Origin of the sequence: Hydrogenoanaerobacterium saccharovorans (assembly GCF_003814745.1) — a bacterium.
Taxonomy (GTDB): Bacteria; Bacillota; Clostridia; order Oscillospirales; family Ruminococcaceae; genus Hydrogenoanaerobacterium; species Hydrogenoanaerobacterium saccharovorans.
In genome coordinates this window covers 749,729-807,399 of the sequence record NZ_RKRD01000001.1, presented here as the reverse complement: position 1 = coordinate 807,399, position 57,671 = coordinate 749,729, and the positions used below count along the sequence as shown (strand labels likewise).

Annotated in this window: 53 protein-coding genes, 2 other RNA genes and 1 riboswitch (1 of these 56 cut by a window edge); of the genes, 16 read left to right on the top strand and 39 right to left on the bottom strand. The window is 43.6% G+C overall.

All coding sequences use genetic code 11. The features are described from left to right. From EDD70_RS03720 to EDD70_RS03675, 10 genes are all read right to left on the bottom strand, one after another. Position 1, bottom strand: partial view of a sirohydrochlorin cobaltochelatase gene (locus tag EDD70_RS03720; RefSeq protein WP_092752891.1) — a 1-nt sliver only. 779 nt of this gene lie to the left of the window's left edge; only 1 of the gene's 780 nt is visible here; only part of the start codon is in view: it crosses the left edge, with 1 base visible at position 1; the stop codon falls past the left edge of the window. 156 nt (positions 2–157) lie between these two features. Beyond that, positions 158–1,141: an ADP-ribosylglycohydrolase family protein gene (locus EDD70_RS03715; RefSeq protein ID WP_092752893.1), complete on the bottom strand. Its 984-nt coding sequence runs from the start codon at positions 1,139–1,141 to the stop codon at positions 158–160. A gap of 25 nt (positions 1,142–1,166) precedes the next feature. Beyond that, the gene (locus EDD70_RS03710) at positions 1,167–3,260 is read right to left on the bottom strand and encodes an ADP-ribosylglycohydrolase family protein (protein ID WP_242943091.1); all 2,094 of its coding nucleotides are present in this window, start codon (positions 3,258–3,260) and stop codon (positions 1,167–1,169) included. 59 nt (positions 3,261–3,319) lie between these two features. Beyond that, positions 3,320–4,819 (bottom strand): extracellular solute-binding protein, encoded by a 1,500-nt coding sequence (locus tag EDD70_RS03705; protein ID WP_092752895.1) that lies wholly within the window; start codon positions 4,817–4,819, stop codon positions 3,320–3,322. 34 nt (positions 4,820–4,853) lie between these two features. Continuing rightward, the gene (locus EDD70_RS03700; RefSeq protein ID WP_243116507.1) at positions 4,854–5,750 is read right to left on the bottom strand and encodes a carbohydrate ABC transporter permease; all 897 of its coding nucleotides are present in this window, start codon (positions 5,748–5,750) and stop codon (positions 4,854–4,856) included. Further along, positions 5,744–6,685, bottom strand: a complete 942-nt coding sequence (locus EDD70_RS03695; protein ID WP_092752897.1) for an ABC transporter permease — start codon at positions 6,683–6,685, stop codon at positions 5,744–5,746. Before EDD70_RS03695 ends, EDD70_RS03700 begins: the two co-directional genes overlap by 7 nt. Before the next feature lie 11 nt (positions 6,686–6,696). Then, the gene (locus tag EDD70_RS03690) at positions 6,697–7,008 is read right to left on the bottom strand and encodes a DUF4387 domain-containing protein (protein ID WP_092752899.1); all 312 of its coding nucleotides are present in this window, start codon (positions 7,006–7,008) and stop codon (positions 6,697–6,699) included. Between the two features lie 12 nt (positions 7,009–7,020). Beyond that, complete coding sequence (locus EDD70_RS03685; RefSeq protein ID WP_092752901.1) at positions 7,021–8,385, bottom strand: acyclic terpene utilization AtuA family protein; 1,365 nt, start codon at positions 8,383–8,385, stop codon at positions 7,021–7,023. Positions 8,386–8,404: 19 nt separating this feature from the next. Further along, on the bottom strand, positions 8,405–9,082 hold the full coding sequence (locus EDD70_RS03680; RefSeq protein WP_092752903.1) for a FadR/GntR family transcriptional regulator: 678 nt from the start codon (positions 9,080–9,082) through the stop codon (positions 8,405–8,407). Between the two features lie 284 nt (positions 9,083–9,366). Further along, positions 9,367–9,810: a hypothetical protein gene (locus tag EDD70_RS03675; RefSeq protein WP_092752905.1), complete on the bottom strand. Its 444-nt coding sequence runs from the start codon at positions 9,808–9,810 to the stop codon at positions 9,367–9,369. 182 nt (positions 9,811–9,992) lie between these two features. Here EDD70_RS03675 and EDD70_RS03670 point away from each other — a divergent pair, with 182 nt between their 5' ends. The 3 genes from EDD70_RS03670 (at position 9,993) to EDD70_RS03660 (ending at position 12,621) form a co-directional block, all read left to right on the top strand. Next, on the top strand, positions 9,993–10,691 hold the full coding sequence (locus EDD70_RS03670) for a response regulator transcription factor (protein ID WP_092752907.1): 699 nt from the start codon (positions 9,993–9,995) through the stop codon (positions 10,689–10,691). Next, positions 10,678–12,129 carry a sensor histidine kinase gene (locus EDD70_RS03665; RefSeq protein ID WP_092752909.1) on the top strand — a complete coding sequence of 484 codons (1,452 nt, stop codon included), beginning with the start codon at positions 10,678–10,680 and terminating at the stop codon, positions 12,127–12,129. The genes EDD70_RS03670 and EDD70_RS03665 overlap by 14 nt, the downstream gene beginning before the upstream one ends. 90 nt (positions 12,130–12,219) lie before the next feature. After that, positions 12,220–12,621, top strand: a complete 402-nt coding sequence (locus EDD70_RS03660) for a ferritin family protein (protein WP_092752911.1) — start codon at positions 12,220–12,222, stop codon at positions 12,619–12,621. Between the two features lie 43 nt (positions 12,622–12,664). Here the strand turns inward: EDD70_RS03660 and EDD70_RS03655 are convergent, their stop codons facing one another. The 3 genes from EDD70_RS03655 to EDD70_RS03645 form a co-directional block, all read right to left on the bottom strand. Then, a complete protein-coding gene (locus EDD70_RS03655) occupies positions 12,665–15,190 on the bottom strand; it encodes a cation-translocating P-type ATPase (RefSeq protein WP_092752913.1) in 2,526 nt (841 codons plus the stop codon). Positions 15,191–15,321: 131 nt separating this feature from the next. After that, a riboswitch (NiCo riboswitch) is annotated at positions 15,322–15,418 on the bottom strand. 133 nt (positions 15,419–15,551) lie between these two features. Further along, a complete protein-coding gene (locus EDD70_RS03650; protein WP_162840825.1) occupies positions 15,552–17,336 on the bottom strand; it encodes a methyl-accepting chemotaxis protein in 1,785 nt (594 codons plus the stop codon). Between the two features lie 14 nt (positions 17,337–17,350). Further along, positions 17,351–17,875, bottom strand: coding sequence for a chemotaxis protein CheW (locus EDD70_RS03645; RefSeq protein ID WP_242943093.1), 525 nt, complete (start codon positions 17,873–17,875; stop codon positions 17,351–17,353). A gap of 691 nt (positions 17,876–18,566) precedes the next feature. Between EDD70_RS03645 and speD the strand changes: the two genes are divergently transcribed. From speD to EDD70_RS03605, 8 genes are all read left to right on the top strand, one after another. Continuing rightward, positions 18,567–19,334, top strand: coding sequence for an adenosylmethionine decarboxylase (gene speD, locus EDD70_RS03640; RefSeq protein WP_092752917.1), 768 nt, complete (start codon positions 18,567–18,569; stop codon positions 19,332–19,334). Between the two features lie 86 nt (positions 19,335–19,420). Beyond that, positions 19,421–20,842, top strand: a complete 1,422-nt coding sequence (locus EDD70_RS03635; RefSeq protein WP_092754579.1) for an aminotransferase class I/II-fold pyridoxal phosphate-dependent enzyme — start codon at positions 19,421–19,423, stop codon at positions 20,840–20,842. Between the two features lie 4 nt (positions 20,843–20,846). Further along, the gene (gene speE, locus EDD70_RS03630) at positions 20,847–21,698 is read left to right on the top strand and encodes a polyamine aminopropyltransferase (protein WP_092752919.1); all 852 of its coding nucleotides are present in this window, start codon (positions 20,847–20,849) and stop codon (positions 21,696–21,698) included. After that, a complete protein-coding gene (speB, locus tag EDD70_RS03625) occupies positions 21,688–22,548 on the top strand; it encodes an agmatinase (RefSeq protein ID WP_162840826.1) in 861 nt (286 codons plus the stop codon). The genes speE and speB overlap by 11 nt, the downstream gene beginning before the upstream one ends. Before the next feature lie 20 nt (positions 22,549–22,568). Further along, positions 22,569–23,768 carry a saccharopine dehydrogenase family protein gene (locus EDD70_RS03620; protein WP_092752923.1) on the top strand — a complete coding sequence of 400 codons (1,200 nt, stop codon included), beginning with the start codon at positions 22,569–22,571 and terminating at the stop codon, positions 23,766–23,768. Between the two features lie 2 nt (positions 23,769–23,770). Next, positions 23,771–24,907 carry a carboxynorspermidine decarboxylase gene (gene nspC, locus EDD70_RS03615; protein ID WP_205408588.1) on the top strand — a complete coding sequence of 379 codons (1,137 nt, stop codon included), beginning with the start codon at positions 23,771–23,773 and terminating at the stop codon, positions 24,905–24,907. Between the two features lie 141 nt (positions 24,908–25,048). Then, on the top strand, positions 25,049–25,759 hold the full coding sequence (locus tag EDD70_RS03610; protein ID WP_092752925.1) for an ABC transporter ATP-binding protein: 711 nt from the start codon (positions 25,049–25,051) through the stop codon (positions 25,757–25,759). Further along, on the top strand, positions 25,756–27,327 hold the full coding sequence (locus EDD70_RS03605) for a putative ABC exporter domain-containing protein (RefSeq protein ID WP_092752927.1): 1,572 nt from the start codon (positions 25,756–25,758) through the stop codon (positions 27,325–27,327). The genes EDD70_RS03610 and EDD70_RS03605 overlap by 4 nt, the downstream gene beginning before the upstream one ends. A 134-nt stretch (positions 27,328–27,461) precedes the next feature. Here the strand turns inward: EDD70_RS03605 and EDD70_RS03600 are convergent, their stop codons facing one another. The 4 genes from EDD70_RS03600 to EDD70_RS03585 form a co-directional block, all read right to left on the bottom strand. Beyond that, positions 27,462–28,508, bottom strand: coding sequence for an ROK family protein (locus EDD70_RS03600; protein WP_092752929.1), 1,047 nt, complete (start codon positions 28,506–28,508; stop codon positions 27,462–27,464). A gap of 537 nt (positions 28,509–29,045) precedes the next feature. After that, positions 29,046–29,474 carry an RNHCP domain-containing protein gene (locus EDD70_RS03595; RefSeq protein ID WP_092752931.1) on the bottom strand — a complete coding sequence of 143 codons (429 nt, stop codon included), beginning with the start codon at positions 29,472–29,474 and terminating at the stop codon, positions 29,046–29,048. Positions 29,475–29,785: 311 nt separating this feature from the next. After that, the gene (locus tag EDD70_RS03590) at positions 29,786–30,316 is read right to left on the bottom strand and encodes a GNAT family N-acetyltransferase (RefSeq protein ID WP_092752933.1); all 531 of its coding nucleotides are present in this window, start codon (positions 30,314–30,316) and stop codon (positions 29,786–29,788) included. A gap of 605 nt (positions 30,317–30,921) precedes the next feature. After that, positions 30,922–32,337: a hypothetical protein gene (locus tag EDD70_RS03585; protein WP_092752935.1), complete on the bottom strand. Its 1,416-nt coding sequence runs from the start codon at positions 32,335–32,337 to the stop codon at positions 30,922–30,924. Positions 32,338–32,636: 299 nt separating this feature from the next. Here EDD70_RS03585 and EDD70_RS03580 point away from each other — a divergent pair, with 299 nt between their 5' ends. Next, entirely contained in the window at positions 32,637–33,764 is a 1,128-nt protein-coding gene (locus EDD70_RS03580; protein WP_092752937.1) for an IS3 family transposase, read from the top strand. 60 nt (positions 33,765–33,824) lie between these two features. Here EDD70_RS03580 and ssrA read toward each other — a convergent pair. The 19 genes from ssrA to EDD70_RS14880 form a co-directional block, all read right to left on the bottom strand. Then, positions 33,825–34,172: a transfer-messenger RNA gene (gene ssrA / locus EDD70_RS03575) on the bottom strand. Between the two features lie 24 nt (positions 34,173–34,196). Then, entirely contained in the window at positions 34,197–34,664 is a 468-nt protein-coding gene (gene smpB / locus EDD70_RS03570) for an SsrA-binding protein SmpB (RefSeq protein ID WP_092752939.1), read from the bottom strand. An 84-nt stretch (positions 34,665–34,748) separates the two neighbouring features. Next, positions 34,749–35,150, bottom strand: a complete 402-nt coding sequence (locus EDD70_RS03565) for a GtrA family protein (RefSeq protein WP_162840827.1) — start codon at positions 35,148–35,150, stop codon at positions 34,749–34,751. A 132-nt stretch (positions 35,151–35,282) separates the two neighbouring features. After that, positions 35,283–35,984 carry a 4Fe-4S binding protein gene (locus EDD70_RS03560; protein ID WP_092752943.1) on the bottom strand — a complete coding sequence of 234 codons (702 nt, stop codon included), beginning with the start codon at positions 35,982–35,984 and terminating at the stop codon, positions 35,283–35,285. A 123-nt stretch (positions 35,985–36,107) separates the two neighbouring features. Then, positions 36,108–36,707: a recombination mediator RecR gene (recR, locus tag EDD70_RS03555; RefSeq protein ID WP_092752945.1), complete on the bottom strand. Its 600-nt coding sequence runs from the start codon at positions 36,705–36,707 to the stop codon at positions 36,108–36,110. A 5-nt stretch (positions 36,708–36,712) separates the two neighbouring features. Further along, positions 36,713–37,060 (bottom strand): YbaB/EbfC family nucleoid-associated protein, encoded by a 348-nt coding sequence (locus EDD70_RS03550; protein ID WP_092752947.1) that lies wholly within the window; start codon positions 37,058–37,060, stop codon positions 36,713–36,715. A gap of 62 nt (positions 37,061–37,122) precedes the next feature. After that, a complete protein-coding gene (gene dnaX / locus EDD70_RS03545; RefSeq protein ID WP_092752950.1) occupies positions 37,123–38,799 on the bottom strand; it encodes a DNA polymerase III subunit gamma/tau in 1,677 nt (558 codons plus the stop codon). 76 nt (positions 38,800–38,875) lie between these two features. After that, an RNA gene (ffs, locus tag EDD70_RS03540) (signal recognition particle sRNA small type) lies at positions 38,876–38,974 on the bottom strand. Between the two features lie 127 nt (positions 38,975–39,101). Continuing rightward, the gene (locus EDD70_RS03535) at positions 39,102–39,989 is read right to left on the bottom strand and encodes a DegV family protein (RefSeq protein ID WP_092752952.1); all 888 of its coding nucleotides are present in this window, start codon (positions 39,987–39,989) and stop codon (positions 39,102–39,104) included. Positions 39,990–40,110: 121 nt separating this feature from the next. Beyond that, complete coding sequence (locus EDD70_RS03530; protein ID WP_162840828.1) at positions 40,111–41,712, bottom strand: peptidoglycan D,D-transpeptidase FtsI family protein; 1,602 nt, start codon at positions 41,710–41,712, stop codon at positions 40,111–40,113. 101 nt (positions 41,713–41,813) lie between these two features. After that, positions 41,814–43,085, bottom strand: a complete 1,272-nt coding sequence (gene purD / locus EDD70_RS03525) for a phosphoribosylamine--glycine ligase (protein WP_092752956.1) — start codon at positions 43,083–43,085, stop codon at positions 41,814–41,816. A gap of 159 nt (positions 43,086–43,244) precedes the next feature. Next, on the bottom strand, positions 43,245–44,420 hold the full coding sequence (locus EDD70_RS03520) for a phosphoribosylaminoimidazolecarboxamide formyltransferase (RefSeq protein WP_341465114.1): 1,176 nt from the start codon (positions 44,418–44,420) through the stop codon (positions 43,245–43,247). A 13-nt stretch (positions 44,421–44,433) separates the two neighbouring features. Beyond that, complete coding sequence (locus EDD70_RS03515; RefSeq protein ID WP_092752960.1) at positions 44,434–45,135, bottom strand: IMP cyclohydrolase; 702 nt, start codon at positions 45,133–45,135, stop codon at positions 44,434–44,436. Between the two features lie 29 nt (positions 45,136–45,164). Next, a complete protein-coding gene (gene purN, locus EDD70_RS03510) occupies positions 45,165–45,758 on the bottom strand; it encodes a phosphoribosylglycinamide formyltransferase (RefSeq protein WP_092752962.1) in 594 nt (197 codons plus the stop codon). Beyond that, positions 45,752–46,789, bottom strand: a complete 1,038-nt coding sequence (gene purM, locus EDD70_RS03505; protein WP_092752964.1) for a phosphoribosylformylglycinamidine cyclo-ligase — start codon at positions 46,787–46,789, stop codon at positions 45,752–45,754. Before purM ends, purN begins: the two co-directional genes overlap by 7 nt. Positions 46,790–46,791: 2 nt before the next feature. Beyond that, entirely contained in the window at positions 46,792–48,216 is a 1,425-nt protein-coding gene (purF, locus tag EDD70_RS03500; RefSeq protein WP_092752966.1) for an amidophosphoribosyltransferase, read from the bottom strand. A 58-nt stretch (positions 48,217–48,274) separates the two neighbouring features. Then, complete coding sequence (gene purC / locus EDD70_RS03495; protein WP_092752968.1) at positions 48,275–48,985, bottom strand: phosphoribosylaminoimidazolesuccinocarboxamide synthase; 711 nt, start codon at positions 48,983–48,985, stop codon at positions 48,275–48,277. Between the two features lie 13 nt (positions 48,986–48,998). Further along, entirely contained in the window at positions 48,999–49,505 is a 507-nt protein-coding gene (purE, locus tag EDD70_RS03490; protein ID WP_092752970.1) for a 5-(carboxyamino)imidazole ribonucleotide mutase, read from the bottom strand. 48 nt (positions 49,506–49,553) lie between these two features. After that, positions 49,554–49,706, bottom strand: coding sequence for a hypothetical protein (locus tag EDD70_RS14880; RefSeq protein ID WP_162840829.1), 153 nt, complete (start codon positions 49,704–49,706; stop codon positions 49,554–49,556). 364 nt (positions 49,707–50,070) lie between these two features. Between EDD70_RS14880 and EDD70_RS03485 the strand changes: the two genes are divergently transcribed. The 4 genes from EDD70_RS03485 to EDD70_RS03470 all read left to right on the top strand — a co-directional run bounded on the left by EDD70_RS03485 (position 50,071) and on the right by EDD70_RS03470 (position 54,372). Continuing rightward, positions 50,071–50,601, top strand: coding sequence for an RNA polymerase sigma factor (locus EDD70_RS03485; RefSeq protein ID WP_092752972.1), 531 nt, complete (start codon positions 50,071–50,073; stop codon positions 50,599–50,601). Between the two features lie 4 nt (positions 50,602–50,605). Then, positions 50,606–52,999 (top strand): beta-propeller domain-containing protein, encoded by a 2,394-nt coding sequence (locus EDD70_RS03480; RefSeq protein ID WP_092752974.1) that lies wholly within the window; start codon positions 50,606–50,608, stop codon positions 52,997–52,999. A gap of 175 nt (positions 53,000–53,174) precedes the next feature. Further along, positions 53,175–53,786 carry a DUF4364 family protein gene (locus EDD70_RS03475; RefSeq protein WP_092752976.1) on the top strand — a complete coding sequence of 204 codons (612 nt, stop codon included), beginning with the start codon at positions 53,175–53,177 and terminating at the stop codon, positions 53,784–53,786. 22 nt (positions 53,787–53,808) lie between these two features. Then, positions 53,809–54,372, top strand: a complete 564-nt coding sequence (locus EDD70_RS03470; protein ID WP_092752978.1) for an NUDIX hydrolase — start codon at positions 53,809–53,811, stop codon at positions 54,370–54,372. A gap of 28 nt (positions 54,373–54,400) precedes the next feature. On the opposite strand, the gene EDD70_RS03465 is transcribed toward EDD70_RS03470, so the two are convergent. From EDD70_RS03465 to dnaG, 3 genes are read right to left on the bottom strand one after another with little or no spacing between them, the layout of a single operon-like run. After that, the gene (locus tag EDD70_RS03465; RefSeq protein ID WP_092752980.1) at positions 54,401–54,796 is read right to left on the bottom strand and encodes an RrF2 family transcriptional regulator; all 396 of its coding nucleotides are present in this window, start codon (positions 54,794–54,796) and stop codon (positions 54,401–54,403) included. A gap of 15 nt (positions 54,797–54,811) precedes the next feature. Next, the gene (rpoD, locus tag EDD70_RS03460; protein WP_092752982.1) at positions 54,812–55,894 is read right to left on the bottom strand and encodes an RNA polymerase sigma factor RpoD; all 1,083 of its coding nucleotides are present in this window, start codon (positions 55,892–55,894) and stop codon (positions 54,812–54,814) included. A gap of 15 nt (positions 55,895–55,909) precedes the next feature. Further along, positions 55,910–57,664 (bottom strand): DNA primase, encoded by a 1,755-nt coding sequence (gene dnaG / locus EDD70_RS03455; RefSeq protein ID WP_092752984.1) that lies wholly within the window; start codon positions 57,662–57,664, stop codon positions 55,910–55,912. Between the last annotated feature and the right edge of the window lie 7 nt (positions 57,665–57,671).

Below are 57,671 nucleotides of genomic sequence, written 5' to 3'. Positions count from 1 at the left end.
TGGCAAATTTCCTCCGACATTTGTCAATTTTATTTGATACGTTAAATGAACATTATAAAGGCTATTATATCATTTTTTCTATCTGCGGGAAAGAAGAACAAAAAAACACACCCGCGGTTTATCTTTGCGGATGTGCTTTTGCATCATTTTGTTTTTACTAGATAAGGTCTGCCAATTGTTCACCGATTTTAATAAGATCGATGCCTTTGGTAAAGTTAAGGCATGTTCCCGATGGGTAGCGTGTTTTTTCTACCCAGTGTGCAGGGATAGCATCCACACCGTATTTTGCGCCGAGGATAGCGCCTGCAACTGCGCCAATGGTATCGGCATCGCGGGCAAAGTTGCCTGCTACGATAACGCCTGTTTTAAAATCTTTGTGTGCCATTTTCAGTGCTGCAAATGCAGACGGAATTGCCTCAGCCGTAGTTGCCCACGTGCTTGCACGCAATTCGTCGTGCAGCGGCATCCATGCATCAATAATAGAGCCGTTGGCTTTTTCTATAATTTCAAAGGCACGGTTCATGCTGTAATACAGCCACGAATCGGTGGGAATGGGCTTCATCGCTGCGGCGATAATTTCGTCCATGGTACCGTCCACCATAGCAACCGCAACAGCCGCCGCAACCGCCTGTGCGCCCCAAATGCCGTCTGCATAATGGCTGATGGAGGCATCAATTTCTGCCATAGCAGCTGCACGCTCGGGGTCGCCCGCGCAGATAACGCCGACAGGAGGAATGCGCATTGCCGTGCCGTCGCTTAAATGGTATGTATTGAATTTGCCCGATTGGGGTGGGCGCAGCCCTTTACGCAAATTGTTGGCGGCGGCGATTTCGCTCGCTCCGCCTCTTTTGAATTCATCCTGTACCACAACATCCTCAAACCATGCTTTCACCACTTCGTCGGTGGTTAACTTGCCCTTACAACCTATCAAGGTTTTGGCTGTAAGCAGTGCAAACTCGGTATCGTCGGTACTCCAAGAAGCGCCGCTGTTAAAGTCGGTAGTAATGCCGTAATTCACGCGGTTATCCTGCATTCTGGAGGCATCGCCAAAGGAATCGCCAATCGCAAGCCCGCATATACAGCCGACTGCCTTATTTCTTGCCAGGCTTTTATCTGCTCTAAGCTGTTCTGTTGTAATCATGTATCTTCTCCTTTTTTGTACAAGGTTAAAGTTCTTCGATAGTAAGATTGCCGAAACCGCTTCTGCCGAGGCTATACATCGCATAGCCTGCCATACCGTAGGTGTGGGTGGAATCTTCTACCTGCAACAGCTGTTTACCGTCTACAGACAGTGTTATGTGTGAGCCGATTACAAGCAGTTCCACTGTATATTCTTTGTTGTATTGCCACGCAAACGGGCATGATGCAAGCTGCTTCATACCGCTGTTGTTACAGTAAATTGCCACACCGTTTTCGGTAAAGCCGCCGTAATAGCCGCGCAATGCACCCTGTACTCGTGCCGATACGAGATGGCTTTCTCCTGTATACGGGGTGATCTTTCCTGTAATGCGTATATCTCGCATATAATAGCTGCCTGTCATTGCCTCGGCGTGCTCAAGGCACATTGCATTTATCATACCGTTTTCAATCTCCCATGCGCCATGATTGTGCGAAAAAGGAGTGATGGATGCAAACTCTTTTTTCTGCTTGGAGATGTCTATGGTATAGCTTGCTTTACCTGTAATGGTAAAATCGTCTATGTACAAACAACCAAAATCTTTGTTTTTTGCAGGGGAATTTGCTTCAAACAACAGCCCGATTTCATCCACCATTGCGCCGTCAAGCTGTGGGATGGTAAATGAGATTTTCTGCCATCCTTCTTCTTTGATGACCATACCGCCCAACAAAACATCCTGCTTGGTGGAGGTATTGCGCACATAAGGGTTTAGAATAATGCTCTCGCCGGTGTAGCGGTCGGCATATACCATCATCGAAACAGTTTGCCCCGGATAGGCTGTGGGCGAAAATACCGGCATATACCGCTCATCGTCAAAATCTTCTCGGCGGTAAAACGGTTTGTAGTAAATTTTACATTTCTGCCCGCGCGACATGCGGTCAAATAAAATTTCGGCAGAACCTGTACCGCTGTATGCACGCAGGGTAGAGTGGCGCAGTGAGCATGCGTTGCTGGAAAGGCGCAGGTCGTGGGTAGAGCCGGGCAGTTCAAAATCGAAATGAATTTCACCTTGCTTAACGCTATTCTCAAGCTGCGCAGGCGCTTGTTCACCCGCTAAGCGATACCCCAGCAATACCAGCTCTTTTGCATAAGTGGGGATATCGAGAATGTTGAGGTAGCCCGATATGCCCGAAAGCACAATGCCGTCGTTGATTGGTTTACGGTAATGCTCGGGGATCCCCTCAAGCCCGCACGCTACGCCTAGGATGGTGCCCACATTGCCCGCGTTGCAGTCGGTATCCCAGCCGCACATGGTTGCAATTTCTACTGTACGGGCAAAATTTTTGCCGTACAGCATGGCAAGCACACATACACCCGCATTCGGTATCATATGACATATGCCCGTGTATTTATCGTAACCCCAGTTTTGCTGCAAATAGGTAAGGCATGCGCGCCAGTCATCGGGGTTTTCGCGGTGAAAATCGCGTACCGCATTTACTACTTTAGCATAGGTACAGTCCTTTGGTATCTGCTCCAGTCCTGCATCCAACAGCTCGTCTATATCCGAAGTATTGTATGCCGCCGCAATGCATGCCGCCATAAACGCACCACCGTAAATGCCGTTGCCGTCGTGCGAAACACTTGCCGCCATCGATGCATATTCTGCCGCTTTTTTGCTGTTGCCCGGGAACACCAACCCCCAGGTATCAACAAAAATTTGTCCGCCAATCTGCTCTGCCATAATCAACCCGTTGGTTGCTGCCGAGCCGGACTGTGGTGCAGGCATACCCGCTTTTAGGTTGAGGTAGGCAGTGTGCTCGGTGCTTACACCGTATCCGCCCCACCAAAACATACCTATACCCTCTCTGGCATAGTTGAGCCATGCGTTGGCAACGTGCTGTGGGGTAAGCTCTCGGTCCTTTGCATCGTCATATAACGCACGCAGAAAAAATACGGGGCCGTTTGCATCATCGTCGGCAGCAAAATTTTTAAAATCCTTTACATAACCCGTAATGTCTCCATAAAAGCGCTCAATGCGCTCGCTTGTCCAAGCGGTGGGTTCTACCGGTGCACCCAAGCGAATACCAACATTCATGCCGATAAAACCGGCATAAGTTTTTTCAAGATAATTATTTGGAATCATATTGTACCCCTTAGTTTAGAAGTACCTCTCTCTGGCAACAAAGAGAGGTACTTTTATAGTTAACCCAATTTTTCTGCTAGATATTTGCTGATTTCATCACCGCCTGCAGCATTCCATTTGGCGACAAACTCGTCAAAGCTGTCGATACTTTTCACACCGCGGATAATATCGGTGGAATACTCGGTGTACAACTTATCCATCGCATCTTTCAGCGGCAAAAGGTCATCGGGCAGAATGACATTGGTATCAGCTGCGTAGTACTCGGTAGCTGCTTCGAGAGAAGCAACTGCAGGCTCGGTGAGCACTTGACCGTTGACTGTGGAGGTGTCGAGCCCCTGCATGGTCGGCCAAAAGCGCGCCCACCATTCGGGGAATTTATCGGTGAGTTTGTATTTTCCGCTTTCTTCGGTATAATGAACATCCTTGAGCCCCAGCTTATCCAGTTTTCTGCCTTCGGTGCCCGCCATAAACTCCAATACTGCCCATGCGGCATCTTTTACCTCAGAATCTGCATTGATGGCAAAGCCACGCGACTCTTTGGTAACGTCTATGGATTGGTATGCTTGTGACACGCCTTTTGCGGGCGGCAAAACTGCCAGCTGTGCTGCTTCACCTTTGGTTTGAACCATTTTATTGTTGTAAACGTTGATAACATCGCCCGCTGTACCCGAAACAAATCCGGCCTGTCCTTCGTAGAATGCTTGCTCCATGGTGTCCCACTGTTTTGTGACGTACTCTTTGTCGAGCAAGCCGTCTGCATACAGTTTTGCATAGTAAGCGAGTTTATCTTTTTCTGCTTTGGTTGCTTTCGAGTAAACCCACTTGTCGCCCTCTTTTACGATGGTCGCGGTTACACCAAAAGCGTGGTTGAACACACTGTCGAGTTTTAAGATGGTACCGTCGGTGGTAATAGGCCACTCGCAGATGCCTTTGTCTTTCATCTCTTTGAACATGGCATAGTAATTTTCGGGGGTTGGGTTTTCAAGCAGTGCTTTGCTGCTTTCAAGCGAATTAAACCAGTCGGTTCTGATCACAGGTATCTGCACTCTGGCGGGTGCCAACCAAAGCAGATACGGGTAATTTTTTACCGCTTCTGTGTTATGTTCTTGCATAATTGCTTTTACATTGGTAGAGGCGTTGATGTACGCGGTTAAATCTTCAAGCATACCCTCTTGTGAAATGGGCAGGTCCCCGCCCTGAAAATAGATGATGTCGGGCGATACCTGACCGGTACGAAAAGCAATGGGCACCACCTCGGCATATTTGCCCGCAGGTGCTTCTAAAACTTCAAGCTTTATGTAGTTGCCCTCGGCAGCCATACCGGCTTCGATTTGTTTTACAAGCTCTATTACATTTTCTTCGGTAGGAACAACGTCTTTGCAAAGATAAGTGACGGTTACAGGTTCTTCGGGTGTACCGATTTTTGCAGGTTCGGTCGCCGACGTTTCGCCGGATGCCTCCGGTGTTGATTGCGAGGGGGCTCCTTGCTTAGAGCCGCAACCTGCAAACAGCGCTAAAACCATGAGTACTGCGAGAATAAGACTAATCAAACGGTTCATCTAAAAATCCTCCTTATACTTTGTGTTTGCTTTTTTATTCTTTTACTCCTCCGCCCATTACGTCTTTTGCATAGTACTTCAGAACAATGGGGTAGAGTAACAAAATTGGAATAATCGCCACAATAATGGTGGCACCCTTGAGTGCATTGTAGTCAATCCGTGCTAAGTCGTTGTAGTTGTACAGGTTCTGCTGCCCTACAATCGACACAGTATCGCCAAGAACGACGAACTGGCGCAAAATCACTTGCAGCACCGTATCCTTTGCCTTGGTAAGATAGATGCTTGCTTTGAAATATTCGTTCCAACGCACTACGGCATAAAACATCGTGATGGTTGCAATACCGGCTTTGGAAAGCGGAAACACGATGGAAAACAGCATACGTAAATGTCCTGCTCCGTCAATGGTTGCTGCCTCGTAAATAGATACGGGAACTTCTTCAAAATAACGCATCATAATAATCAGGTAGTAAACGTTCACAGCGGTGAGCAAAATTACCGACCATTTGCTGCCCATCAACCCCAAATCTTTAATGACAAGATATTCGGGAACAAGCCCCGGTTCAAACAGCATCATAATAATCAAAAACACCATAATGGGTTTTTTGAATGCAAGTTTTGGCCTTGTGAGTACATACGCCGCAGTGGTGGTAAGCAGAATGTTAATTGCCGTACCCACCACGGTGATTACAATGGAGTTCCACAGTGCGGGCATAAGCACAGGGTGGCTAAACACGATACGGTAATTGATGAGGTCAAAATCTTTTGGGAGAATCTCCAGCCCGCTCATAGAAACGGATGCCTCGGGACTGGAAAGAGAACGTGCCAATATATTGAGCAAAGGTACAATCATGGTAAGTGTGATGGCACCCAAAACGATCATTAAAACAATTTGAGCAAAGGTATACTTTTTGTACCGTTTCAATGCTACCACACACCCTTTCCTGTGATTTTTTTCGAGAGCAAATGGGTACACAAAACAAGCAAAACGCCCACTACACCCTTAATCAAGCTCACTGCGGTTGCAAGCGAATATTGTGCGTTTTGAATACCAATACGGTAGATGTAGGTATCCAAAATATCTACCGAGCTGAGCACTGCATCGTTCGAAAAGTTCAGTACTTGGTCAAAACCCGCATTGAGGAAGAAACCAAGGTTTAAAATAAACATGGTAATCATGGGTGTAATCAAAGCAGGCAGTATAATTGATTTAATAATATTGATGCGATTGGCACCGTCAATTTCGGCGGCTTCGTAAAGGCTAGGCGAAATATTTAGAATCGCGGTAAAATAAAAAATCGAATCCCAACCGATACTTCTCCATGCCTCCGACAACATCAAAATCCAGCGTATCTTTGTTTTGTCTGTCATAAAATCAACTGCGGGAATATGGAAGATGCCAAGAATTTGGTTTACTGCACCCGATGAAGGCGACAGTGCAGAAATCCAAATGCCTGCAATAACCACCCACGACAAAAAGTGCGGTAAATAAGAAATTACCTGTACATATTTGCGAAATACTCCTACTCTTAGTTCATTGAGCAAAATAGCAAACAAAACAAAAAGCGGGAACAACAGGATATACTTCATAAAACTGATGATAAGTGTATTGGAAAGAATTTCGCCGAATGCAGAGGTTTTAAATATCATTTTAAAATATTTTAGCCCCGCAAAAGTCCATGGTCCGCGTGCCTTGTAGTTGTAAAATGCCAGCCTCATACCAAGAATAGGCCACAGTCGGAATATAATAAAATATAAAATCGTGGGCGCCAGCATCAAATACAACACCTTATCCGCGCGCACCTGCCGCCACAGCTTTTGCGGATTCAGCTTTACCTTGGGAGGCTTATTTGATTTTGTAAGTGTCATAATACTCCTCCTTACGGAATCAATATATCCATGAGCGGGGCATGCTGCTGTGCACCGTAAACATCGCGGTCGCAGCAAGTGCCCGAAGAAACTGCTCTGTTATATGTTATCTTGATTCCCAATCCTTTTTCAAAAAAAACAATTCCGCAGATATCTTTCGGCTTTAACTGGTAAAGCTTGCAGATGGTATCTATATTGATGACTCCGCTGTCTGCCACCCTGCGGTAATTCTCAGGTTTATCAAACAGCACATCCAAGGTTATTTCAAACGGGCCGCTGTTTTTACTTCTCAATACTTTTGCCAAATCAACCAATCTATCCATTGGCTGTGCCTCCTATCTTAAGCTGTATTCAATGGGGAACAATGCTTTGGCATCCGCTGTTTCCATCAAATGATATACCGAAAATTCGTACACGGCACCAAATTCGACGTCGCTTGGTGCAAACGGAAATGCCAAATTACCTGCTGTGGATTTTCTGCCCTCATAACCGTAATGCATAAAGGTAGAGCGCACCGCACTGCACAATGCAGATGCTTCACTTTGAGTTTGGGCAATCACCTCAAACAGCACACCAATTTCGTGCCCTGCTGTGTTGTGTGGCTCCAACGTGCCCATTACCCCGTTTTTGCCATAGTTGTAAAAGTTGATTTGATAACTGCCGCGCGGGATTTCACTGAATTGGTTCATCACGCTGTTTTTCACCTGTTCTTCTACTTCTTCAACCTTGTCGATAAGCAATGGGTCTCGTATACCTGCAACCACAAAGGTTCGGTACGCAACCCGTCGCGCACCTTCCAGTTTGATTTGGTACACAGGCGTCTTTTTCATTTTACTGCCGCTGACGCGAACACGCCCTGCGCCGCAATCGGTAAATTCGCAATTTTTCAAGTCCAGTACCACTCCCGGGCCATGCAATATGTAGGGGTGATCTTTTTCATAAAACGTATGTGCTGCTACGCTGACGGTAGTGCATTTGCGGGTGTGGTTGGTGGGGTAAACCTCAAAGCAATCCTCATACAAAACGCCCATCATACAATCTTTGGTTGTGCCGGGTTCACAGCACAATGCGCCGCATTCCAGCACCTTACCCAGATGGTAAGCAAGTGCCTCATCAAACCCTGCAAACACCCCTGCTGCTGCAAAGGGCGATGGGTCGTATGCTCTGCCGCAAATAATCAGCTGTGCACCATTTTCGAGTGCCTCCAAAATGGGCTCCATCCCCATCTGCGCTACCACACCCGTTGTCTGCTCCAACGCGTCTTCGGTAAGTTGGGGTACCGAATCGCCAAGCGGTGTCACCTTGCCCTGCTTCATGTTTTCGCGAATAATGTCTTTTGGGATATCTGCCCAGATAATCGCCTGCTTTAGGTTAGTGATTTTATGTTCTGCCAACACTTCGTTTATGATATCGAGTGTCCATAGTACGTGCGATTTACCCCCGCTGCCGCCTGCCGAACCGATAATAACGGGAATTTTATGTTTTACACCTGCTGTAATTAAACGTTCCAAATCTTTTTTACAAGCCTGACGGCTTACAATGGCAGTGTTTGCACCGAGCTTGTGCGGTCCGGCATCGGTAGAGCCCGCATCAACTATAATTGCATCGGGGCAATCGTTTAACCCGCTTTCAAACGACTCTGTCGGAAAGCCATAGCCTAAAATACCGCAAGGCGATAATATTTTGAAACATTTTCTCATCTTTTGCACTTCCTTAATCTTATTCCATACTTTCAATTTTCTTATCTACCATGCGCATATGATGGCGTACCGCCTGTTTTGCCGCCTGTTTATCGCGGTTTGCTACCGCCTTCGCAATGGCAAGGTGCTCTTGTGCAATTTGGTCGCGTCTTACCTGGTCACGATGGCTCTTCATCGCAATTTCGCTGATAAGGTCGTAGTAGGTATCGATAAAATTCATATAAAAAATATTACGGGATGCCTGCGCCAGCTTGTAGTGAAAATAATGATCCATATTGTGCTGTTCTTCGTCGCTTGCCGCAACTTCCAACCCATCAAACAGTTCTTCAATTTCTTCGTCACTGGCACGTTCTATTGCGCGCTCAACCATTTTTAGCTCTAAAGTTTCTCTAAAGTCTACCAAATCGCTGTAGGTAGCTTTTTTCAGTGCCTCATTTACCGATTCGTTCATGAGCTTCCCCTGAATATTATCTTGTATATACGTGCCGTCTTTGGGCTTTCTGCGTATATATCCTTGTGCCTGCAGCTGTGTTAAAGCCTCGCGCAATATGCCTCTGCTAACGCCGAACTGCTCGGCAAACAAAGTTTCATTGGGTAATTTGTCGCCCGGTTTGAGGCTGCCGTCGCGCATCATATTCACAATCTGATTGACTACTTTATCCGAAAGTCTTTCATTGCGTACAGGCTTGATATCCATTTCTACCACCTATTCTGCCAATATGGCATATTTATATTGTTTAATAATCTAATTGTTTAACAATTTAACTATATGGTATCATTCATCTTAAATATTTGCAATAGTTTTGTATTTTATTTATATATTTTGTATACATTATCTAAAAACAAAAAATAATCTGTGCAAAATGCAAAATAGAAACCGATGAAAATATCGTTTATTATAGTGTTATCCGTTAAAACTCAAAAAAGAACGACTGCCAAACGCAGCCGTTCTTTACATAGTTTAAATATTCAGCTTATTCACTAAACATTGAGCATTCCCATTCCGTTGCCTGCACCCCAACCCCTTGACTGACCTTGAGCGCGGCCTGCACCGTTTCTGTTACCGCCGCAGCCGCCGTTGCCTGAACCTGTTCCGTCGCAAAAAGCTTGTCTCTCTTCGTAAGCTTTCAAGGCATCGTCTGCTTGGCCTTGTGTGATTGTACCGTCAGCAACTTTTTCTGCAAGAATATCTTTTCTTATTTCTTGTGTCTCTTTTTTGAATTCATCAAGTTTTCCTGCATCGTTTGCAATTGCACCGTAAGATTTTCCGCTTTCTGTTCTTTCTTTTGTAACATCCTCCACCGTTCTGCCAGTCAGCCCAGCTACTGCCTCTGCAGGGCTGTTGTACACAGACGCTGCAAACGCGCTGATGGATAATACACTGAGAAGAAATACTGCTGCACCAATAACGATTAGTTTTTTCATAATAAATTCCTCCTGATTCTTTTGTTTGTTTTGTGGTGTGCCCTTATAATACCGAAGGATTGTGGCAAAATTATGTTTCTAGTGATACAAAGTTAAGGTATTTATGCTTATAAAAACATAGTTTTGTCATAACATACCGTTATAATAGATTCAAGAAATATAAACTTGATGAGGTGATACCTATGTCAACCATCTTGATTGCAGACGACAACAAACAAATCACATCTATTTTGCAGGAGTACGCAAAAAAAGAGGGGTATTCGCCTGTTACAGCGTACGACGGTGCCGACGTATTATTAAAATTTGAGCAAAACAAACCCGATGTTATTTTGCTGGATGTGATGATGCCCAAAATGGATGGCTTTGAGGTTTGCAGAGAAATACGAAAAATTTCAACCGTGCCCATTATTATGATAACCGCACGAGGTGAAGATTTTGAAAAAATAATGGGGCTTGATATCGGTGCAGACGATTATATTGTAAAGCCCTTTTCGCCGTCTGAGGTTATGGCAAGGGTGCGCGCTATTCTTCGCAGAATCAACCGCGAAGAAGCAAATCCTGCTCAAATTTTTGAATTTGACAATCTTAAAATCAACCTTGATGAATATTCCGCCTGTGTAAACAACGAAGATATCTTGCTTACAAAAAAAGAAATTGAGCTGTTATGGACGCTTGCCACCAATAAAAACAAGGTGTTTTCGAGAGACAATTTGCTTAATGCTCTTTGGGGGTACGATTATTTCGGCGATAACCGCACCGTGGATTCTCATATCAAACGGCTTCGTGCAAAACTGGATGTACAAGAGCACCCCTCTTGGGAAATTAAAACCATTTGGGGCGTAGGATATAAATTTGAGGTAAAAAACGATGTTCAAAAATAAAATTGCGCTGAAGCTTACAGCCTATTTTGCCGCCTGTCTGGTAGTTTTTTCTGTGATAATCAGCGGCATATTTATGGTACTGTTTCGCAATCACATTATTGAAATACAAAAAAACGACATGCAGCAAAGGGCAGTAAGCATTGCCGAAAAATTATCGGAGTTTATCGCCAATGGTCAAACCTCGGGGCACGGCATGGGTATGGGTATGGGGATGGGCGGTTTCGGTGCATATCTTACATTTTTAGATGAAATTGCTATGACGGACATATGGGTGATTGATGAAAACCACAATTTAATTACCACGGGGCGACGCTACGGCAACGGGCTTACTTACAAAGATTTGCCCGCAAATGCAGATGTTGTTATCGATGAAGTTTTTAGTGGCAAAACCGCTTTCAGTGAGAATTTCAGCGAACTTTTGCAAGCACCCACCCTTACAGTAGGTACACCCATAAAATACGGCACTAACGTGATTGGCGTAGTTTTGCTCCACTCGCCTGTAGAAGGCACCAACACCGCCGTAAAACAAGGGTTAGCCACCCTGGGCATTAGTATAACGGCGGCACTGTTTATAGCGGTGCTGCTTGCTGTAGCTTTTTCCGTTACATTTACCAAGCCGCTTAATAAGATGAAAAATACCGCCTTACGCCTTGCACAGGGCGATTACAAAGTGAAAAACCAGATACACCAGAACGATGAAATCGGCGAGCTTGCCGATACAATGGATGTACTCACCGACCGTTTGGATGAAGCCAGCAGGCAAAGCCAAAAACTTGAACAGATGCGGCGCGATTTTATAGCCAACATTTCGCACGAACTGCGAACCCCCGTTACGGTAATGCGCGGTTCTTTAGAGGCTTTGGTGGATGAGGTGGTAACTGAGCCTGAACAGATAAAAGATTACCACCGGCAGATGCTGGGAGAATCGGTTTATTTACAGCGCCTTGTGGGCGACCTGCTTGATTTATCACGTTTGCAAAACAACGATTTTGAAATAGAAATGCAAGAAATCAACTTTTGCGATATTGTAGATGACGCTGTAAGAAGTGCCCAACACATTGCCGCACGAAAAAACGTAAACCTTAAACTGCAAAAAATGCCAACACTTTGTGCTTTTTACGGTGACTATGCAAGGCTGCGGCAAATGCTGTTGGTTGTGCTGGATAACGCCATCAAATTTTCTCCTGAACAGGGTACAGTTGAAGTTACATTGAACGAGCAAATCTTAACCATTCGCGATTGCGGCTCGGGCATTGCACAAGATATTTTGCCTTATATTTTTGACCGTTTTTACAAGTCTCGTTCCGAGCAGAACAAAACCGGTACAGGGCTTGGGCTTGCCATTGCAAAACAAATTGCCGAACGGCACCGTATAAAACTTACTGCACAAAATGCCCAAGGCGGCGGGGCTTGTTTCCAGTTTGTCCTAAGCGAATAAAATTAAGATTCTGCCACTGGCAGTAACTCCCCCTTTGTATATGTCATATATTATCATGTTGGCAAAAGAGTACTTAAGGGGGGGATTTTATTGGAAATAACTGTACCGCAAAAACTACAAATGTACATTAGTGCAGAGCTCAGCGATGCCGCGCTTTACCGCGAACTTTCAAAAATTGCACCAAGCGAAACCGCGCGCCAGCTTTTGATGGAGTTTGCTGAAGACGAGCAGGCGCACGCCGAAGAGTTTAAGCGCATCTACCGTGCGCTAGCAGGCCGCAGCTACAACCCATCGATGCAGCCGGTTGTTTTACATGGTTCGTATCGCGATATTTTAAGAGAACGGGTTTTGGATGAAAGCGGAGATTTTCGTAAATACGGCGAGCAATATCTGCAAACAACGCAAAACAATGTCCTTAAAAATGCATATTATCGTGCAAGAACCGACGAGAATGTGCACGCACTCAGGTTGCTTTACCTTTTAAATCAGTAGCAAAAAAACGGTCAAGATAAAATTTATCTTAACCGTTTTTTGTTTATTTCTTTTTTATTATTTTCTTTACAAGTTTTACTGCCTCGTACCAATATACAGACACTGCTGATAGTACAGCAGCCATTACAAATTGTGTACCGCTAAGCGGTGTAAGCTTTAAAAAAGTGCTGAACGGCGTATATAAAATCAAAAGTAAACCGCCAAAAGTTACAATATTTACCGCCCACATTACCTTGTCTTTTGCCAGCTGAAACAAAGACTGCAAGGCAAAATCGCAGTTGGAACTGTTTACCTGCACCAAAAAGAGATTGGCAAGAATAATAATGGTAAGCCCCATTGTTCTTGCAAGCGGTGCATTGCCGCTGCTCTGTTTTAAGAATACCAAATACGTTCCAAAAGCGGCAGCAAAAATAACAATCCCTTGCAAAACACTTTTAATAAGCGTTGCTGCGGTCAAAATCTTTTCATTTGGGTTTCGTGGTTTACGATGCATAATATCATGCTCGGCAGGCTGACGCTCCAGTACAATGGAGCAAGTGGGATCAATGATCAACTCCAATAACACTACATGAAGGGGCAGCAGTAAAAGGTTTGCAGGGCTGATACCGAGAAACGGTGCAAGCAGCGATGCCAGCGCAATGGGTATATGGATGGTAAACACATAACCCACTGCTTTTCTAATATTGTCATAAATTCTTCTGCCATCTCGAACAGTATCTACTATGGTAGAAAAGTTGTCATCCATTAAAATAAGGTCTGCCGCTTCGCGAGAGACTTCTGAACCTCGTTTGCCCATCGCTATACCAATATCTGCATATTTTAGGGCAGGCGCATCATTTACGCCGTCCCCTGTCATAGCAACTATTTCGCCATTTTCTTGAAATGCCCTCACAATGCGCATTTTATGTTCCGGCACAACGCGTGAGAAAATACTCACGTGCTCTATTCTCTTGCGCAGTTCTTCGTCACTCATTTGGTTTAGCTCATCGCCTGATATAATGCTGTCGCTGTTGGGCATACCAATCTGCTTGGCAATGCTGCTTGCGGTAACTCCGTTGTCGCCCGTTATCATAACAACGCGTATCCCCGCCTTAATACACTGCTGAATATCCTGCTTTACCGATTGCCGCGGCGGGTCGGCTAAACCGACAAGCCCACAAAGCGTAAGCTTGCAATCGGTAATTTTATCGGGAATCTCTGTTATACTTTTCGGGTTCATCCTACCAACGGCAATCACGCGCAGCCCCTGCTGCGATAACTCCAGTATTTTATCCTCTGCTTGTATTTTCTCTTCGGCATCTAAATCGCAGAGTGTCAAAATACGCTCGGGCGAGCCTTTGGCTGCAACAATAATTTCACCGTCGTGCTGCCATACATGCCCCATCATTTTAAGTTCATTGGTAAAAGAATATTCGGCAAGCAGCTGCCCGCTTAGCAAATGCTCTTTGGTAATACCCACGGTTTCGCAGTAATTAAGCATTGCTTTTTCCATTGGGTCGTAAGCATCGGCTTCGCAGCCAAGCCCCATGATTTCGCAAAGAGTATCGGAGTCACCGTCAACTGCCCATGTTTCGCGCACCGTCATTTGGTTCATCGTGATTGTACCTGTTTTGTCCACGCACAGCACCGAAACTGCACCCAACGTCTCCACAGATGGGAGTTTGCGAACAAGCGAGTGTTTTTTTGCCAGACGCCATGCGCCCATCGATAAAAACACCGTTAAAATCACAGGGAATTCTTCCGGTATCATTGCCATGGCAAGGGTAATACCGGATAGAATGCTTTCTATCAATCTGCTGCCAAACGCGTGGTCGCGTATATTGAAATAGGTAATAACGCCAACTAAAGCAAACAGCACCGCTGCAATCACGGCACAAAGCTTTACCAGCTTACGGGTTTGTTTTTGAAGCGGTGTTGGAGTTTCGGGTGCTGCGGCTACATTTTTACCGATTTTGCCATATTCGGTGGATGCGCCGATTTTATCTACCAAAATACATGCACTGCCTTGCGTTACCAAGGTACCTGCGTAGCAGTAATCTTTTCTCCAATAATCCAAAGACGGCTCTTCCTCGTCTGGCGTCACTTTCCAAACACCCTCCGGTTCCCCTGTCAAAGATGATTCATCTACACATAAATCGTTTGCTTTGAGCACCGTCCCGTCCGCAGGGATTTTCACCCCCTCGGCAATCAGCATCAGGTCGCCCGGTACCAAATCTTTACTGGGGATAACCGTTTCTTTTCCATCGCGCAGTACCTTAACATGCGGTGCAGAAAGATCTTTTAATGCATTTAAAGTTTTGTCTGTTTTCCATTCTTGAATAACATCAATGCTGATAACACCAAAAACAAAAACCAGCATGATTGCACCATCACGCGGCTCGCCTAAAATAAAATAAATCAGTGCTGCAAAAATAAGCAGTAAAAACATTGGCTCACAAACAACATGCAGTGTCTTTTTAAAAAAGCTTTGCTTTTTTTCTTGCGTCAGCTCGTTTTTACCATACTTCTCCTGTAGTTTTTTTGCTTGCTCACTCGTCAAACCATTTGGAACTGTTTTTTGTTCTGTCATAGTAAGTTACCTCCGTTGCGCTTTTCAGCGGATTAAAGATAGCTCTATGCCACTCCATCATATTTTCTTCGGGGATTTCCCTTTCAGCCTATGTTCCAAAATGTATAAAAAAATACACCCATGGAACATATCACTGTCCCACAGATGTGAAATCAAATTCAATCTGCTGCCGTTGCCGGCCCAGCCCCACGAACCTTATCGGTTCATCGCCTGCTCAGTTTGTACTGTAGATTTGTATGCAGTGCAAAGAGATTCTTTTAATATTAATATATGCCAAAGGGTTTGTCAAGTTTACAGTTATGATACACAAAATAAAACAGCCAAACTCGTGTTGTTCGAATTTGGCTGTTCATGTTGTATTTTAATATTTGCTTAGTATCAAATTGGCATTTGTATCAAGACCAAAATCTGTATCGAAATCATCCGAAGGCAACTCAGATTCTTCATCGGTGTCATCTTCTGCAACATCTTGCAGTTTAAATTTACCCACCAGCTGTTTTAACATCTGAGCCTGTCCGCTGAGTTCTTCACTTGCCGCTGCACTTTCTTCTGCCGTAGCAGAGTTTGTTTGTACAACATTCGAAATCTGCTCGATGCCTTGTGTTACTTGGTTAACCGCAACAGATTGTTCGTTGGTAGCTTTCGTAATCTCGCTAACCAAATCTGTTGTTTGCTTTGTGCTTACTACAATACTATTCAACGATTTTGCTGTGCGATCGGCAATTTTTCTGCCGTTTTCAACCGCTTGGATAGAACTTTCTATAAGAGTTGTGGTGTTTTTAGCAGCTTCAGCACTTTTTCCTGCAAGGTTACGAACCTCGTCTGCTACAACAGCAAAGCCTTTGCCCGCAGCACCGGCTCTGGCTGCCTCAACAGCCGCATTCAGCGCAAGAATATTGGTTTGAAATGCAATATCGTCAATTGTTTTGATAATCTTACTGATTTGATTGGATGTATCGGTAATCTCCTGCATCGCCTTGATCATCTGCTGCATTTGCTCATTGCCGCTCTCAACCTCTTTGGATGACTCTGTTGAAATCTTATTTGCATTTGCTGCATTACCGGCATTTTGCTTGATTTGAGCCGAAATTTCATTGATGGTTGCAGAAAGCTCCTCAATAGAACTTGCCTGCTCGGTAGCACCCTGCGACAATGCTTGAGCGCCGCCAGACACCTGTTCTGAGCCGCTTGCCACTTGGTCGGATGCCTGATTAATCTGGCTCATTGCATCGTTGAGCGAAACAACAATTTCGTTGATGGAATTTTCCAGCGGAATCAAATCGCCTTTATACTCTCTTGTAACCTTGGTAGTTAAGTTGCCCTGTGCAATCTCGCCCAAATGGTACGATACATCCGCAATGGCATCGTTGAGACTGGTAACAAATTTTTGCAGCGAATTAAGCATAACACCGGTTTCGTCTTTGGTTTTAGCCTCCGCTACAACAGTATGGAAGTCGCCCTCTGAAAGCAGTACAAGCCTGTCTGCACAAGCCTTAATGGGTTTTGAGATGGAACGGGATAAATAAAGCGCAAGTACAATCGAGAGTAAAAACGATGCTCCAATCACTGCTACAATGATTACTAATGCAGCTTTGGATTGTCGAGACAAATCTGCCGCAACCTTATCGCCCGAACTTGCTTTTAATTCACGCAGCGTGTCTGCTGCATCCACACAATCGTTTAAATACGGTAAAGCCTCTGTTTTCAGCGCCTTCAGTGCTTCGTCATCTTTATTTACAAGCCCGAGCTGTACTACTTTTCCGCACTTTTCATTGTACAGAGGCAGGCTTTTATCTATTTTCGCAATCAGAGCAAGCTCATCTGGCGTTGTGCAGAACTGTCTCATAATCTCCAGCAATTCTGCTGTTTTTGCTTTGATTGAATCAAGTTCTTTAATGCTTTTGTCAAGTTCGGCATTTTCTTTTGAAAAGATAATATCACGGACAACCCCGCCGCCCCGGTTCAAATATGTATTAAATGCGCCAATATCGCCTTGAGAAAATCCATTGAATGTAAGGGTATTTTTATATTCTGAATCCATTCTGTTCAGCAATACCATCCCTACCAAACCTGCCATGCTTGATACAATTGCCATGGTAATAAAAACAAGCATCAGCCGCTTGCCTATTTTCAAGTTTTTTAACATTTTACACTCTCCCATCATATTTTTGATAAAGTTTTACCTGTGTCTTGGTATATTACTTTACCGTTGTTTAAAAGCAGTATTACTTTATTTTCTGCCTTTGCAACTCCCATTAAATAGCCATTTATTAAATCCGACGAAATATCTGGCGGAGGTGATATATTTTCTTCCCCTATTTTAATAACTGAATCCACGGCATCCACAATAAAACCTGCATACTTGTTTTGAATAGCGGTTATAACAATACAAGTACGTTCGTTATACTCTTGTTCGGGTTTATGAAACCGCAGCCGAATATCAATAACGGGAATAATATTTCCGCGCAAATTAATAATCCCCTTTGCATATGCAGGGAACTGCGGAACGGGAGTAATTTTTTGTATACCCACAATTTGTATTACTTCTGCTATTGGTATACCAAACAGTTGATTTTCTGACCAAAAGGTTAGATATCTTCCATCCATTTCATCCGATACATCTGTGTTCTCGCTTGCCTGTTGCCAATTGGCAGTATTGCTCATAGCATTTTGTTTCTCATCCATCTGTTTCACCATCCTTTATTAAAAAGTCTGTATCAGCTATAGATAAAATTTGTTATCTGCAAAATCTGCTGTGATGCTAACCGAATAATCCTTGTATCGAGCAACAATTTCAAAATGAGACCTTTTGTATTATATATCGTCAAATATCCGAAATAGTTTAGAAAAAGGTTGGACACAATTTAAAATTGTAGAAAAATTTTACAATTTTAAGTTGCATTAAAAAACCTATTGACAATTATTAATTTTTAGTATAAAATTCAAAACGGTTTCATTGGATAAATGGAGTCTTTCAGTTTATACTTTTCTTAGACTAAGCAAATTTTTTGACCATTTCCTTTGTGCAGCAGATGCATAAAGAAATTAAGGCCATACGGACAGCCGGGTCAAATGCCGATCGGCAACTTAGTTGCCTTATTGATTGAGTTAAAAGCTCAAATTTTATAAGTTGGTTACTTATAACCATGTGTATTTCTACACACCCCACTTGTGAAACGGTCAATAAGAGTAGTAAAAGTATTCTTGCTATATAGACTCTAATCTCTATCTAATTGAATAAATAAAATGATTTTTTAATCAGTAATAAATAAAACAGATTAGTAGAAAACGAACTCAAGTGATTTGTGGTAGTAATACCTCTATTTCACTTGAGTTTTTTTACTATTATTTTGAAAAAGAAAGAGGCTGTTTTGCAATGGATAATAAATTAAAGCTTTACGGTTTTAACAATCTTACAAAGTCGCTTAGTTTTAATATCTATGACATTTGCTATGCTAAAAGCGAACGCGAACAGCGGGATTACATCGCATATATCGATGAACAGTATAATTCAGAGCGTTTGACCAATATTTTATATTGTGTAACCGAAATGATTGGTGCCCATGTACTGAATGTTTCTAAACAGGATTATGAGCCTCAGGGTGCCAGTGTTACTTTTTTAATCGCCGAAGAAAGTATGATTCCCTCTTGTATCGAACCCGAGACGGTGGTTGCCCACTTAGACAAAAGCCATGTTACCGTGCATACTTATCCCGAATTTCACCCCGGCACCAGCATTGCCACCTTCCGCGTTGATATTGACGTGGCAACCTGCGGTGAAATCACACCGCTAAAAACCCTTGATTATTTGATTGGCAGCTTTGATTCTGACATTATCACCATGGATTACCGTGTAAGAGGCTTTACCCGCGATATAGACGGGAAAAAGCTGTTTATGGACCACAAAATAGCATCGATACAGGACTATATCGATAATGCTACTTTACAGCGCTACGACGCAATTGATATCAATGTATACCAATCCAATCTGTTCCATACCAAAATGCTGATTAAGGATGTAGATTTGCAGAACTACCTGTTTAATACCGATGTTTATGAGCTGCCGCCAAAAACCAGGCTGCAAATTAACAACAACCTGCGGCAAGAGATGATTGAAATATTCAGCGGAAGCAATGTTTATTGATTTTTTCAAATTAGTATGCACTATGCGCCTGAAACAAGGAGGAAAACAAATTGACAGAAAAACAATCTCAGCATCGTGCCCCCATTATGGAAGCTCTGATTGAATTTAAAAAAATGCGTGTTGTTCCGTTCGATGTACCGGGGCATAAAAGAGGCAAAGGCAACAAAGAACTCACCGATTTTTTAGGCGAACGCTGTATGTCGTTGGATGTAAACGCGATGAAGCCGCTGGATAATCTTTGCCATCCCGTATCTGTTATTTACGAGGCAGAGCAGCTTGCGGCAGAGGCGTTCGGTGCAGCAAATGCGTTTTTCATGGTGAATGGTACAACCTCTGCTGTACAAACTATGATTATGTCTGTTTGCAAACGCGGCGACAAAGTAATTTTGCCGCGCAATGTACATCGCAGTGCCATCAATGCCCTGATTTTATGCGGTGCAATCCCTGTTTACGTAAACCCCGAAGTCAATCATCGTTTGGGCATATCGCTTGGCATGCGTTTATCCGAAGTGGAAAAAGCCATTTTACAAAACCCCGATGCCAAAGCAGTTTTTATCAACAACCCCACCTACTACGGTATCTGCTCCAATTTAAAGGCAATTACAGAGTTGGCACATCGGCACAACATGCAGGTTTTGGTGGACGAGGCACACGGTACACATTTTTACTTTGGTAAAAATCTGCCGTTGTCTGCTATGGCAGCAGGTGCAGATATGTCATCGGTGAGCATGCATAAGTCGGGCGGCTCGCTCACCCAAAGTTCTTTTTTACTTACCGGCAAAAATAGCAATGCCAGTTATGTACGGCAAATTATCAACCTGACGCAAACCACCAGTGGCTCTTACCTGTTGCTCTCCAGCCTCGATATCTCACGCAAAAAGCTTGCACTGGAGGGCGAAGAGATTTTTGCAAAGGTAGTGCAGATGTCGCAGTACGCGCGCGACGAAATCAATAAAATCGGTGATTTTTACGCATACAGCAAAGAGCTGATTAACGGCGACACGGTGTTTGATTTTGATACCACAAAACTTTCTATCAACACCTTTGATGTTGGGCTTGCAGGTATTGAGGTGTACGATATTTTAAGGGATGAGTATGATATCCAAATTGAATTCGGCGATATTGGAAATATTCTTGCGTACATCTCCGTTGGTGACCGTCAACAGGATTTAGAGCGTTTGGTCAGCGCTTTATCGGAAATAAGGCGGCGCTATAAACGCGACAAGGGCGGTATGCTGCGGCACGAGTACATCAACCCCTTGGTTGCAGTGGCACCGCAGGAGGCTTTTTACGCGCCGAAAAAGTCTGTCCCGCTTAGCCAAAGTGTGGGGCAGGTTTGCAGCGAATCGGTGATGTGTTACCCGCCGGGAATTCCCATCTTAGCACCCGGCGAACAGATTACCAGTGAAATAGTGGAATACATTTTATACGCAAAAGAAAAAGGCTGTTTTTTAACCGGCACCGAGGATATGGAGGTAAACCATATCAATGTAATAAGCAAGGAGTGATTGTATGCAGCTATGGTATTCGGAAAGACATACCCAAAATGTTAAATTTTCCATCAAGGTAGACAAGCAGCTATTTTCGGGACAAAGCGATTTTCAGCGCATTGATGTTTTCGACTCCAAAGAATTCGGACGTTTTTTAACTTTAGACGGTTATATGATGCTGACCGAAAAAGATGAATTTATATACCACGAAATGATTGTACATGTGCCCATGGCGGTTCACCCTTGTGCAAAAAAAGTTTTGGTAATTGGTGCAGGAGACGGCGGAGTTATTCGTGAATTGGTTCAGTACCAGCAAATAGAGCACATTGATTTGGTAGAGATTGATGAGCTTGTGGTAGAGGTTTGCAAAAAATATCTGCCGCAAACATCGTGCTGCTTTGGTGATGAACGGGTGCATATCTATTATCAAGACGGGCTTAAATACATCCGCAGTTACGAAAACGAGTACGACCTCATCATTGTAGATTCTACCGACCCGTTCGGTCCCGGCGAAGGGCTGTTTACCAAAGAGTTTTACGGCAACTGTTTTAAGGCACTGAAAGAAGACGGCATTATGGTAAACCAGCATGAAAGCCCGTTTTACGATGAGGATGCTATTGCTATGCAAAGGGCGCATAAACGAATTGTCGAGTCGTTCCCTATCAGCAGGGTTTACCAGGCGCACATACCTACTTACCCATCCGGGCACTGGCTGTTCGGTTTTGCATCTAAAAAATATCATCCGCTTAAAGATTTAAACGAAATCAAATGGAACATGCTTGGGCTGAAAACAAAATATTACAATACTCGCCTGCATTTAGGTTCGTTTGCACTACCCAATTATGTAGAGGAGTTGCTGCGCGATGTTGAATAGAAATGTAGAAACATTTATCGGTTGCGATAAGGAATATGATGAATCGAAACTGGTGCTTTTCGGTGCACCGTTCGATTCTACCACCTCTTTTCGCCCCGGCACACGTTTTGCCAGTAAAGTAATGCGTTCCGAATCTTTTGGGCTTGAAACTTACAGCCCCTATCAGGATTTGGATTTAGAAGATACTGCTGTTTTTGACGGCGGAGATTTGGAGCTTTGCTTTGGTGATACACAAAAAGCTTTAAAAGAGATTGAAACCTTTGCAAAACAGATTTTAGATGACAACAAGCTGCCTGTTATGATTGGCGGCGAACATTTAGTAACTCTTGGGGCAGTAAGGGCGGTATTTCAAAAATACCCCAACTTACATATCCTGCACTTTGATGCACACGCCGATTTGCGTGAGGATTATTTGGGTGCAACCCTTTCGCACGCAACGGTACTGCACAGAGTTTGGGATTTGGTTGGCGATAACAAGATATTTCAGTTCGGTATCCGTTCGGGAGAAAAAAGCGAGTTCTTATGGGCAAAAGACCATGTATGTATGCAAAAATTTAATTTTAACGGGCTTCACGATGTTGTTAAACAACTGGAGGGAAAACCTGTGTACTTCACACTGGATTTAGACGTTTTAGACCCTTCCATCTTCCCCGGAACGGGCACGCCCGAAGCAGGCGGTGTAAGCTTTATGCAGCTGATTGATGCGATACAAACCATCAGCAAACTGCAAATCGTAGGGTGCGATATCAATGAGCTTTCGCCTGTTTACGACCAAAGCGGTGTATCAACAGCCGTTGCCAACAAGGTTTTAAGAGAACTCATCTTATCCATTGACAACAATTTAAAATAAAACGAAGGAGGATTATTGATATGGGAAAAGCTCTAATTATCGGCTGCGGAGGAGTAGCCAGCGTTACCATTCATAAATGCTGCCAAAACAGCGAAGTTTTTGAGGAGATTTGCATTGCAAGCCGTACCAAAGCAAAGTGCGATGCATTAAAGGCAAAGCTTGACGGAGGAAAGACAAAAATCAGCACCGCACAGGTAAATGCAGATAACGTTAACGAACTGGTTGCTTTGATTGAAAATTTTAAACCCGATGTGGTAATCAATCTGGCACTGCCCTATCAGGATTTGACCATTATGGACGCTTGCCTGGCGACCAAAACCAATTATGTAGATACCGCAAACTACGAGCCTTTGGACACTGCAAAGTTTGAGTACAAGTGGCAGTGGGCATACCGCGAGCGCTTTGAAAAAGCAGGTATCACAGCGCTTTTGGGCAGCGGATTTGACCCGGGCGTAACCGGTGTATTCTCCGCCTACGCACAAAAACATTATTTTGATGAAATCCACTACATCGATATTTTAGACGCAAATGCAGGCGACCACGGCTACCCCTTTGCAACCAACTTTAACCCTGAAATTAACATCCGCGAGGTTACTGCAAACGGCAGCTACTGGGAAAATGGCAAATGGGTTGAAACCGAGCCGATGGAAATAAAACGCGTATACAACTTCCCCCAAATAGGCGAAAAAGATATGTATCTACTGCACCACGAGGAATTGGAATCGCTGGCACTTAATATTAATGGCATCAAAAGAATTCGTTTCTTTATGACTTTTGGGCAAAGCTACCTCACCCATCTAAAATGCCTCGAAAATGTTGGCATGACCTCCATTGAACCCATTGAATACGAGGGCAAACAAATCGTACCTCTGCAGTTCCTCAAGGCTGTTCTGCCCGACCCTGCCACCCTCGGCCCCAGAACCAAAGGCAAAACCAACATCGGCTGCATCTTCCAAGGGATCAAGGACGGCAAGCCAAGAACTTACTATATCTATAATGTGTGCGACCATCAGGAGTGTTACCGCGAGGTAGAGTCGCAGGCTATCTCTTACACCACAGGCGTACCTGCTATGATTGGCGCTATGCTGCTGATGAATAAAACCTGGAACAAACCGGGCGTTTACAATATTGAAGAGTTCGACCCAGACCCGTTTATGGATGCACTAAACCAATGGGGGCTGCCTTGGCAAGAAAGCTTTGAGCCTGAACTGGTGGATTAAGCATGATGTTACAGTTTGATATTGATGCGGTGCAAACCCCTTATTATGTGGTGGATGAAAGGCTGCTGATAAAAAATTTAGAGGTTTTAAAAAGTGTGATGGACAGAACGGGATGCCGTATTCTGCTTGCACAAAAAGCCTTTTCGATGTTTTCGCTTTACCCGCTGATCGGTAAATATCTCAGCGGGGCTACTGCGAGCGGACTTTTAGAAGCTAAACTTGGGTATGAAAAAATGGGCAAAGAAAACCATATCTTTTCCCCCGCTTACACCGAAAGTGAATTTGATGAAATCTTGCAAATCTGCGACCACATCCTATTCAACTCTTTTCACCAGTGGGCAAAGTTTAAAGCCAAAGCACTTGCGAACGGCAAAAGCTGCGGTATACGCATCAACCCCGAATGCTCCACGCAAGAACACGGCATTTATGACCCTTGCTCCAGCGGGTCGCGCTTGGGCGTAACCCTCAAAAACTTTCGCCCCGATTTACTGGACGGAATCAAAGGGCTGCATTTTCACACCTTGTGCGAGCAAAATTCGGATGCTCTGGTAACCACACTGAATGCCGTTGAAAAGAATTTTGGTGAGTATCTTTACCAAATGGATTGGGTAAACTTTGGCGGAGGGCACCACATTACACGCCAAGATTACGACATTGAAACTTTGGTTGCCTGCATCAACCGAATAAAACAAAAATATGATGTAGAGGTATACCTCGAACCCGGCGAAGCGGTTGCCTTAAACACCGGCTTTTTGGTATCCACTGTATTGGATCTTGTGGACAACGGCATCCAAATTGCCATTATGGATACCTCTGCTGCATGCCATATGCCCGACGTTTTGGAAATGCCGTACCGCCCCAATATCATTCACTCTGGTTTGGCAGGCGAAAAAGCATATACCTACCGTTTGGGCGGGCCCACTTGCCTTGCAGGTGATATTATAGGCGATTATTCGTTTCATACTCCCTTGAAAATAGGCGATAAGCTCATCTTTTGTGATATGGCACACTATTCTATGGTAAAAAACAATACTTTTAACGGCATGAATTTACCGTCCATTGCAAAAATAAACAGCAGCGGGCAGGTTGAGATTGTACGCACATTTGGATATGAAGACTTTAAAAATCGGTTGTCATAAGGCAGCCGATTTTAATTTTACATTAATTTACAATTGTATAAAATGTTTGTAAATCTTTTTTTATATTGTATCATTTGTACAGCAATTGCGTTAATATATTAATATATCTTAATTTGTTCATATATAGGAATGAGGATTACAATGTTTGAAGTAAATCATGTAACAAAACGTTACGGTAAAGTAATTGCCAACAATGATGTGCATTTTCGTGTAAATGATAGTGAAATAGCCGTACTGATGGGACCGAACGGTGCAGGCAAATCCACTATCATTAAATGTATAGCAGGGCTGCTGCGTTTCGATGGTGAAATCACGATTTGCGGTTCCCCCAATAAATCGCTTGAAGCAAAGAAGAATCTGGGCTATATTCCTGAAATGCCCGCCGTATACGATATGTTAACGGTAGGCGAACACATGGAGTTTATTGCACGTGCTTACCGCCTTGAGAATTGGGAGCAAGACGCCGAACTTCTTTTAAAGCGTTTTGAGCTGGACGATAAAAAGGACAAGCTGGGTAAAGAACTCTCGAAGGGTATGCAGCAAAAGGTTAGCATTTGCTGTGCCGTACTGCACAAACCCCGTGTGCTCATATTTGATGAACCTATGGTCGGCCTCGACCCACATGCCATCAAACAATTAAAATTGCTGTTTAGCGAGCTAAAAAACGAGGGATGCTCGGTGCTTATCAGCACACATATGATCGACAGCGTAGAAGATTACTGGGATGTTGCACACATTATGATGAACGGTTCTTTCGCAGCGACCAAGCACAACCATTCTGACGATGAAAACGAAAAATCGCTGGAAGATTTGTTCTTTGAAATTACCGAGCGGAAGGATGACGCACAATGAAGAGTCTCATCTACCTAACGCTCACAACACTTAAAAACAGAATTATCGATTTAAAAAGGCACCCCTCCAAACTGATACTAACGCTGTTTGTGGTAGTTATGCTAGGGTTTGTAGTTGTAACTTCATTAATATTCCCGCCTGAAGCAGGCGAAACCTACCGCCCTGTTGCAGAACTGTATGCAATAATTCTTGCGTTATATATGTCTGTGTTTGGTTTAGGGGCAATGCAGGGGCTTAGTTCTGGTGCAAGCTTTTTTTCTATGGCAGATGTACACTTTGTTTTTCCTGCACCCATTTCATCGCGACGTGTTTTGCTGTACGGGCTTGTTAAACAGATGAGTACCTCACTTTATGTTGGCTTTTTTCTGCTGTTCCAGTTCTCATGGCTTCATCAGAGCTATGGCATTTCGTTTGGTACACTGCTGTTGATTCTTTTAGGGTATTGTTTCTGTATGTTTACTTCGCAGCTTACAGCAATGTCCGTTTACGTTTTTACCAGCCATAACGAGCTCAAGCAAAACCTTGTACGCGGATGTTTCTATGCTGTTTACGGGTTATTTGCCCTTTATTTGATTTTACCTGCATTTCAAAATAAAGATAATATTTTAGGTGCTGTAACAGGTGCAGCCAATACCCCTATTGCCGCACTTCTGCCCGTAGCAGGCTGGCTGAAAGCTGCTGTAACAGGCTGCCTTACAGGCAACTGGATGACAACAGCGCTCGGTCTGTCTGCAACACTGTTGTTTGGGCTTGCTCTGATTTTTGCCATAGCCAAAGCGCGCGGAGATTTTTATGAAGACGTTTTACAGGCTACCGAGGTATCTTTTTCTGCCATTACCGCAAAAAAAGAAGGCAACTTAGAAGGTATGACACCCAAAAACGTAAAGGTTGGCAAGCAAGGCATTGGCAAAGGCTTTGGCGCTAGCGCTTTTTTCTATAAACATATGCTCGAAAACCGCCGTTCTCGCTTCTTAATGATTGATAAAACAAGCCTTATCCTTGCCGGCGTTGTGATTGGTTTTTCTTATTTTATGAAAGAAGATGGGTTGTTACCCGTGCTGTTGTTCAGCACATATATGCAAATCTTCGGAATTGCTACCGGACGCTGGGTACGTGAACTGTTGTTGCCCTATGTATACCTTACCCCCGAACCCCCGTTTATAAAACTGCTGTATTTATGCCTAGAGGGAGTATGCAAAATTGTAGTGGAAGCGGTATTATTATTTATTCCTGTAGGTATTATTTTAAGCCTTACTCCTGTTGAAATTATAGCATGTATTTTAATGCGCATCGGCTTTGGGCTGTTGTTGCTCACAGGCAACATTTTAATCGAACGCATATTCGGTTCAATAATTAATAAAGTAATCATCATGTTGCTGTATTTCTTTGTTTTATTTATTATTTGTATTCCCGGTGTTATAATTGGGTTTGTTTTAAATGCAGCATTGGGAAATTCGGGTCTCATCATCCCTCTGGTTGCCACTTTTGTATGGAATGCACTTTGGTCTTTGTTGATTGTATTTCTTTGCCGAAATATTTTAAATTATGCCGAACTGAACAACCGTTGATATTAGATGATTGTTTCGTACACCTGTTAATTTTATTAAGATACTGAATAAGTATAAAAAAAGAGCAGCTGCTTTTTAGCAGCTGCTCTTTTTAATCTCATCATAAATTTGCTTTGTACTTTTATGGGTTCAGATTAATTATGTGTTTTCGCGCCCTTTTCTACTATGTTTTGGGCGTTGACTTGTAGTAAATTTGTTTCATCAATTCTGCTAAGCTTTTTTAGCCTTTGGCTTGCATAAAAAGCTGCGCCCAGCATGCCTGAAGTATCTCCTAATGCCGATGTTACAATAGAACAATTTTCTTGCGAAATTTGCAGAGCATGTTTTTTTACAATTTCTCTTGTACGCTTTAATAACCTTCCACCCGCAGCCGCCATTCCTCCGCCAACTATAATTATTTCGGGATTATATAGGTTAATTACATTTACAAGGCCAAAACCTAAAATTTCGCCTGTTTCTGTTAAAGTATCAATAGCAACCTTATCTCCTTTATCAAAAGCATCCGATACCATTTTCGCAGTAATCTTATCGTAATCTCCATCTACCCACTCAAACAAAATACTGTTTTCGCCGTGGTTTAACTTATCTTTTAGCGTACGCAGCATACCTATTGCAGATACATATCTGCCCAAACATCCCGAACTTCCACAACGACATGGGCGACCTGAACGGTACATATTCATATGTCCTATTTCTCCCGCACTTCCAGTACATCCATATAAAACATGCCCATCCATAACTATGCCGGAACCCAAACCCGTTCCTAACGTTAGCAGCACAACATTTCTCTTTCCTTTGCCTGCCCCAAAATACCATTCTCCGTACAGATTTACCCTAACGTCGTTATCAATAAAGGTGGGGATTTGCAGTTGTTTTTCAAACCACGCCGATACAAAAACATTCTCCCAATTTATAAAATTAGGCGAAAATTTTGATATTCCGCGGTCAATATCCAATAAGCCTGGCACGCCTATTGCTATTGCTGCAACATCGTCCTTTGGAATGTTTGCGGATGATAATAGCTCCTTTACATTATCGAGCATCCTTTGCAACACAATATCTGAGCCTTTATCTGCATTTGTTGCAGTTCGGTTTTCACCTAATTTTTCAAAAGTGCTTGTAAATAATGCAGACTTTATATTTGTACCGCCTAAATCCGCCCCGATATAATAACTTTTCATAGCAAAATCACCTTCTGTTACAACATCTATATCATTTTATAAAGCTATAGCCGTTGCTGTTTTGTCTTTTTTTCCTCAATTTCCTAATTAAAGCATAATAAAACAACTTTATCCATTTTATCATACTTTAGCCCTAAAATCACGGTTAATATATAATCTTTCTTATTTTTACTCTGCGACATTTGCCTATCATTTGTACTGTTCTTATTCAACTTTTAGCTGTGTAATTTCTGTGTATTCGCTGCTGTTTTATGCTCTAAAAAAGTAATCGCATATTGTTAGAAAACCACTTAGAATGGTTGTGCAGTTAACGGTTTTAGTGTATTTTATTTTCAATATCTATTCAGAATTTTTAGTAGATAATGACAAAAGCCCTCACACTCCATAAGAAGTGTAAGGGCTTACTGAACCTATATTTTTTGTTATCACAATTTGAAAAGCCGAGGATTCGAACTTGTCATGGAAAGAGAATTTCTCCTTTTGCGGAGATGCCCATGTTGTTTATCTTACGCAATTGAGGCAAGGTGTTCATCATTGCTATTTTTGCATACTGCCGTCTCCGCCCATTAAGCCTACCATTTCCTCTATACGTTCCAACGGAAAGGGCGGTTCACACAGCGGCTTCATAGCAATGCTCATAAGCTTCATCGGGTTATCGTCTGCCGCAACACGGTTAGAAGAAAGAATTCCACATCGGCGGCAACGGTGAATAACCGCCCATTCGCCGCCTTTACGCACCCAAACAGCTACAGGCTCCATAATTCCGCCGCAATCAGATTCGCGATCTCCAGGGTTAATATCTACATGCAAACTTGAAAGGCAGTTGGGGCAGTGGTTACGATGATCACTCCCTGCCCCTGCAGGAAAAACCTGCCGTCCGCAGACTTTACAGGTAAAAACGTCGTTACATGCATGTGTTTTGTAATAGCCTTTTTCATATTGCTTCCGTTTGTTCTCACGGTTCATTGAATATATCCTCCAAAAAGTAAGTTATCTTCCTTTTGGGAGGAATGCGTTATTTATTTTTCGCAACCCTCCCGGATTGCTACTATTTCAAAATAATTAATCTTATTCAAAAGTATTTTCCCCTTTCTTGCACCATTTTTGGGTAATCTCAATCTAGTTTGCTCCACCAAGCGCCGATAATCCTTGGCTGTGCGGTAATTATACCACAAAAAATATCCTATAGTAAAGAGTTTCTTATATTATCGGATTTATGCAAGCTATGTTAAATTCGCATACCATTTGATTTTAGAGCTAGGATTGCCACTTTATGCTTATAATCTACATTCAAGCTGACAATCGCAAGGCTCTTTTTCTACATGCTCCTTGCTATATTCTTCTGCTTCCACACATCCCATTGCACGATAAAACGCCTGACTTTCAATAGCAGAATGTGCTGATATGTATAGCTTTTGTGCACCGTGTTTTTTTGCATAAGCTTTCGCTCTTTGAAACAATTCTTTTCCAATACCTTTTCCTCGCAAATCCTGAGAAACATGAATGTTGGATAAATCCATATATTGATTATGCTTTCCAAATAGCGTTGCTTCAATAGAAGCAAATCCTTTTAATTTTCCATCTACAAATGCACCTACCACCAACCCATTTGTTGTAATTGTATTTTTCAAATACTCATTCAATTCTTCATATTCCTGTTCCGCCCAATCGTCAACAAAAGCAATATCCTTTATAAGCCACTCACCATCTACTTTTCTAAAGCATTTGGTGACATTCTGCCTTCTTTGGAAATTAGAAAACAGTTCTGGGTTAATTTCATCTAAGTATAGTTCTCGGTATATCATCATTTTGTCTAACTCCCATTATATAAATTATCTTACTTCAGTCTAGCACAGAGAAAAGAAAAAGTCATGTACGAGTTCCTTTGGGTACAAGAGACTGGATTTGAACCTAATGGTAATCAAACTGCTAGTACTCAAACAAATTAAGATTTATCATTTTACTGTGTAGTTTCTGTGTAATCAATGCTGTGTTTATATGGTTTTAATGTCCTTTTACTCCATATAAATACAGCGCATAAATATAAGAAAAACCGCTTAGAATAGCTGTTTAAGCCAAATTCTAAGCGGTATCTTTTTGGTGGACGTAATTGTGTCATATCCGAACACGTTGACGTTGTTGTGTTCTTTCATAAAGGATTGCTGGTTATGGTGTCAAAAATATAAATACCAAAAAATCTAGAGAGGCGTTTCAGGCTTAAATTTAATAAGAGTATAATATCAATATAATACGAAACCAACAGATTATTTTTACTCTTATGTTCACTTCTGCAAGAGAGTGATTCAAACTTTTTTAGTATAGCATTTTTGCGTTGTAACCGTTACAATTGACCAATTTTTTATTGTTGATTATTCTATTTTACATTTTACCATTGGTATCTTTCTTTTATGGTTTAGACATTTGCATTAATTTTCTCCTCGACTATTTTTTGGAAATAACTTTGTAACTCAAATAACGCTTTTTCTGTTTCATTGAGTGATCTTAAACTAACCATGTTTGTTCTTCCATGAATGACATCATTTCTAAGAGAATCATTTTTACACATTGCAATTAATCTAACTAACTCTTTTTTTTGAGTATTTGTAATGATCAGTTTTCTAAAGAAGAAATCAATGTGTCCAAACAAAGAGGGCTCCATACCGTTGTACGGCTTTTCTTTTGATTTACTTGAATCATAGAAATTACATGAATCACATTTTGAAATTTTGCTTTTAGAAAAAGCTTCATACTCATCTATACAATCTGTGGTCTTTGCAAGTTCTCCACACCAGTGATAGATTAGCGCTTCTGAACATGAACAAAAAATCAAAAAGCTTTCGGTATAAAGCCCAGCAGAAATATTGTTTTTTGCTTGCTGGAATTGCATAACAAAGTGCTTGCTCCCATATACTTTCACAATTAGCTCATTAAGATGCTGTAAAGCCCCTTGTTGTGTCCAATCAACTTCAGGGGCATTTCCACCAACCCACTGTGCAGAAAAATCTGTAGCAATACATAAATTCAAAATTTCGTTATCGCTCATAAACTGAGTAACATCTATAGACATAATTTGTTCTGCACAAAAAAGCGGTCTAAACTTTCCCGGTGTAGCATTTGCAAGATACAGCAACATTGAATTTAACATAGGTAACGTTCTCAATGCATTTAAGTTCTTCTTGCGATTATCCCATGACGGGCCACTCCAAAACGAGTCTGCTTTTGTGTAACCAGATATTTTAAATTCAAACCAAGTGTATACATCAACATCACGCTTAAAATGTTTTACATCAAGACTAATGTAAGGAGTGCATTGTTTTAAATCAAATTCATACTCAAATGGTAATTCATAGGGGTATAGATACTTTACTTTGAAATAAGGAAACAACCCTTTTTTATAATCTTCATATATCTTTTTTCGTTTTAAGTAAAATTCACTTAACTTGCCATCGAAGTCTTTACATATTTCGATAAATGTAGTAATAATGTTTTCAATGTTTTTTATTATGTCAGTCTCTTGTAGTTTACATTCGTTATTATTAAATAAACAAAAGAGTAAGGAATCCAATGCAGCCTCAGCAATTGCAACACGATCCTGAGGCTGCCAAAATTCATCCATAAACGGTACTTCATTAATTATTTTATTGCACAATTCAAGATAATCAAAGTAATATCCAGCCATATAAGATGCTAACATTGTATACTTTAGCTCTAAAAGTTGAATAGGTGCCTCCTTTTTATGAGGTTTTATTTTTCTTATTTTTACACTATTAAGATATTTTTCCATAATATCATCATATTTTTTGGCGTTATACATTTCAACTATATTCACATTTACACCTCCAAGTTTCTACTCATACGCCTTGGCAGAAGTAGATTGCGTTGTTTTTTTAAGGTTTGGATTACTTGTTATAAATTGCGTTTTATTCTGTCATATTTTCCTCAATTATACATTTTTTCTAATAATTACAATTCTAAAACATTTGCATTATTTACTAAATATTTTAATATAATCTTCCCATAATTATACTATATTTTAAAGATTGGGTCAAAGTATCAACATGCATATATTTTGAAGTGTAAAATACTATGTTAAAATACATTTAGAATATATTAACAAAGGAATAAATAATGACCAAGTATACAGAAACACAAAAACAGGAATTAGTAAAGCACTATGAAAACGGAATAAGTGTGTCAGATATATGCGAAAAGCACAATATTCCCAATAGTACTTTTTACAATTGGATAAAGAAATATAAACAAATATCACTACCAAACAATAGAACCATAACACCACGTCAAGTGTATCTCTTACAAAAGCAACTCAAAAGGTTAACTGATGAAAATGAGATATGGAGAAAATGCAAATGTACTCTCGATTCCCCTCTATCTGAAAAGCTAGGAGCAATCAAAAACCTATATGAAGAATATGGGGTGCACGCTTGTTGCAGAGTATTAGAGGTTCAGCGTTCAACCTTTTATCACTATTTAAAATCACCTGAACAAACCTTATTGCAAAAAGAAGATGAACTACTAAAACCACTGGTTAAACAAATATTTGATAATAGCAAAGGGCGAATTGGTGCCAAGAAAATACGTGCTTGTATGATAACAAAAGGACATAAAGTAAGTGCTGAAAGAATTGTTCGTTTAATGCGTGAAATGAATCTTGTCTGTGTTTCTACAAAGAAACACATTACATATAACTTGCCACCCCAAGGTAGGTATAGAAGAGATAAGTTAAAACGCCAATTCGATCAATCTACCCCTAATACTGTATGGGTAAGCGACATTACACAACTGTACGTAAATTATAAAGTATATTATCTTTGTGTCATCATTGACTTATTTTCAAGAAAGGTGATTGCACATCATATTGCAAATAATCAAAGAACTGAAATTGTAGTTGCTACATTCAAAAGTGCATATAAAAAAAGAGACTATCCAACTGACTTGCTATTTCATAGCTATCAGGGTGGACAGTATAGTTCCTATGAATTTCGTAAGCTTTTGAGGGATAATCGGATCGAACAATCCTTTTCCAACCCAGGTTGTCCTTATGACAATGCAGTTGCTGAATCATTCTTTCGCTCTATAAAAGCAGAAGAAACATCAACAAAATATTACAGGACGCTAAATGAATTACGTGCTTCCGTGGCTGAATATATCAAGTTTTTCAACAATAAACGTCCACATCAAAAATTTACCTACTTAACACCCAATCAAGTAGAACAAAATTATTATAATAATAAATAATAACGACAGTACATTAGACATTCCAATAAAAAGTGTCCAATATACTGCCGTCATATCAAGTGGTGGAGGCGACGGGAATTGAACCCGTGTCCGAAAACCAATCCATACAAGCATCTCCGAGTGCAGTTTATCGTTTCAAATTCCCTCAGCTAGCCGCCGATAAACAGGCTGCAAGCGTGTTGGTAGCCCCTGATACAATCTGTTTTACGAGGCGCTCAAACAGATCGTTCACCACTAATCGACGCCTTATCTGAGACCGTGGTACTTCTCAGTAAGACGGCTGCTTAATTAAGCAGCTACTAATTCGTTAGAGTTAGCGTTTATATTTATTTTACACATTTTAAAGAGGTTGTGTGCCTCTACTCGCTTCTCGTACTTCATAATCCCCGTCGAAACCTTTACGCCCCCATAATAAGCGGCTGTTCGCCGATATTAACCTCTGCTGCGCTCTTTCATGGTGCGGTCGATATCTCGTTTTGCATCTCGTTTCGCAATATCGTCGCGCTTATCGTACTGCTTTTTACCCTTGCAAAGCCCAAGCTGAATTTTAACGCGTGAACCCTTAAAATACATTGAAAGCGGCACCAGTGTATACTGCATCTGCTTAACCTGACCATACAGCTTTGCAATCTCACGATTATGCATCAGCAATTTACGCTCACGCAAAGGATCTTTGTTGAAAATATTGCCTTTTTCGTATGGGCTGATGTGCATACCAATAACAAACAACTCGCCGTTTTTAATGTCACACCAACAATCTTTGAGGTTAATATTGCCTTGTCGGATGGATTTGACCTCAGTACCAAACAATTCAATGCCTGCTTCGTAGCTTTCTATCACAAAATAATCGTGATACGCTTTACGGTTTGCTGCAATTGTTTTTGTGTTATCCTGGCGCATTTCCATCCCTCCTCTCGGATATTTCATTATACGTGAAATCTGCATTTTTGTCAATTCATCGGTTCAGTAACTCTTTTCCATTTGCTAGCCGCGGAATACCCAAAGTTTGCTCAAAACAAAGTTAACAACAATGGTAACGGCAACAACCGGCAATTTTAAGATTATTTTATTGATACCAACAAACCATTGCTGTAAAAAATACATTGCTGCCAATGAAATTAGAAGTGTAATTAAATTTACTATGATAAATTTGATCAATTCACGGCTGAAAAATTTGTTTTTGCTGCGAAAAGTCCAACTGCGGTTAACAATATAGCTGTTGAGTGTTCCGCATGCGTAACCCACAACCTGCGCAGTATAAAGGTTTACTGCAAAAAACGAGACTAAAACGGTATAAACCACAAAGTCAATTGCCGTATTCAATCCGCCTGTTATGCCAAATTTAACAAATTTTTTAATATCTTCCGTATCAAATTTTTTTTGCAAAAAAACGCCCCCTGTCCATGCCATGGTGCAATCCACCCTTATTCTGCCCGTTTATTGGCAGAAATAGTCTTTTGCACTGCAATATCATAGCATTTCGAGGGGCGTCCGTCAACTGTTGATTGAGAATAACCGTTAGTCCAGAATCTGTCCGTCGGTGCTGATGGTGTACACCTGCCACGGAATCATTTTACCGCAGTTTTGCAGTGCTGATTTCGCCGCATGCTCAATACCGCCGCAGCAGGGTACCTCCATGCGTACAATGGTGACGCTTTTAATGTTGTTGTGTTTTAAAATTTCTGTCAGCTTTTCGCTATAGTCGCCTTCGTCCAGTTTGGGGCAGCCGATAAGCGTGATACGATTTTTAATAAAACGGGTATGAAAGTCTCCGTAAGCGTAAGCGGTGCAGTCTGCCGCTATGAGCAGGTTTGCTCCATCAAAATACGATGCGTTTACCGGCACCAACTTAATTTGTACCGGCCACTGGTTCAGCTGCGAAACAGGAGCCTCTATATTCATATCGGGTACCTGCACCGGTTTATGTGCAATTGTCTTTGACTGTGAGCCCGGGCAGCCGCAGGGTAGTTTTTGCTCTTGCTTTTTTGCCTGATTTGCTTTTACCGCAGCCTCGTCGTACTCTGCAGCCTCGCGTTCTTCAAACGTAATTGCACCCGTAGGGCAAGCGGGCAAACAGTTACCCAATCCGTCGCAGTAATCGTCACGTAAAAGCTTCGCTTTACCGTTTACCATACCGATAGCATCTTCATGACAAGCTTCGGCGCAAAGTCCGCATCCGTTGCAGAGGTCTTCGTTAATTTTTATTATTTTACGAATCATATTTAAAATCTCCTTTTATTTATCTTGTAACGTCAGTATACAATACATCCAAAAACTATTCAGTTGCATTTGCAACAAAAAAAGAAACCTCAAATCGGAAATTACTCCAATCTGAGGTTAAACTTATATTTCACTTCTGCCTTCCAGTGCCCTGTACAAGGTAACCTCATCCGCATACTCGAGGTTGCCACCGACAGGGATGCCATAGGCAAGGCGCGTCACCTTTACGCCAAGAGGCTTGAACAAGCGCGACAGGTACATTGCAGTGGCTTCGCCCTCTACCGTGGGGTTGGTTGCCATAATTACTTCCAGCACGCCGCCCTGTCCGATGCGAGCAAGAAGCTCTTTTACATAAAGCTGGTCTGGGCCAATACCGTTCATAGGCGAAATAAGCCCATGCAGTACATGATACACTCCGTTATATTCACGCGTACGTTCGAATGCAAGCACATCCTGCGGTGTTTCTACAACGCAGATGGTGGTTTTATCGCGTGCATCATCACTGCAGATAGGGCACTTTTCGCTGTCGGTGAGGTTTTGGCAAACATTGCAGTGGATAATTTTTTCTCTGGCATCCAAAATGCAGTGTGCAAAATCCTCTGCCTTCTCCCGCGGCATATTCAGTACATAATAGGCAAGGCGCTGTGCACTTTTTCTGCCGATACCCGGTAAACGCTCAAAATGCTCAATCAGCCGCGTCAGCGGCAAAACATTGTATGCCATTTCACTTAAAACATTCCGGGTACATTCAGCCCGCCCGAAATTTTCTCCATCTCTTTGTTCGCTATTTCTTCTACTGTACGAATTGCTTCGTTTACACCTGCCATAATCAAATCCTGCAGCATCTCAATGTCTTCAGGGTCAACCACTTCTGGTTTGATGGTGAGAGATTTGATCACTTTTTTACCTGTAATAACAACCTCTACAGCACCGCCGCCAGAGGTAATGGTGGTTTCCATCTCTTCAAGTTCTTCTGATTTCTTAGCCATATCCTCTTGGATTTTTTGAGCTTGCTTGATCATCTGCTGCATATTGCCGGGGCCGCCGCCGTATCCTTGTGGTAATCTTGCTTTCATGATTATATCCTCCGTAGTTAAGTATCTTTTTCATTTATTTGCAACACGATTTCTCGCGTTGTTTATTTGATTTCAACGGGAAGCCCCGCATCCTGCACCATTTTGGCAAGTTCATCGATCGGGTCTGTTTGCTGTTGAGCCGCAGGCTCATTTGCTTTTTTATACGGCCCCAGACGAAATCTCTTGCCCGTTTGCTCAAAGAGTGCATCACGAAGTGTTGTTTTAGAAACCTCACTTTGACGAATCAGCGTAAAAAAGAGTTGATCGCTGCAGTCAATCAGGCAAATATCGCCTTGAATGTACGCAGACGAACCGCGCAAAGTACCTGTAAGCGCAGGGTTGGTTTTAGCCAGACGCGCCAGCACTTCACTCCACTCCTGCATGGGTACCGCCCCAACAGTTAAACTTTCAATCAGTTGCTTTTCATCATTCGGTTCACTGCTGTTAAAGTCATCTTCTGTATCGGTAACGTTTGGCGCCGATACAATATCATGTTTTTCTTTTGATTCTGTGGGCTTCGTGGGATTACCGGTTTCAGCAGCACTTTTTGCATCTTGCGAACCGCTTTGCCCCGCTTTGATACAAATCGCTCCTGTTTTCACAGCAGTTTCCAACTGTTCCAAACGCACCAAAAGTGATTCGGCAGTTGTATCCAGTTGCGGGTTGCACAGCCGAATAACCGCCATTTCAAGCTCGGTGCGGCGGTTTTGCGAACGGCTCATTCTGCCCAGTGTCTCTTGCAGCACAGTTAGCCCGTTGAGGATTGCTGGCATCTTAATTTGCGCTTGCTGCTCTTTCAGATGTGCAATTTCCTCTGGTAACGCTACAATCAGTTCCTCGGGTTTCGTAGCTGATTTTAAAATCATTAAGTTACGAAAATGTGAAATAAGTTCTTCACAAAGCCGTCCAAGGTCAATGCTTTGTGTGTACAAATCATCAATGATAGCCAGTGCCGAACCCGTGTTGTTGTTTGCAATGGCAGAGGTTAAATCAAACAAATGCTCATGCCCTGCAAGCCCTGCCGCACCGGCAACCACTTGCGTATCAATCTCTTTGCTGTGCGAAGCACACAGGTCAAGCAGCGAAAGTGCATCACGCATACCGCCGTCGGCAAGGCGGGCAATCAGCAAAGCCGCATCGTGGCTGAGCGTCAACCCCTCCTGCGCAGAAACAGCCTCCAGCCTGCCAGCAATGGTATCGCTCGCGATGCGGCGAAAATCGAAACGCTGACAGCGTGAAAGTATGGTGGCAGGTATTTTGTGTACTTCGGTAGTTGCCAATATAAACAATACGTGCTCCGGCGGCTCTTCCATAATTTTTAAAAGCGCATTGAAAGCACCGGTAGAAAGCATGTGGGTTTCATCTATAATATAAACGCGTTTTTTGCACATGGTGGGCAAAAAATAAGCCTCTTCGCGCAGCTGGCGGATGTTATCGACACCGTTATTGCTTGCTGCGTCGATTTCCACTACGTCCATAATCGACCCATCATCAACGCCTCGGCAAATATCGCACTCTCCGCATGGGTTGCCATTACTCTTTGCATTCGGGCAGTTTACCGCTTTTGCCAAAATTTTTGAGCAGGTGGTTTTACCTGTACCGCGCGAACCGGTGAACAGATAGGCATGCGAAGTTTTGCCCGTGGCAACTTCGTTCTTCAAAGTAGTTGTAATATGTTCTTGCCCTACCACATCGTCAAACACCGTTGGGCGGTATTTACGATACAATGCCTGGTACATCTGCTCACCTCCGTTATAGGTTTTATTATAAAAATTTGATACAAAAAATAGACAGGCTGTAGTTGCTCTGTCATGCGGGTAACAGGTTACCTGCGGCGCACAGAAGCTGCCGCTTAATGCTGCTCGGTTCCCCGCCTGACATGGTTCACGGCGCTCTGTCGCACAGGACCCGCATACTCGCATGACAGAACAATTACCTCATCCTGTCTATTCGCGCTTGAATTTATCAAGCCTTATTATTATAGCGCAAAAAGAGGTCTCCGTCAACTATAAACTTGACGGAGACTGCTTAACAGCACATGTTACTTGCCTTCGTGGCGGGTTTTGCCAAGAAAGAAAATAGCAATGGTACCGGGCCCCGAGTGTGCACCGATAGAGGGCGCAACGTAGTTAAAAACAAAGTTTTTGATTTTATATTTCTTTTTAATCTCGTCAGCACAAAAATGAGCTTCTTCTAAGCAATCGCCGTGTGAGATAAACACAACCTGGTTGTCAAATCCCTCCATCTTAGGCCCCATGCGGTTTATAAGCTCAAGCAAAGATTGTTTTCTGCCTCGTACCTTTCCCATTGGCACAAGGTGCCCTTGTTCGTCGACATGCATTACCGGTTTGATACCAAGCATGGTTCCCACCACCGCCGTTGTTTTTGATACCCGCCCGCCGCGGTAAAGGTGGTTTAAATCTTCTACGGTAAAGTAGTGGATAAAGTTCTGCCTGTGCTCCTGAATCCAGGCGGTAACTTCATCGATGGATTTGCCTTCTTTTTTCAGCTTAACTGCATAATAAACCATCAGCCCCTGCCCCAAAGAAGCAGAGAGGGAATCGATTACAATAATTTTTGCATCGGGATATTGTTCGCGTGCCTCTTTTGCACCCATCTCAGCACTGTTGTAACTGCCGCTCAGCCCCGAAGAAAATGCAATATGAAGAACATCTTTGCCTTCGGCGGCAATTTGCTTAAACGCTTTTTCAGCCTGTTCGGGGTTCACCTGCATGGTTGTAGGCATTTTGCCTTTGCGCATCTGCTCGTAAAAATCGTGCTGGTCAATGGTCCTGTCATCGGTAAAACGGGTAACACCGTCCAGCGTGTAGCCAAGTGCTAGCAGGTTGATATTGTTTTCATCTACAAAACTAAACAGCAGGTCAGAGTTGGTGTCCGTACTGATGATGTAATCTCTTGCATTTTCCATAAAGAAAATCCCCCTTGTGCCAATCGCCGCTGAATTGCAGTTTACGCTGCCGGCGTTAACTATCTAAACTTATTATATCGGATAATGGGATTTATTTCAATCAAAATTCGCATTCTGCGCGTCACAATCCCATCTTCAGCATACTGTCTGCAATATCTTTAAAAATCGGTGCAGCATAGGTGCTGCCCGAGTCCATCCCTTGTGCAAGCACAACGATGGTGTAGCGCGGTTGTTCGGCAGGGAAAAAGCCGACAAACCACGCTTCCACAATCTCGTTGGTTTTTTCTTCATCGTAATACTGCCCTGTCTGTGCAGATGCAGTTTTACCGCCTGCTCCGCCGTATTCCGGCTTTGCTTTTTTACCGCTGCCCTCTTCTACAACCGAAACCATCAAATCATGCACTCTTTGCGCGTTTTTTTCGGTTATAATGCGGTTAGCCACATATTCAGGCACAGATTCTTCCATTTTGGTTCCTTTGCCGTCCGAGTATCCTTTTATAAGCTGCGGTGTAACAAGGTAGCCTCCGTTTGCAAACACACTTACCATGCGGGCAATCTGAATCGGCGTTGCCATCAGTACACCCTGCCCAAAACCAAAGTTGGCAACGTCGGCGGGGTTTTGCAATTCATCCATAGCGGGCAGATTACCTGCTGCGCTTTCGTATCCTTCTGCCAGTAAATTTGCCCTGCCAAAACCGAATTTAATCGCAGTGTTCCGCAAATTTTCTGCCCCTACTTTTCGCGCCAGTTGGATAAAATAAGGGTTACACGAAACCTGCAGCGCACGCCGAAGGTCTACCCAGCCATGCCCTGCATGGTTGTTACATTTAAAAATCTGCCCGTTGATATCAATATACCCTTTGCATTCAATCCCCGACGGTTGTATGTTATTCTCTAGCGCAGCAGCCGTAACCACAAGCTTAAAGCTGGAGCCCACGTTAAAGGGTGAAAACGCTTTATTGATAAAGGGTGTGTCTTTTGCGTTAACACTGCGTGCAACATTGTTGGGGTCGAACACAGGCAGGCTTACCGATGCCATGATCTCCCCTGTCCTGCAATCCATTACTACAACGGCACCTTTGCCAATATACCGTTTTGCAGCTTGTTCTGCTATGCGCTGAACACGATGATCCAGTGTGAGCACCAGCCCTTGTTTGGGCTGTGCGGTTGTGTCGATAATTTCAGGGGCTTCTCCGCTTAATGCACGCCCAATCGCGTCAACAGAATAGCGTATTTCAACCTTACTGCCATTGGCTTTAAAAAAATCGTTGTAAGCCTGTTCAATGCCGTATACGCCCTCGCCCTCGCGCAAGTGCCCTATAATATGCACTGCCGGCTGATGTTTGGCATAACGTTTGCCCACTTCAAACACATTCATATCTTTGCTGTAAAACTCTTTGGTATCGGCTTTTAACACAATCGGCTTTCGGTCTTCCAGCGTTTTAATAAATTGCTCTTTATCTTTTATAAGTTTTTTCAGCACGGATGCAGATTGAGGGCTTGGCAAAACAGCCGCGTGGTATTCTTTTTCGATATTTACCAAAGGAGAAAAGTTGCGGTCGTATATCATCCCCCGCTCGTTCGATACCTCCAGCGTATAGGTGCTTTGATTTTTTGCCACTTGTGCCATCGATTGGCCTTCGCTGAGGGAGAATACACGGTAGTAAACACCGGTGAACATCAAAATCATAGCGCAAAACACCGCAATTACCCGTTTTTCCATAACTTTCCTCCCGCTAGACATTTTCTGATATTATCATGGGGAAGATTGCTTTTTTTATACAAAAACGCCGCACTCTTTTTAGAGTACAGCGTTTCTTTTCTTTATTTAACCGCTTGTTTGCCGATATCTTTGCGGTACTGCGCCCCGTTAAAGCGGATGGTTTCTGCTGCCTTATACACTTTTTGAAGTGCAATTTCCAGGCTTGCTGCCGTTGCGGTAATGCCAAGGACGCGCCCGCCCGACGTTTTGTATCCGTCGTCAGAAAGCGCTGTACCCGCATGGTAAACAACAGCATCTGCTATTTGCCCATCGCTGCCCAGCCCTGTAATTTTGCAGCCTGTTTCGTACTTTTGCGGGTAACCGCCGCTTGCCATCACCACACAAGCAGCCGCGCCGTTTCTCCATTCAATGTCAATATCGGCAAGATGACCGTCACAAACCGCCAAAACAATCTCGAGCAAGTCGGTTTTCAGCAGCGGGAGCACCACTTGCGTTTCCGGGTCGCCAAATCGGCAATTGTATTCTATTACAGTAGGCCCTTTGGGGGTAAGCATCAAACCAAAAAACAAGCACCCTTTAAACGGTCTACCCTCTTTACTCATGGCATTTATAGTTGGCAGATAAATTTTCTCCATACATTCCTGCGCAACCGCCCATGTGTAGTGGGGGTTGGGTGCAATTGTGCCCATACCGCCGGTATTCAGCCCTTTGTCACCGTCCAAAGCACGTTTATGGTCCATCGCCGAAACCATAGGGCGGATGCATTTTCCATCGGTAAATGCCAGTACTGATACCTCGGGGCCGGTAAGGTATTCCTCCACCACAATGTGGTTGCCGCTCGCACCGAAGATTTTATCCTCCATAATACTGCGCACGCCGTCGGTTGCCTGCTGTAAATTCTGTGCGATGATAACACCCTTACCAAGTGCAAGCCCGTCCGCCTTGATGACAACCGGAAACTGCCCTTTGCACGTAAGGTATTCGATGGCGTCAGCAGCATTATCGAACTGTTCGTAGGCGGCAGTGGGGATACCATAGTTTTTCATGAGTGCCTTGGAAAAAACCTTGCTGCCCTCGATGATTGCCGCATTGGCACGCGGGCCGAACGCTTTGATGCCTTTTGCCTCAAGGCGATCCACAAGCCCTGCCACCAACGGGTCGTCGGGTGCTACAAAAACAAGGTCAATCGCCTTTTCTACTGCAAAATCGACGATTTCATCGAGGTTGGACGGCAAAATCGGTATACAAACCGCATCTGCAGCAATACCGCCGTTACCGTTTGCACAGTAAAGCTCGGTAACCTTGGGGCTCTCTTTTAATTTGCGTACAATGGCATGCTCACGACCGCCCGAGCCAACTACCAGTATTTTCATAACCTGCCTCCTTTAACGGGGCATTGCCCCAACCTAAGCAAAATAAGTATGCCAACAAGCTATATTGCTTGCAGATGGGTTATACTAATTAGCCGTGTAAAGCACGACTGCAGCAGTGATTTAAAAAGGTTTTAGAAGCTCTTTAAATGCAAAACAGTATTAATGGTGGAACAAGCGAATGCCAGTAAATGCCATAGCAATGCCGTACTTGTTGCAAGTATCAATCACATGGTCGTCTCGGATAGAACCGCCCGGCTGTGCAATATAGCAAACGCCGCTGCGGTGTGCACGCTCGATATTATCGCCGAACGGGAAAAATGCATCCGAACCCAATGCAACCCCCGTCATGGTAGTAAGCCATGCACGTTTTTCTTCTCGCGTAAGCGGCTCGGGTTTTGTTGTAAAAAACTGCTGCCACATGCCATCTGCCAAAACATCCATATCGTCATCCGAAATATATACATCAATGGTGTTGTCGCGGTCGGGGCGGCGGATGTCCGCTTTAAACGGCAGGTTCAGCACTTTTTGATGCTGGCGCAAGTACCAAATATCCGCCTTATTGCCCGCAAGCCTTGTGCAATGAATGCGGCTCTGCTGCCCCGCTCCCACACCAATGACTGCTCCGTCTTTAGCATAGCACACAGAGTTGGACTGAGTATATTTCAGTGTGATAAGTGTAAGAATTAAGTCACGTTTTGCACTGTCGGGTATATTTTTATTCTCGGTGATGACATTCGTAAGCAGGTCTTCGTCTATCTTGAGTTCATTTCTGCCCTGTTCAAAGGTGATGCCGAAAACGTCTTTATGCTCCACCGGCACGGGAATATAGTTGGCATCAATCTGAACTACGTTATACCCACCCTTGCGCTTTGTTTTTAAAATCTCCAACGCTTTTTCAGTATAGCCTGGTGCAATCACGCCATCTGAAACTTCGCGCGTAATCATCGCCGCGGTTTGCTCGTCACAAGTATCCGAAAGTGCAATCCAGTCGCCGTAGCTGGACATTCTATCTGCCCCGCGTGCTCTTGCGTAGGCGCAGGCAAGCGGAGATAAATCCAAATCATCTACAAAATAGATTTTCTTTTCTACCTCGGTAAGGGGCGTACCAACCGCCGCACCCGCAGGGCTGACATGCTTAAACGAAGTGGCACACGGTAAACCGGTGGCTTCTTTAAGTTCTTTTACCAACTGCCAGCTGTTCAGCGCGTCCAAAAAATTGATATAACCCGGCTTACCGCAAAGCACCTCGATGGGCAGCTCGCCCTGCTGCATAAAAATACGAGATGGCTTTTGGTTGGGGTTGCAGCCATATTTCAGTTCTAATTGTTTTGCCATGCTAAGTGCCCTCCTACTGGTTTTTATTGAGAATGCGGGTTTGTACCGCCCCTGTTTTAACATGGATAAAGCGAGTAAACAGCGATACTTTGTTGTCTGCATTCAAGCTGTTCCACAACATGTCGGTAAATCTGTCGATATCCCCTGTAATTGCAACAGGTACAGGCTCGCCCTTAAACGATGGGATAGGGTTGCCATCGCATTGGTAGGTGTGGATAAAATGCCCCTCGCCCGCAACAGGGTTATTGTACTCAAAGAAAAAACGCTGTGCGCTTTCGGTATTTCCGTTTGCACTTTTAAGGATAGAAAGCTTGTAATCAAACCCTTGAACCATTCCTGATATGCGGGGGGTATAATTGGGTGCGTCCGGCTCAAAGGTACGAGTGCGCAGTGCATCTTCAAAGCTTTTGCCTCGGGTGATAAAATCGTAGATCGTATCGGTTTGGTCGCCGTTTGTTACAATGGTTTTACCTGCATAGATACGTACAGGCGCATAGATAATCAAAGACGGGTCGGTGAGTTTTGAAGGGTCAAACGCCTGTGTGCGAATTCCTCCGTCCTGTTCTGCAAATATGCGGTTACGGCTGTTTTCGCTGCGCCCCATAATAAAATAAGCAATTACCATATGCTCTGCGTCGCTGTTTTTGCCTAGCACAATTCCTCTGCCGGGGTAAGTATTGCACTTTAAAATATCCCATATTTTTTGAATCTCCATTGCTTGCCTCCTAACACATTCTGCATCCATTATAGCATCCCGCAACAGTAAAGAGAAACTGCTTTGGGCAAAATAATCCACTCTGCCTGCTCCATCACACGGCGCTGTAAAAGCTCAGGGGTATCCCCCGGCAGTACTTGTACTGCCTTTTGCAAAATAATCTCGCCGCCGTCGGTAATTTCGTTTACAAAATGCACCGTAGCCCCTGTAATTTTCACCCCTCTGGCAAGCGCTGCTTCGTGCACACGCAGCCCGTAGAAGCCGTCGCCGCAAAATGCGGGAATAAGTGATGGATGAACGTTGATGATACGGCGTTTGTATGCTGTAAGGGTGTTTTCGCCCAGAATGCATAAAAAGCCCGCCAGTACCACCAAATCGATGCTATGATTTTTTAAAGATAGCAGCAGAGCCTCGTCAAACAGCTCTTTCGATGCAAAGCTTTTGCGTGCCACTACCTCGGTTTTGATGTCGGCTTTGCGGGCACGCTCCAACGCATAGGCACCTGAATTGGAGGCAACCACCAAGGTGATTTTACCGTTTGCAATTTCTCCGCGTTGCTGTGCGTCGATTAAAGCTTGGAGGTTGGTTCCGCCGCCCGAAACCAGCACTGCAATATTCAGCATATGGCTACACCTTTTTCACCATTTTTCATTTCGCCTATGATATAAGCGGTTTCACCCGATGCCGTTAGCATCTCTACCGCTTTATCCGCCTGTGTTTTTGGCACCACAATGCACATTCCAACCCCCATGTTAAAGGTGTTGAACATATCACGTTCATCAATACCGCCCACACTTGCAAGCAAATCAAAAATAGGCAAAATGCGCACCGCTGCACGTTCGATTACAGCCTGTTTGCCATCGGGCAGGGCGCGGGGAATATTTTCGTAAAAGCCGCCGCCCGTAATGTGGCATACCGATTTTACCTGTACATGCTTTGCAAGCTCTAATACAGGCTTTACATAAATTTTAGTGGGGGTAAGCAGAGTTTCACCCAGCGGCTTACCCAACTCGGCACTGTAAGCATTCAAATCTTTATGTTCTACATCAAACACCTTGCGCACAAGGCTAAAACCGTTGGAGTGCACCCCGCTGGATGCAAGTGCAATGATAGCATCGCCTGCCTCCATAGCGGTGTTGTCAAAAATTTTATCCTTATCCACTACGCCCACGCTGAAACCTGCAAGGTCATATTCATCCACGGGGTAAAAACCGGGCATCTCTGCGGTTTCACCTCCGACCAATGCACAGCCTGCCTGTACACAGCCCTCTGCCACGCCCGAAACAATCTCTGCAATTTTTTCGGGTACGTTTTTACCGCACGCGATATAATCTAAAAACTGCAATGGCTTTGCACCGCAGCAAATGATGTCGTTGACACACATGGCAACACAGTCAATCCCTACGGTGTCGTGCTTATCCAGTAAAAAAGCAAGTTTCAGCTTGGTTCCTACCCCGTCGGTGCCCGAAACGAGCACAGGCTTTGCCATACCGGTAAGGTCGAGCTCGAACAGCCCGCCAAAACCGCCGATACCTGTAAGTACACCGGGGATATTGGTACGCAAGATATGCTTTTTCATCAATTCCACCGCTTTGTAACCCGCGGTGACGTCAACCCCCGCCGCTTTATAGGAATTGCTATAGCTTTTTTCCATTGTTATTTTCCCTCCGATATCTTATTTTCAAAGCAACTCTTTGGCATTTCAGCAGGCACCTCAATGGGGTATTCACCGTTAAAGCAGCCTACGCAAAAACCGCATTTTGCCCCTTCTGCAATCTTTTTGACATTGTCTACACTGAGGTAACCAATGCTGTCTACCCCAATTTCTTTTGCAATCTCCTCTTGGGACATACGGCAGGCAATCAGCTTATCACGGCTGTCGATATCGGTGCCGAAATAACAGGGGTTCATAAACGGAGGGCTCGAAATGCGCATATGCACCTCGCATGCACCTGCATCGCGCAGCAGGGCAACAATTTTGCCGCTGGTAGTGCCGCGCACAATCGAATCATCAATAAGCACTACGCGCTTACCCTTTACATTTGCGGCAAGTACATTTAGTTTAATGCGCACCGCACGCTCCCGCTGTGCCTGTGTGGGTTGAATAAAAGTTCTGCCTACATAACGGTTTTTAATAAAGCCGATACCGTACGGGATACCCGACTGTCTCGCGTAGCCCATGGCGGCATCCAGCCCCGAATCGGGCACGCCAACCACAATATCTGCCTGAACAGGGTGTTCGAGTGCGAGGTAAGCACCCGCTCTCTGCCTTGCAAGATGTACACTCGCGCCTTCAATCACCGAATCGGGGCGGGCGAAGTAAACAAACTCAAATACGCACATACTGCTTTTTTGCCCGCAATGGGTACGAATGCTGCGAAGACCGCTCTTATCTGCCACGACGATTTCGCCTGCCTCCACATCGCGTACGTAATGGGCACCGAGAGAATCGAGCGCGCAGCTTTCGCTGGCGAAGATAAAACTACCGTTCAGTTCACCGATAACAAGCGGACGAAAGCCCTGCGGGTCACGCGCGGCAATCAGCTTTTTGGGGGACATAATCACCAATGAATACGCACCCTTGATGTCATCCATCGTCTGTTCAACCGCTTCTTCAATGCTGCCCGCCGAAATGCGATTGCGCGTAACCATATAAGCAATCACTTCAGAATCGTTGGTAGTATGGAAGATTGCACCGCTCAGTTCCAGTTTATCACGCAGCTGCTGCGCATTCACAAGGCTGCCGTTGTGTGCAAGCGCCATCGTGCCCTTGATATGCCTTACCACCAAAGGCTGCGCATTGGTTCGGCTGGAACTGCCTGTGGTAGAGTAACGAACATGCCCTACCGCCATCTGCCCTTTGCCCAGCTTGTCCAACACATCGCGGTTAAACACATCCGGCACCAATCCCACATCTTTGTGCGCGGTAATAATTCCGTCATCGTTCACCGCAATGCCGCAGCTTTCTTGCCCGCGGTGCTGCAAAGCGTACAGCGCATAGTAAGCCGAAGCGGCAACATCGGCAGTCTGCGGCTCGTAAATACCAAACACACCGCACTCCTCATGGATGTTATCGAACATAGAATTCATCCTCTCATTTCTGTGGCTTGTGGTTGCGCTTGTAACAAGTAATTACCTGCTACTCCCCCATCAGACGTTTCATAATCTCGTGGTAAGCGTCTTCTACGCCGCCAAGGTCGCGCCGAAAGCGGTCTTTATCCAGTTTTTCATGCGTAATACTGTCCCAAAAGCGGCAGGTGTCAGGCGAAATTTCATCCGCCAAAACAATGGTACCGTCGGTGGTTTTACCAAATTCTAATTTAAAGTCAATCAGCTCAATGTTTAAGTCTTTGAGGTAGTCGGTAAGAATCTCGTTGATTTTGAGCGAATAATCCGCTATGAGGTCAAGTTCCTGCTTAGTGCAGTACTGCATTGCCATAATGTGATATTCATTCACCATAGGGTCGCCGAGTGCGTCGTCTTTGTAGCAATATTCCAGTACTGTTTTTGCCATCTTGGTGCCTTCTGGCAGCCCCAAGCGCTTGCTGAGCGAGCCTGCCGCAATGTTGCGCACAATCACTTCCAACGGAACAATGGTTACTTTTTTTACCAGAGTTTCTCGGTCAGAAAGTTCTTTTACCAGATGGGTGGGGATGCCGTTTTTCTCGAGCAGTTTCATCAGATGATTGGTTACGCGGTTGTTGATAGCACCTTTCCCCAGTATGGTACCCTTTTTCAGCCCGTTAAACGCGGTTGCATCGTCCTTGTAATCTACAATAAAAAGCTCGGGGTCTTGCGTGCTGTAAACCTTTTTTGCTTTGCCTTCATAAACCATATCTCGTTTTTCCATCGTATTATCCTCCTTATTTTGTTTCTATCAGTTCGTTTAATTTTTTATCTTTTTCAATAACCTCTTGCGCCATTTTATTTTTCATATCTTGCAACTGCTGGGCAATGCCTTCATCATATACACCCAATATCTGTGCTGCCAAGATTGCAGCATTTTCTGCACCGTCAATGGCAACGGTTGCTACCGGAATACCCTTGGGCATCTGCACCGTTGAAAGAAGGGCATCCAGCCCATCCAGCGTTGAGCTCTTGATGGGAATACCAATCACCGGTAGTGTTGTGTGGGCTGCCAAAACACCCGCGAGATGTGCCGCCTTGCCTGCCGCCGCGAGCAGAACACCAAAGCCATTTTTACGGGCGGATGCTGCAAACTCACATGCTTGTTTGGGGGTACGGTGGGCACTCATAACATGCGCCTCTACCGCAATACCAAAACCTTTCAGGGTTGTTATTGCGCCTTTTACAACGGGCAGGTCGCTGTCGCTGCCCATAATGACCGCTGCTTTTTTTTGTTCAGCCATAGTGCACTCTCCTTTTCAACTATAAAAAAAGCTGCAAGCGCAACTCGCTTACAGCCGATTATTTACAAAAATCCCTGCACCTATCCCGATGCGGCTATTCACCTGTGACGATACCGAAAACTTGCAAAAACGCATTTTTACGCAGTTAGGTACACAATGCCCATTGCAGCAATCGGGGTACGCTTTTTGCAGCCAAAGCATGATTTTTGCAGCCTCCCTTATCAGAAATCTCTTTCATTGTACCATACCTGTCAGCGATTTCAATTGGTTTTTACGTTTTCAAAATAAATTCGTATACAACGGGCAACCGCAACATTTTCAGCACCTTTAATTTATGCAAAAGCGAGACTGGTCATACGTCTTACTTCATAGGTATCCGCCTAATTTGGTAATGTTTGTACTTTCTTTCTTACGGGTTATCTTTTATAATAGTTAATTAGTGGGTTGCGTTAGATGTTCTAATTGACGCAGCTATATTTTGGAAAACATATTTTTTATTTTGATGCAAAGATTTTGCAAATACGTTGCACTATTTATGTGTAACCCGTAAAGTGTGGTGTAATGATTGAACATTGATTTACAGGTGATTGCTTCGGCAAAAGCGGGAAACGCAGAAAGCTTCTCTCTTTTATACGAACAGGTGCAGGATGAACTTTACAAATATGCACTTTATACGCTCGGCAATACACACGACGCAGAAGATGCTGTTGCCGATACTTTTATAGAAGCATATAAAGGCATTGCCAACCTGCGGGATGACTCGGCGTTTAAGGCGTGGATATTCCGTATTCTGTCCGTTCGAATGAAAAGAAAAGTTGCCGACATCATCAAACGCAAAAACACGCTCAATATTGAGGATTTTATCAGCGACTTTACTGCAGATACTGACATCGAGCGAGAGACATCGGATAAGGTGATTTTATTGGGTGCTTTAAACAAGTTATCCAATCAGGAAAGAATGATTGTTGTTCTTTCCGCCATTCAGGGTTATACAACCAAAGAAATCTCTGAGATGTTAGGCTGCCCGCACGGCACTGTAAGCTCTAAGCTGCACAGGGCCTTAATTAAGATGCGCAAAATGATAGAAATGGGGTGAAACTATGGCTGATTTAAATAAAAAACAAGACAACAATTTGGAATACTTATCACAAAAGTTGGAGGAGCTTGACAGAGGCATTTCCGTACCCGAATCAGTCAAGGCTTCACAATTACTTGAGCGGATGAAAAACCCGCCCCCGCAATTAAAAGTAGTAAAAACGGTAAAATGGCAAAAAGCTGCAGGCATTGCGGCGGCATTTGTTTTGGTTTTGGGCAGTGTGCTATACGGCAATCTGTATGTTAACAAGCAAAGTGACGGTTTTGTTGCCAGTTCGCAGAATACGGAGATGGCTATGGATGCTGCCCCGATAGAAGGCGCACCCGAGGCAGGTACTGCAAAGGCTTTTGCAGCACCTCCGAGCAGTTTGGATGAGGAAAACAGCCAAATTGAAGGAATGAGCGGCTATTTTGCAAAAGATTACGCCCAAATACGTGAAGAACTCAAATCTATCCAAGATAAGCCTCAAATTATGCAGAAAAAACAGCCTGATGAAAAGGTGGATGATGGCGAATCTGAAAAACACCCCGATACAGGCGGCGGTGAAGATTTGTTAACAGGTGGCAATGATGCAGGCGATATTTACACAACGAATGCACAAACACAAAACGTTGATGAAGCCGACATTGTGAAAACCGACGGTAAAAACCTGTATTACCTTTATACCCCTGTACCGCAAAATGATGATGACCAAACACAACCGGTAATAAAAATTATAGATGCTAAAAGCCTTGAAACACGTTCCACCATACACTTTCCGCAAAACACTTATGCTACTGACATGTTCCTTGCAGGCAACAAGCTTGCAGTAATGTACGCGTATGACAGCTTTTACACCGTTCCAATATATCGAGTATACGATACGGGTGTGGAACAGAAGGGTACTCATAGTATCGAAGCAACCACTCTTTCTGTTTACGATGTTTCTGACGCTGAAAAACCTGTAAATGAACGCAAATTCGAGCAACAGGGCAATTATATCAACTCCAGGCTGGTAAACGACACGGTTTATCTTGTTACAGAAAGCTATGTACCTGCAAATGCACACCTTAAAGAAGTAACCGACGAGATGCTGATACCTTCTGTACGTGATACAGCGGTTTCTTCAAATATTCAAAAACTTCCCGCGTCGGATATTTGTATTCCTTCACAGGTTACAGATCGTTCTTACATGATGGTTTCATCTATCAGCCTTACCAATCCCAATTCAAGTTCTACCAAAGCGGTTTTGGGCGGAGGCAGTACTGTATATATGTCCCCTAACAACCTTTATATTGCGGGCAGCATCACCGATGATACCACGCGTGAAGAAACAACCTCCTTGCTGAAATTCAGCATAGAAAACGGTAATATTCAGTTGCTTGCTCAAGGCAATGTTCCTGGTGCAATTGACGGGCAGTTTGCGTTGGATGAAAGTAGCGCGGGCGACCTGCGCATTGCTACCACACGAGAATATTATGTAAACCCCGCTGCAGCCCAAGCAGAGCTGGAAAAAAGGCGGATAAAACGCGAGCAGATACAAGCCGAAAGAAACGCATGGTTTGCCGCTTATAATAAAGCGGTAGAGCAAGGGCGCGGCGAAGAATTTAAAAAAGAAACCCCCAAACCATGGGTTCACGTGGAAGAAAGCCCCGAAGTTAACGCTGATTCAAACAAAAGCAACCCGCTCCAAAGAACAACGAGCAACAATGTGTATGTACTGGATGAATCTTTGCAGCGTATCGGCACACTGGAAGGATTGGCACTCGATGAAAACATCTATTCTGTCCGCTACATCGGTGACATCGCTTATATCGTCACATTTAAACAGGTAGACCCGTTGTTTGCCATCGACTTATCCAATCCGAATGCGCCAAAAGTACTCGGTCAGCTTAAAATCCTCGGATTTTCGGAATATCTGCATCCCATCGGCAGCGATACGCTCTTGGGCTTTGGTTACGATACTGTAACCAATTCAGGTGGTAATACAACGACAACAGGCTTAAAGCTTTCTTTGTTCGATATAAGCAACCCGATGAATTTGAAAGAGACACAAGTTTATCGGATGGGCGGCGCCGGCAGCAGCTCTGAGGCGATATACAGTCACAAAGCCTTTATGTATTACGGCGACAAGAACATAATAGGGGTACCCGTACACCTGTTTAAACAAGAGAAGCCAGATACTAAATTTACATTCGACGGTTTCTATTTGTTTGAGGTTACCTCTGAAAAAATAGAATATCTTGGTTCTGTTAGCCATAGTGAAGGTATTAAGGATGTGGGCACAATTTACAACCAAGGATTGGATGTTCAGCGCGGGGTTTACATTGGTGATACGGTATATACTTTCTCACGCAGCAAAGTTACGGCACACTCGCTGACAACTTTAGATAAAATTGCAGAATGTGCTTTGCAGTAAGGAACTACGAAAGAAGAAGGAACAGATGTACATCTGTTCCTTCTTCTTTCGTAATATTATTACAATTTTTTAGGATGTTTCTTTTTTCACTATCTTTTTATCGAAAAATATTGTATCATAGAGAATGAATTATTATGAGAACTATCGTAAATATGTAGTGTTTAGGTGATGGAAAATGGAACTAAAAGCTTTTTCTGCAGGGATTGAGCCCGGCGGACTTACTCTTGCGCATGAAATTAAAATACTGGTATGTTATCTGCTTCACAACATTTCGCAAAAGCTTACGCTCTCACAAATTAACGAAGCTCTTTTAAAAAAGGGGTTAGTGAATTACTTTGAGCTTGCCGATGCTATGAGCGAATTATTGGAGTCAGGGCACATCATTATTTGTGCTACCAACGAAAAGGACGAAGAGTGCTATGAACTCACGGAACTCGGTGTGCGTACAGCCCAAGAATTTAGTGATACTCTACCTTTGACCGTACGTGAAAAAGCGCTGCATTCGGCGCAGAACCTGTTGGCACGCCAAAAAAGTGCGGCAGAGAATATTGTCACTGTGGACAAGGTTAAGGACGGCTATATGGTGAACCTGATTATCTCTGATATTGGCTCGGACCTGATGAATTTGTCGTTGTTTATGCCTACCGAAAACGAGGCAGATGCGGTAAAACGCCAGTTTATCCGCGACCCACTGCTTATATACAAAGGCATGCTTGCGCTGCTAACAGGTGATTTAAAAACCGTTGGTGAGTTAATCCCCACCGACAATGCAATGTATGACGATTGAGCAAGAAACGAAGGATTAACATATGACTTACATTAAGCAGATTGAAGCATTCACCCCGTACAACCAACAAGAAACCAATGATAAACGTGTGATTCTTGATTATATTAGGCTGTTTCCCCACAATATCTTAACACGAGAAAATGAATTTGCGCATATCACTTCATCTGGGTTGATTCTAAACCCCACCCTGAACCGTGTATTGCTCATTCACCACAACATTTATAACTCGTGGGCATGGACAGGCGGGCACGCCGACGGCGATACCGACCTGCTGGAAATTGCACTAAAAGAGGCAAGAGAAGAAACAGGGCTTTGCCACGTAAAGCCGCTTACCAATCAGCTGCTAACAATTGATATTTTGCCTGTGTACGGGCATATAAAACGCGGCAAATACGTTTGCTCGCACCAACATTTAAACGGCGCCTACATTTTGATTGCTGATGAAGATGAACCGCTGAAGATAAAACCAGATGAAAACAGCGGAGTACAATGGTTTGATGTGGAACAGCTTGAAAAAGTGATAAGTGAACCCTATTTTTTAGATATTTATAAAAAAATAATAAAACGCGCACGTGTTTTGCAATAAAAAAGAGCTGCCATGAGGCAGCTCTTTTTTACATCATTTGGTCAAATGTAATGGCTTTTAGTTTCGATGTAATATCATCGGATAATTCAACGAAAACTTTTTGAAATTTACAAGGGCCTTCCTTCGGCCTGGTACATATAAAATCGGGCAATACACAGCGTGATATGTTCAGCGGACCTTCGATAGTGACAATCACATCATACAAAGAAATTTCGCTTGGCAATTTTGCAATTTCGTACCCCCCTTGGGTACCCTTAAACGATTTGATAATACCCGCCGCAACGAGTTTACGCAAAATTTTAAGTGAAAAGCGCAATGTAACACCTGTGGTTTCAGCAATCGATTTTGCATCGGCACGATGGTCTATCATGGATAAGCAGTGCACAATGCGGATCGCATAGTCTGCTTCCAAGGTGATATGCATCAGAACCCCTCCTCTTTAATCTAAAAAGTCCTTCAGCTTTTTGCTTCTGCTGGGATGACGAAGTTTACGCAGTGCTTTCGCTTCGATTTGTCGAATGCGTTCACGAGTAACGTTGAATTCTTTGCCCACTTCCTCAAGGGTTCTGCTGCGGCCGTCTTCTAGGCCAAAACGCAAACGCAGTACCTTTTCTTCACGCTGTGTAAGCGTTTGCAATACATCGCTCAGCTGCTCCTTAAGCAGGGTGTGGGACGCTGCCTCCGCTGGTGCAGGGGCATCATCATCGGGGATAAAATCTCCAAGGTGACTGTCCTCTTCCTCACCGATTGGGGTTTCCAACGAAACAGGTTCCTGCGCAACACGCATGATCTCTCGCACTTTTTCCACCGGCATATCAAGTTCGACTGAAATTTCTTCTGCGGTAGGTTCGTGGCCATTTTTATGCAGCAGTTGGCTGGAAACTTTTTTTACTTTGTTAATGGTTTCCACCATATGAACGGGGATACGAATCGTTCTTGCCTGGTCGGCAATGGCGCGTGTAATCGCCTGACGAATCCACCATGTTGCATAGGTAGAAAATTTAAAGCCTTTTGTATAGTCAAATTTCTCAACGGCTTTAATCAAGCCCAGGTTGCCCTCCTGAATCAGGTCAAGAAATTGCATGCCTCTGCCCACGTAACGCTTTGCTATGCTTACTACAAGGCGCAGGTTTGCCTCTGAAAGGCGTTTTCTTGCGGCGGGGTCACCTTCTGCCATACGGGTGGCAAGGTCGATTTCCTCCTCGGGGGTAAGAAGCGGTACACGGCCAATCTCTTTTAGGTATACTTTAACAGGGTCATCTATGCTGATGCCCTCAGATGCAAGCGAACTTTCCAATTCCTCGGGTTCACCGGGAATGATGTCAACATCTACCGGTGCGGTAAAGTCTTCAATAATCTCAATATTATGGCTTTCCAACGTATCGTAAAGCTTATCTACCTGCTCTACATCAAAATCAAGCTCTTCAAGTACATCATTAATTTCTTTTGTACTCAATTTGCCTTTGGTCTTGCCGCTTTCTATCAAATCCTTGAGTAATGTTTTTTTATCCTGTACAGCCATGTTTTTGAACTCCCCCTATTTCTTCTTAGCCGCAAGATCAGATATGTATTTGCTCCAATTCTTATCATTCATCTCCGCGACATCCTTGTCGGTTTTTTGCAGTTTGCTTTCCAATATCGTTTGTATGTAGTCGTCAGTCTCCTCTTTGGTATAGTTCTGCCCGTTTGAAGAGGCAATAAAACCAGCAATTCGCCCCATTTGCGCGTCGTCGAATTCACTGCCGAACATGCCGATATCAAGCATTTGATTGTTTTCGATACGCAGACAGATCATTTCAAAAACGCGCCGATTAAACTCAGTTGCAAAATCTTGCAACGTTAGCTTTTGCTTTATATATGCACAATAATCGGGGTTTTTAAACAAAATGGCAATCAGCCTTTCTTCTGCAAGCGCAGCTTTTAAATGCCTCCCCCTCTCTGGGTTTACCTTATCCATCGGAGTTGCCGCAAACACCTTCAGCTCCTTTGCATCTTTCTTTTCTTTTGATTTCGCCTTCCGGCGAATCATATAATTCACCTGAGACAGCACAGCATCTTTTGAAACATCAAGGTCGTTTGCAGTTTTTGCAATGTACACATCGCGCTCAATCGGGTTATTGATACCCGCTATATAGTTTGCAAACTCTTTGAGGTAATTTACTCTGCCATCTGCAGTGGAAATATCATATTTATTTTTAATTTTGGAAAGTTCAAATTCAAGTGCGTTCGAACTGCCCTCAATCAGCATTTTAAAGCGGTCGCGCCCATACTTTTTTATAAATTCGTCAGGGTCTTTTGCCCCCTGCATCGAAAGCACCTTTACCTGAATGCCGATTTCGCCCAGTATATTAATGGCACGTTTGGTGGCTGTCTGCCCCGCGCCGTCGCTGTCGTACGCGATTACAATCTGCTTGGCGTATTGGCTCATCAACCTTGCCTGTTCGTCGGTAAGCGCAGTACCAAGGGTTGCAACCGCATTTTCAAACCCAGCCTGATGCAGCGCAATGACATCCATATAGCCTTCGGCAAGCAATAAGTTTTCTTCTTTAGTTGATTTGGCAATATTAAGCGCAAACAAGTTGCGACTTTTTTTAAAAACCGGTGTATCGGGCGAATTCAAATATTTAGGGCCATCTCCCTGCATAATGCGCCCGCCAAAAGCAATTACATTGCCTCGTATATCAATAATCGGGAACATCACACGTCCCCTAAACTGGTCGTAGATATTGTCTTTTCGCCCTTTGGCTGCAACACAGGCGGTTACTATTTCTTCCTGGGTGAATCTTAAAGAGGTAAGATGTTTGGTTAGTGTATCCCAACTGTCGGGAGAATAACCCAAACCAAACCGCCGAATGGTTTTATCGTTCAGCCCCCTGCTGTGCAAATAATCCAATGCTTGTTTGCCCATGGGGGACATTAAACAGCTGTGAAAAAAGCGTGCGGACTGGCGGTTAATTTCAAGAATACGGCTTTTTAATTTCGCTGTTTTGTCATCAAAACTGTTATCCGGCAGCTGCATTCCCGCTCTGTCGGCAAGCAGCTTGAGTGCATCCATATACTCGATATTCTCAATACGTTTTACAAAGGAAATCACATCGCCGCCTGCCCCGCAGCCAAAGCAGTAAAAAGACTGCGAATCGGTGTAAACCGTAAAAGATGGGGTCTTTTCACTGTGAAACGGGCAAAGCCCAACTAAATTACGTCCGCCGCGTTTTATTTGAATGTAGGATGAGATAACCGATTCGATATCGTTGTTCAGTTTTAGTTCTTGTAAAAATTGCTCCGGTATCAATGTGTCA

Bases quoted from the DNA above. Each gene is read 5' to 3' on its own strand.
- EDD70_RS03535 (WP_092752952.1), bottom strand. From the start codon at position 39,989: ATGGAAAATGCAAGAGATTACATCATCAGTACGGACACCAACTCTGAC.
- EDD70_RS03590 (WP_092752933.1), bottom strand. From the start codon at position 30,316: ATGATGATATACCGAGAACTATACTTAGATGAAATTAACCCAGAACTG.
- dnaX (WP_092752950.1), bottom strand. From the start codon at position 38,799: ATGTACCAGGCATTGTATCGTAAATACCGCCCAACGGTGTTTGACGAT.
- EDD70_RS03655 (WP_092752913.1), bottom strand. From the start codon at position 15,190: ATGACAGAACAAAAAACAGTTCCAAATGGTTTGACGAGTGAGCAAGCA.
- speD (WP_092752917.1), top strand. From the start codon at position 18,567: ATGGATAATAAATTAAAGCTTTACGGTTTTAACAATCTTACAAAGTCG.
- EDD70_RS03515 (WP_092752960.1), bottom strand. From the start codon at position 45,135: ATGGAGATTCAAAAAATATGGGATATTTTAAAGTGCAATACTTACCCC.
- EDD70_RS03475 (WP_092752976.1), top strand. From the start codon at position 53,175: ATGGAACTAAAAGCTTTTTCTGCAGGGATTGAGCCCGGCGGACTTACT.
- EDD70_RS03580 (WP_092752937.1), top strand. From the start codon at position 32,637: ATGACCAAGTATACAGAAACACAAAAACAGGAATTAGTAAAGCACTAT.
- EDD70_RS03595 (WP_092752931.1), bottom strand. From the start codon at position 29,474: ATGAACCGTGAGAACAAACGGAAGCAATATGAAAAAGGCTATTACAAA.
- nspC (WP_205408588.1), top strand. From the start codon at position 23,771: ATGATGTTACAGTTTGATATTGATGCGGTGCAAACCCCTTATTATGTG.
- EDD70_RS03670 (WP_092752907.1), top strand. From the start codon at position 9,993: ATGTCAACCATCTTGATTGCAGACGACAACAAACAAATCACATCTATT.
- EDD70_RS03520 (WP_341465114.1), bottom strand. From the start codon at position 44,420: ATGGCAAAACAATTAGAACTGAAATATGGCTGCAACCCCAACCAAAAG.
- EDD70_RS03470 (WP_092752978.1), top strand. From the start codon at position 53,809: ATGACTTACATTAAGCAGATTGAAGCATTCACCCCGTACAACCAACAA.
- purN (WP_092752962.1), bottom strand. From the start codon at position 45,758: ATGCTGAATATTGCAGTGCTGGTTTCGGGCGGCGGAACCAACCTCCAA.
- EDD70_RS03715 (WP_092752893.1), bottom strand. From the start codon at position 1,141: ATGATTACAACAGAACAGCTTAGAGCAGATAAAAGCCTGGCAAGAAAT.
- speE (WP_092752919.1), top strand. From the start codon at position 20,847: ATGCAGCTATGGTATTCGGAAAGACATACCCAAAATGTTAAATTTTCC.
- EDD70_RS03600 (WP_092752929.1), bottom strand. From the start codon at position 28,508: ATGAAAAGTTATTATATCGGGGCGGATTTAGGCGGTACAAATATAAAG.
- purE (WP_092752970.1), bottom strand. From the start codon at position 49,505: ATGGCTGAACAAAAAAAAGCAGCGGTCATTATGGGCAGCGACAGCGAC.
- EDD70_RS03550 (WP_092752947.1), bottom strand. From the start codon at position 37,060: ATGAAAGCAAGATTACCACAAGGATACGGCGGCGGCCCCGGCAATATG.
- EDD70_RS03645 (WP_242943093.1), bottom strand. From the start codon at position 17,875: ATGGATGAGAAACAAAATGCTATGAGCAATACTGCCAATTGGCAACAG.
- purC (WP_092752968.1), bottom strand. From the start codon at position 48,985: ATGGAAAAACGAGATATGGTTTATGAAGGCAAAGCAAAAAAGGTTTAC.
- EDD70_RS03560 (WP_092752943.1), bottom strand. From the start codon at position 35,984: ATGATTCGTAAAATAATAAAAATTAACGAAGACCTCTGCAACGGATGC.
- EDD70_RS03685 (WP_092752901.1), bottom strand. From the start codon at position 8,385: ATGAGAAAATGTTTCAAAATATTATCGCCTTGCGGTATTTTAGGCTAT.
- EDD70_RS03530 (WP_162840828.1), bottom strand. From the start codon at position 41,712: ATGGAAAAACGGGTAATTGCGGTGTTTTGCGCTATGATTTTGATGTTC.
- purD (WP_092752956.1), bottom strand. From the start codon at position 43,085: ATGAAAATACTGGTAGTTGGCTCGGGCGGTCGTGAGCATGCCATTGTA.
- EDD70_RS03650 (WP_162840825.1), bottom strand. From the start codon at position 17,336: ATGTTAAAAAACTTGAAAATAGGCAAGCGGCTGATGCTTGTTTTTATT.
- EDD70_RS03635 (WP_092754579.1), top strand. From the start codon at position 19,421: ATGGAAGCTCTGATTGAATTTAAAAAAATGCGTGTTGTTCCGTTCGAT.
- EDD70_RS03680 (WP_092752903.1), bottom strand. From the start codon at position 9,082: ATGGATATCAAGCCTGTACGCAATGAAAGACTTTCGGATAAAGTAGTC.
- smpB (WP_092752939.1), bottom strand. From the start codon at position 34,664: ATGCGCCAGGATAACACAAAAACAATTGCAGCAAACCGTAAAGCGTAT.
- EDD70_RS03690 (WP_092752899.1), bottom strand. From the start codon at position 7,008: ATGGATAGATTGGTTGATTTGGCAAAAGTATTGAGAAGTAAAAACAGC.
- EDD70_RS03710 (WP_242943091.1), bottom strand. From the start codon at position 3,260: ATGATTCCAAATAATTATCTTGAAAAAACTTATGCCGGTTTTATCGGC.
- EDD70_RS14880 (WP_162840829.1), bottom strand. From the start codon at position 49,706: ATGCTTTGGCTGCAAAAAGCGTACCCCGATTGCTGCAATGGGCATTGT.
- EDD70_RS03665 (WP_092752909.1), top strand. From the start codon at position 10,678: ATGTTCAAAAATAAAATTGCGCTGAAGCTTACAGCCTATTTTGCCGCC.
- EDD70_RS03610 (WP_092752925.1), top strand. From the start codon at position 25,049: ATGTTTGAAGTAAATCATGTAACAAAACGTTACGGTAAAGTAATTGCC.
- purF (WP_092752966.1), bottom strand. From the start codon at position 48,216: ATGTTCGATAACATCCATGAGGAGTGCGGTGTGTTTGGTATTTACGAG.
- EDD70_RS03605 (WP_092752927.1), top strand. From the start codon at position 25,756: ATGAAGAGTCTCATCTACCTAACGCTCACAACACTTAAAAACAGAATT.
- rpoD (WP_092752982.1), bottom strand. From the start codon at position 55,894: ATGGCTGTACAGGATAAAAAAACATTACTCAAGGATTTGATAGAAAGC.
- EDD70_RS03675 (WP_092752905.1), bottom strand. From the start codon at position 9,810: ATGAAAAAACTAATCGTTATTGGTGCAGCAGTATTTCTTCTCAGTGTA.
- EDD70_RS03705 (WP_092752895.1), bottom strand. From the start codon at position 4,819: ATGAACCGTTTGATTAGTCTTATTCTCGCAGTACTCATGGTTTTAGCG.
- EDD70_RS03620 (WP_092752923.1), top strand. From the start codon at position 22,569: ATGGGAAAAGCTCTAATTATCGGCTGCGGAGGAGTAGCCAGCGTTACC.
- EDD70_RS03695 (WP_092752897.1), bottom strand. From the start codon at position 6,685: ATGACACTTACAAAATCAAATAAGCCTCCCAAGGTAAAGCTGAATCCG.
- recR (WP_092752945.1), bottom strand. From the start codon at position 36,707: ATGGCATACAATGTTTTGCCGCTGACGCGGCTGATTGAGCATTTTGAG.
- EDD70_RS03465 (WP_092752980.1), bottom strand. From the start codon at position 54,796: ATGCATATCACCTTGGAAGCAGACTATGCGATCCGCATTGTGCACTGC.
- EDD70_RS03480 (WP_092752974.1), top strand. From the start codon at position 50,606: ATGGCTGATTTAAATAAAAAACAAGACAACAATTTGGAATACTTATCA.
- purM (WP_092752964.1), bottom strand. From the start codon at position 46,789: ATGGAAAAAAGCTATAGCAATTCCTATAAAGCGGCGGGGGTTGACGTC.
- speB (WP_162840826.1), top strand. From the start codon at position 21,688: ATGTTGAATAGAAATGTAGAAACATTTATCGGTTGCGATAAGGAATAT.